The organism is Ancylobacter sp. 3268 (genome assembly GCF_031456575.1).
Taxonomy (GTDB): domain Bacteria; phylum Pseudomonadota; class Alphaproteobacteria; order Rhizobiales; family Xanthobacteraceae; genus Ancylobacter.
Window position 1 is genome coordinate 1 of the sequence record NZ_JAVDUX010000012.1, and the last position, 53,101, is coordinate 53,101.

62 protein-coding genes, 1 tRNA gene and 2 pseudogenes (1 of these 65 cut by a window edge) are annotated in these 53,101 nt (G+C 66.3%); 18 read left to right on the forward strand and 47 right to left on the reverse strand.

Annotated elements, in window-relative coordinates:
* Positions 1–94: 94 nt before the first annotated feature.
* The 5 genes and pseudogenes from J2X65_RS16945 to J2X65_RS16965 all read right to left on the reverse strand — a co-directional run.
* Positions 95–1,693, reverse strand: a pseudogene (locus tag J2X65_RS16945) (conjugal transfer protein TrbE); the annotation flags it as partial.
* 13 nt (positions 1,694–1,706) lie between these two features.
* A complete protein-coding gene (locus tag J2X65_RS16950) occupies positions 1,707–1,976 on the reverse strand; it encodes a VirB3 family type IV secretion system protein (RefSeq protein ID WP_310203155.1) in 270 nt (89 codons plus the stop codon).
* A complete protein-coding gene (locus tag J2X65_RS16955; protein ID WP_404977742.1) occupies positions 1,976–2,308 on the reverse strand; it encodes a TrbC/VirB2 family protein in 333 nt (110 codons plus the stop codon). The genes J2X65_RS16950 and J2X65_RS16955 overlap by 1 nt, the downstream gene beginning before the upstream one ends.
* Positions 2,305–3,276, reverse strand: coding sequence for a P-type conjugative transfer ATPase TrbB (gene trbB, locus J2X65_RS16960; RefSeq protein WP_310203157.1), 972 nt, complete (start codon positions 3,274–3,276; stop codon positions 2,305–2,307). Before trbB ends, J2X65_RS16955 begins: the two co-directional genes overlap by 4 nt.
* Positions 3,277–3,451: 175 nt before the next feature.
* A complete protein-coding gene (locus J2X65_RS16965) occupies positions 3,452–4,351 on the reverse strand; it encodes an HNH endonuclease (RefSeq protein ID WP_310203158.1) in 900 nt (299 codons plus the stop codon).
* Between the two features lie 208 nt (positions 4,352–4,559).
* Between J2X65_RS16965 and J2X65_RS16970 the strand changes: the two genes are divergently transcribed.
* On the forward strand, positions 4,560–5,675 hold the full coding sequence (locus tag J2X65_RS16970; protein ID WP_310203160.1) for a Fic family protein: 1,116 nt from the start codon (positions 4,560–4,562) through the stop codon (positions 5,673–5,675).
* 241 nt (positions 5,676–5,916) lie between these two features.
* On the opposite strand, the gene J2X65_RS16975 is transcribed toward J2X65_RS16970, so the two are convergent.
* The 5 genes from J2X65_RS16975 to J2X65_RS16995 form a co-directional block, all read right to left on the reverse strand.
* Positions 5,917–6,243, reverse strand: coding sequence for an EamA family transporter (locus J2X65_RS16975; protein WP_310203162.1), 327 nt, complete (start codon positions 6,241–6,243; stop codon positions 5,917–5,919).
* Between the two features lie 101 nt (positions 6,244–6,344).
* A complete protein-coding gene (istB, locus tag J2X65_RS16980; protein WP_310203164.1) occupies positions 6,345–7,139 on the reverse strand; it encodes an IS21-like element helper ATPase IstB in 795 nt (264 codons plus the stop codon).
* The gene (istA, locus tag J2X65_RS16985) at positions 7,129–8,658 is read right to left on the reverse strand and encodes an IS21 family transposase (protein ID WP_310203166.1); all 1,530 of its coding nucleotides are present in this window, start codon (positions 8,656–8,658) and stop codon (positions 7,129–7,131) included. Before istA ends, istB begins: the two co-directional genes overlap by 11 nt.
* Before the next feature lie 276 nt (positions 8,659–8,934).
* Entirely contained in the window at positions 8,935–9,438 is a 504-nt protein-coding gene (locus tag J2X65_RS16990) for a DNA N-6-adenine-methyltransferase (RefSeq protein ID WP_310203168.1), read from the reverse strand.
* Positions 9,439–9,493: 55 nt separating this feature from the next.
* Positions 9,494–10,585, reverse strand: coding sequence for a site-specific integrase (locus J2X65_RS16995; protein ID WP_310203170.1), 1,092 nt, complete (start codon positions 10,583–10,585; stop codon positions 9,494–9,496).
* A gap of 72 nt (positions 10,586–10,657) precedes the next feature.
* Between J2X65_RS16995 and dusA the strand changes: the two genes are divergently transcribed.
* Both dusA and J2X65_RS17005 read left to right on the forward strand, forming a co-directional pair.
* Positions 10,658–11,716, forward strand: coding sequence for a tRNA dihydrouridine(20/20a) synthase DusA (dusA, locus tag J2X65_RS17000; protein WP_310203173.1), 1,059 nt, complete (start codon positions 10,658–10,660; stop codon positions 11,714–11,716).
* Positions 11,713–12,552 carry a sulfite exporter TauE/SafE family protein gene (locus J2X65_RS17005; RefSeq protein WP_310203175.1) on the forward strand — a complete coding sequence of 280 codons (840 nt, stop codon included), beginning with the start codon at positions 11,713–11,715 and terminating at the stop codon, positions 12,550–12,552. Before dusA ends, J2X65_RS17005 begins: the two co-directional genes overlap by 4 nt.
* A gap of 13 nt (positions 12,553–12,565) precedes the next feature.
* Here the strand turns inward: J2X65_RS17005 and J2X65_RS17010 are convergent, their stop codons facing one another.
* The 4 genes from J2X65_RS17010 to bluB are packed head-to-tail and all read right to left on the reverse strand — an operon-like array spanning position 12,566 to position 14,942.
* Positions 12,566–13,294: a TIGR02281 family clan AA aspartic protease gene (locus J2X65_RS17010; protein ID WP_310203177.1), complete on the reverse strand. Its 729-nt coding sequence runs from the start codon at positions 13,292–13,294 to the stop codon at positions 12,566–12,568.
* Positions 13,291–13,503, reverse strand: a complete 213-nt coding sequence (locus J2X65_RS17015; RefSeq protein WP_310203179.1) for a DUF1289 domain-containing protein — start codon at positions 13,501–13,503, stop codon at positions 13,291–13,293. Before J2X65_RS17015 ends, J2X65_RS17010 begins: the two co-directional genes overlap by 4 nt.
* Positions 13,500–14,294: an adenosylcobinamide-GDP ribazoletransferase gene (gene cobS / locus J2X65_RS17020; protein WP_310203181.1), complete on the reverse strand. Its 795-nt coding sequence runs from the start codon at positions 14,292–14,294 to the stop codon at positions 13,500–13,502. Before cobS ends, J2X65_RS17015 begins: the two co-directional genes overlap by 4 nt.
* A gap of 15 nt (positions 14,295–14,309) precedes the next feature.
* Complete coding sequence (gene bluB / locus J2X65_RS17025) at positions 14,310–14,942, reverse strand: 5,6-dimethylbenzimidazole synthase (protein WP_310203182.1); 633 nt, start codon at positions 14,940–14,942, stop codon at positions 14,310–14,312.
* 476 nt (positions 14,943–15,418) lie between these two features.
* On the opposite strand from bluB, the gene aroA reads away from it, so the two are divergent.
* From aroA to J2X65_RS17045, 4 genes are all read left to right on the forward strand, one after another.
* Complete coding sequence (gene aroA / locus J2X65_RS17030) at positions 15,419–16,672, forward strand: 3-phosphoshikimate 1-carboxyvinyltransferase (RefSeq protein WP_310203184.1); 1,254 nt, start codon at positions 15,419–15,421, stop codon at positions 16,670–16,672.
* Between the two features lie 185 nt (positions 16,673–16,857).
* Positions 16,858–17,880 carry a nicotinate-nucleotide--dimethylbenzimidazole phosphoribosyltransferase gene (cobT, locus tag J2X65_RS17035; protein WP_310203186.1) on the forward strand — a complete coding sequence of 341 codons (1,023 nt, stop codon included), beginning with the start codon at positions 16,858–16,860 and terminating at the stop codon, positions 17,878–17,880.
* Positions 17,881–17,885: 5 nt separating this feature from the next.
* Positions 17,886–18,482: a thermonuclease family protein gene (locus J2X65_RS17040; protein ID WP_310203188.1), complete on the forward strand. Its 597-nt coding sequence runs from the start codon at positions 17,886–17,888 to the stop codon at positions 18,480–18,482.
* Positions 18,483–18,513: 31 nt separating this feature from the next.
* Positions 18,514–19,155 (forward strand): uracil-DNA glycosylase family protein, encoded by a 642-nt coding sequence (locus J2X65_RS17045; protein ID WP_310203189.1) that lies wholly within the window; start codon positions 18,514–18,516, stop codon positions 19,153–19,155.
* 6 nt (positions 19,156–19,161) lie between these two features.
* Here the strand turns inward: J2X65_RS17045 and J2X65_RS17050 are convergent, their stop codons facing one another.
* The 4 genes from J2X65_RS17050 to J2X65_RS17065 form a co-directional block, all read right to left on the reverse strand.
* Complete coding sequence (locus tag J2X65_RS17050; RefSeq protein WP_404977743.1) at positions 19,162–19,914, reverse strand: ABC transporter permease; 753 nt, start codon at positions 19,912–19,914, stop codon at positions 19,162–19,164.
* Positions 19,914–20,633, reverse strand: a complete 720-nt coding sequence (locus J2X65_RS17055) for an ABC transporter permease (RefSeq protein ID WP_310203191.1) — start codon at positions 20,631–20,633, stop codon at positions 19,914–19,916. The genes J2X65_RS17050 and J2X65_RS17055 overlap by 1 nt, the downstream gene beginning before the upstream one ends.
* 237 nt (positions 20,634–20,870) lie before the next feature.
* Positions 20,871–21,647 (reverse strand): ABC transporter substrate-binding protein, encoded by a 777-nt coding sequence (locus tag J2X65_RS17060; protein WP_310203193.1) that lies wholly within the window; start codon positions 21,645–21,647, stop codon positions 20,871–20,873.
* Between the two features lie 304 nt (positions 21,648–21,951).
* Positions 21,952–22,317: a Hint domain-containing protein gene (locus J2X65_RS17065; RefSeq protein ID WP_310203195.1), complete on the reverse strand. Its 366-nt coding sequence runs from the start codon at positions 22,315–22,317 to the stop codon at positions 21,952–21,954.
* 222 nt (positions 22,318–22,539) lie between these two features.
* Here J2X65_RS17065 and J2X65_RS17070 point away from each other — a divergent pair, with 222 nt between their 5' ends.
* Positions 22,540–23,751 carry an Mrp/NBP35 family ATP-binding protein gene (locus tag J2X65_RS17070; protein ID WP_310203197.1) on the forward strand — a complete coding sequence of 404 codons (1,212 nt, stop codon included), beginning with the start codon at positions 22,540–22,542 and terminating at the stop codon, positions 23,749–23,751.
* A gap of 141 nt (positions 23,752–23,892) precedes the next feature.
* Here J2X65_RS17070 and J2X65_RS17075 read toward each other — a convergent pair.
* Positions 23,893–24,725 (reverse strand): annotated as a pseudogene (locus J2X65_RS17075) (oxaloacetate decarboxylase).
* A gap of 249 nt (positions 24,726–24,974) precedes the next feature.
* Here J2X65_RS17075 and J2X65_RS17080 point away from each other — a divergent pair.
* Complete coding sequence (locus tag J2X65_RS17080) at positions 24,975–26,066, forward strand: TRAP transporter substrate-binding protein (protein ID WP_310203199.1); 1,092 nt, start codon at positions 24,975–24,977, stop codon at positions 26,064–26,066.
* A gap of 183 nt (positions 26,067–26,249) precedes the next feature.
* Here J2X65_RS17080 and J2X65_RS17085 read toward each other — a convergent pair whose 3' ends face one another.
* Entirely contained in the window at positions 26,250–26,462 is a 213-nt protein-coding gene (locus J2X65_RS17085; protein WP_310203200.1) for a hypothetical protein, read from the reverse strand.
* A 279-nt stretch (positions 26,463–26,741) separates the two neighbouring features.
* Here J2X65_RS17085 and J2X65_RS17090 point away from each other — a divergent pair, with 279 nt between their 5' ends.
* Both J2X65_RS17090 and J2X65_RS17095 read left to right on the forward strand, forming a co-directional pair.
* Positions 26,742–27,848, forward strand: coding sequence for a TRAP transporter substrate-binding protein (locus tag J2X65_RS17090; protein WP_310203202.1), 1,107 nt, complete (start codon positions 26,742–26,744; stop codon positions 27,846–27,848).
* 63 nt (positions 27,849–27,911) lie between these two features.
* Positions 27,912–29,012, forward strand: a complete 1,101-nt coding sequence (locus J2X65_RS17095; RefSeq protein ID WP_310203204.1) for a TRAP transporter substrate-binding protein — start codon at positions 27,912–27,914, stop codon at positions 29,010–29,012.
* Positions 29,013–29,042: 30 nt separating this feature from the next.
* On the opposite strand, the gene J2X65_RS17100 is transcribed toward J2X65_RS17095, so the two are convergent.
* From J2X65_RS17100 to moaA, 3 genes are all read right to left on the reverse strand, one after another.
* Positions 29,043–29,966, reverse strand: a complete 924-nt coding sequence (locus J2X65_RS17100; RefSeq protein ID WP_310203206.1) for a DMT family transporter — start codon at positions 29,964–29,966, stop codon at positions 29,043–29,045.
* Positions 29,967–30,045: 79 nt separating this feature from the next.
* Positions 30,046–31,278: an MFS transporter gene (locus tag J2X65_RS17105; RefSeq protein WP_310203208.1), complete on the reverse strand. Its 1,233-nt coding sequence runs from the start codon at positions 31,276–31,278 to the stop codon at positions 30,046–30,048.
* A gap of 150 nt (positions 31,279–31,428) precedes the next feature.
* Positions 31,429–32,487 carry a GTP 3',8-cyclase MoaA gene (moaA, locus tag J2X65_RS17110; protein WP_310203646.1) on the reverse strand — a complete coding sequence of 353 codons (1,059 nt, stop codon included), beginning with the start codon at positions 32,485–32,487 and terminating at the stop codon, positions 31,429–31,431.
* Between the two features lie 220 nt (positions 32,488–32,707).
* Here moaA and J2X65_RS17115 point away from each other — a divergent pair, with 220 nt between their 5' ends.
* Both J2X65_RS17115 and J2X65_RS17120 read left to right on the forward strand, forming a co-directional pair.
* A complete protein-coding gene (locus J2X65_RS17115) occupies positions 32,708–33,112 on the forward strand; it encodes a DUF971 domain-containing protein (protein ID WP_310203210.1) in 405 nt (134 codons plus the stop codon).
* 11 nt (positions 33,113–33,123) lie between these two features.
* Positions 33,124–33,501, forward strand: a complete 378-nt coding sequence (locus J2X65_RS17120) for a DUF4180 domain-containing protein (RefSeq protein WP_310203212.1) — start codon at positions 33,124–33,126, stop codon at positions 33,499–33,501.
* Between the two features lie 63 nt (positions 33,502–33,564).
* Here J2X65_RS17120 and J2X65_RS17125 read toward each other — a convergent pair whose 3' ends face one another.
* The 4 genes from J2X65_RS17125 to J2X65_RS17140 form a co-directional block, all read right to left on the reverse strand.
* The gene (locus J2X65_RS17125) at positions 33,565–34,173 is read right to left on the reverse strand and encodes a L,D-transpeptidase (protein ID WP_310203214.1); all 609 of its coding nucleotides are present in this window, start codon (positions 34,171–34,173) and stop codon (positions 33,565–33,567) included.
* Between the two features lie 193 nt (positions 34,174–34,366).
* Complete coding sequence (locus J2X65_RS17130; RefSeq protein WP_310203216.1) at positions 34,367–34,978, reverse strand: DUF2059 domain-containing protein; 612 nt, start codon at positions 34,976–34,978, stop codon at positions 34,367–34,369.
* 17 nt (positions 34,979–34,995) lie between these two features.
* Complete coding sequence (gene rpiA, locus J2X65_RS17135) at positions 34,996–35,685, reverse strand: ribose-5-phosphate isomerase RpiA (RefSeq protein ID WP_310203649.1); 690 nt, start codon at positions 35,683–35,685, stop codon at positions 34,996–34,998.
* Between the two features lie 90 nt (positions 35,686–35,775).
* Positions 35,776–36,288 carry a hypothetical protein gene (locus J2X65_RS17140; protein ID WP_310203218.1) on the reverse strand — a complete coding sequence of 171 codons (513 nt, stop codon included), beginning with the start codon at positions 36,286–36,288 and terminating at the stop codon, positions 35,776–35,778.
* 140 nt (positions 36,289–36,428) lie between these two features.
* Here J2X65_RS17140 and J2X65_RS17145 point away from each other — a divergent pair, with 140 nt between their 5' ends.
* Together J2X65_RS17145 and J2X65_RS17150 are read left to right on the forward strand one after the other, a co-directional pair.
* Entirely contained in the window at positions 36,429–37,115 is a 687-nt protein-coding gene (locus J2X65_RS17145) for an HAD-IA family hydrolase (RefSeq protein ID WP_310203220.1), read from the forward strand.
* A gap of 249 nt (positions 37,116–37,364) precedes the next feature.
* Positions 37,365–37,439: transfer RNA gene (locus J2X65_RS17150), tRNA-Val, on the forward strand.
* Here J2X65_RS17150 and J2X65_RS17155 read toward each other — a convergent pair.
* Entirely contained in the window at positions 37,418–38,095 is a 678-nt protein-coding gene (locus tag J2X65_RS17155; protein ID WP_310203222.1) for a hypothetical protein, read from the reverse strand. The genes J2X65_RS17150 and J2X65_RS17155 overlap by 22 nt on opposite strands.
* A gap of 733 nt (positions 38,096–38,828) precedes the next feature.
* On the opposite strand from J2X65_RS17155, the gene J2X65_RS17160 reads away from it, so the two are divergent.
* Positions 38,829–39,545 carry an SOS response-associated peptidase family protein gene (locus tag J2X65_RS17160; protein ID WP_310203224.1) on the forward strand — a complete coding sequence of 239 codons (717 nt, stop codon included), beginning with the start codon at positions 38,829–38,831 and terminating at the stop codon, positions 39,543–39,545.
* A 288-nt stretch (positions 39,546–39,833) separates the two neighbouring features.
* Here J2X65_RS17160 and J2X65_RS17165 read toward each other — a convergent pair whose 3' ends face one another.
* Positions 39,834–40,040 (reverse strand): hypothetical protein, encoded by a 207-nt coding sequence (locus tag J2X65_RS17165; RefSeq protein ID WP_310203226.1) that lies wholly within the window; start codon positions 40,038–40,040, stop codon positions 39,834–39,836.
* Between the two features lie 117 nt (positions 40,041–40,157).
* On the opposite strand from J2X65_RS17165, the gene J2X65_RS17170 reads away from it, so the two are divergent.
* Both J2X65_RS17170 and J2X65_RS17175 read left to right on the forward strand, forming a co-directional pair.
* Positions 40,158–40,397, forward strand: coding sequence for a hypothetical protein (locus J2X65_RS17170; protein ID WP_310203228.1), 240 nt, complete (start codon positions 40,158–40,160; stop codon positions 40,395–40,397).
* Between the two features lie 38 nt (positions 40,398–40,435).
* Positions 40,436–40,654 (forward strand): hypothetical protein, encoded by a 219-nt coding sequence (locus J2X65_RS17175; protein WP_310203230.1) that lies wholly within the window; start codon positions 40,436–40,438, stop codon positions 40,652–40,654.
* On the opposite strand, the gene J2X65_RS17180 is transcribed toward J2X65_RS17175, so the two are convergent.
* From J2X65_RS17180 to J2X65_RS17265, 18 genes are all read right to left on the reverse strand, one after another.
* Positions 40,651–40,875: a DUF982 domain-containing protein gene (locus J2X65_RS17180; RefSeq protein WP_310203232.1), complete on the reverse strand. Its 225-nt coding sequence runs from the start codon at positions 40,873–40,875 to the stop codon at positions 40,651–40,653. The two genes, J2X65_RS17175 and J2X65_RS17180, sit on opposite strands and share 4 nt — an antisense overlap.
* Before the next feature lie 173 nt (positions 40,876–41,048).
* A complete protein-coding gene (locus J2X65_RS17185; RefSeq protein ID WP_310203234.1) occupies positions 41,049–41,267 on the reverse strand; it encodes a hypothetical protein in 219 nt (72 codons plus the stop codon).
* Complete coding sequence (locus tag J2X65_RS17190; RefSeq protein ID WP_310203236.1) at positions 41,264–41,767, reverse strand: hypothetical protein; 504 nt, start codon at positions 41,765–41,767, stop codon at positions 41,264–41,266. Before J2X65_RS17190 ends, J2X65_RS17185 begins: the two co-directional genes overlap by 4 nt.
* Positions 41,764–41,991 carry a hypothetical protein gene (locus J2X65_RS17195; RefSeq protein WP_310203238.1) on the reverse strand — a complete coding sequence of 76 codons (228 nt, stop codon included), beginning with the start codon at positions 41,989–41,991 and terminating at the stop codon, positions 41,764–41,766. The genes J2X65_RS17190 and J2X65_RS17195 overlap by 4 nt, the downstream gene beginning before the upstream one ends.
* Positions 41,988–42,266, reverse strand: a complete 279-nt coding sequence (locus J2X65_RS17200) for a hypothetical protein (protein ID WP_310203240.1) — start codon at positions 42,264–42,266, stop codon at positions 41,988–41,990. The genes J2X65_RS17195 and J2X65_RS17200 overlap by 4 nt, the downstream gene beginning before the upstream one ends.
* Positions 42,267–42,287: 21 nt before the next feature.
* The gene (locus tag J2X65_RS17205) at positions 42,288–42,662 is read right to left on the reverse strand and encodes a hypothetical protein (protein WP_310203242.1); all 375 of its coding nucleotides are present in this window, start codon (positions 42,660–42,662) and stop codon (positions 42,288–42,290) included.
* 67 nt (positions 42,663–42,729) lie between these two features.
* Positions 42,730–43,962 carry a RelA/SpoT domain-containing protein gene (locus J2X65_RS17210; protein ID WP_310203245.1) on the reverse strand — a complete coding sequence of 411 codons (1,233 nt, stop codon included), beginning with the start codon at positions 43,960–43,962 and terminating at the stop codon, positions 42,730–42,732.
* 135 nt (positions 43,963–44,097) lie between these two features.
* Positions 44,098–44,808, reverse strand: a complete 711-nt coding sequence (locus tag J2X65_RS17215) for a glycoside hydrolase family protein (RefSeq protein WP_310203247.1) — start codon at positions 44,806–44,808, stop codon at positions 44,098–44,100.
* 139 nt (positions 44,809–44,947) lie between these two features.
* Complete coding sequence (locus J2X65_RS17220) at positions 44,948–45,247, reverse strand: hypothetical protein (protein WP_310203249.1); 300 nt, start codon at positions 45,245–45,247, stop codon at positions 44,948–44,950.
* Between the two features lie 11 nt (positions 45,248–45,258).
* Positions 45,259–46,710, reverse strand: a complete 1,452-nt coding sequence (locus J2X65_RS17225) for a hypothetical protein (RefSeq protein ID WP_310203251.1) — start codon at positions 46,708–46,710, stop codon at positions 45,259–45,261.
* Positions 46,710–47,054, reverse strand: a complete 345-nt coding sequence (locus J2X65_RS17230) for a hypothetical protein (RefSeq protein WP_310203253.1) — start codon at positions 47,052–47,054, stop codon at positions 46,710–46,712. Before J2X65_RS17230 ends, J2X65_RS17225 begins: the two co-directional genes overlap by 1 nt.
* A 2-nt stretch (positions 47,055–47,056) precedes the next feature.
* Positions 47,057–47,671, reverse strand: a complete 615-nt coding sequence (locus J2X65_RS17235; protein WP_310203255.1) for a hypothetical protein — start codon at positions 47,669–47,671, stop codon at positions 47,057–47,059.
* 79 nt (positions 47,672–47,750) lie between these two features.
* Complete coding sequence (locus J2X65_RS17240; protein WP_310203257.1) at positions 47,751–47,990, reverse strand: tail protein X; 240 nt, start codon at positions 47,988–47,990, stop codon at positions 47,751–47,753.
* Positions 47,983–48,999: a late control protein D gene (locus tag J2X65_RS17245; RefSeq protein ID WP_310203259.1), complete on the reverse strand. Its 1,017-nt coding sequence runs from the start codon at positions 48,997–48,999 to the stop codon at positions 47,983–47,985. Before J2X65_RS17245 ends, J2X65_RS17240 begins: the two co-directional genes overlap by 8 nt.
* Positions 48,999–49,547: a phage tail protein gene (locus J2X65_RS17250; RefSeq protein ID WP_310203261.1), complete on the reverse strand. Its 549-nt coding sequence runs from the start codon at positions 49,545–49,547 to the stop codon at positions 48,999–49,001. The genes J2X65_RS17245 and J2X65_RS17250 overlap by 1 nt, the downstream gene beginning before the upstream one ends.
* Positions 49,547–52,477, reverse strand: a complete 2,931-nt coding sequence (locus J2X65_RS17255; RefSeq protein ID WP_310203262.1) for a phage tail tape measure protein — start codon at positions 52,475–52,477, stop codon at positions 49,547–49,549. Before J2X65_RS17255 ends, J2X65_RS17250 begins: the two co-directional genes overlap by 1 nt.
* 117 nt (positions 52,478–52,594) lie before the next feature.
* Positions 52,595–52,999 (reverse strand): phage tail assembly protein, encoded by a 405-nt coding sequence (locus J2X65_RS17260; RefSeq protein WP_310203264.1) that lies wholly within the window; start codon positions 52,997–52,999, stop codon positions 52,595–52,597.
* 11 nt (positions 53,000–53,010) lie between these two features.
* Positions 53,011–53,101 carry the 3' end of a phage major tail tube protein gene (locus J2X65_RS17265; protein ID WP_310203267.1) on the reverse strand. It continues 419 nt past the right edge of the window, so 91 of the gene's 510 nt are visible here — the last part of the coding sequence; its start codon lies off the right edge, out of view; the stop codon is at positions 53,011–53,013.

Consider the following 53,101-nt stretch of genomic DNA (forward strand, 5'->3'; position numbering starts at 1 on the left):
TCTCTTCAGGCTTATGCTTCTTCTGCGCCATGGCGCCATCCTCCAAAGGCCCGAAAGCCTACTTCACGGAGGACCACTTTCCAGGGAGCAGGCCAAGGATCGCGTTCAGCCAATCGGCGGCCCAGGCGCGTTCCTCCGGTTCGTCGATGCGCGCCAGCGGCTGGAGCGAAACGCTCTCCGCGCTCCCCTCGCTGAGCCCGCCGCCGAGATCGTGCCAGTCCCCGCCCATACCGAGTGCGGCGGCCCGGATTGAGCCGCCGAAGTCGAAAGCGAAGACTTGGGCTCTCGCATAGCGCCGGAACTGCAGCGCCATCAGCGCCATCAGCACGGACTTGCCCGCGCCGGTGGGGCCGACGACAAGGGTATGGCCGACATCGCCCACATGGAGGCAGAACCGGAATGGGGTCGAGCCCTCGGTCTTGCCGAATAGCAGCGGCGGTGCATCAAAATGCGCGTCGCGGCTCTCTCCGGCCCATACCGCCGAGAGCGGGATCATGTGCGCGAGATTGAGCGTCGAGATCGGCGGCTGGCGGACATTGGCGTAAGTCTGGCCCGGCAGAGATCCGAGCCAGGCATCGACCGCATTGATGGTCTCTGTCATCGCCGTGAAGTCGCGTCCCTGGATGACCTTCTCGACCCGCCGCAGCTTCTCGTCGGCGATGCGCGGATCGGCGTCCCACACCGTCACCGTCGCGGTGACATAGGCGATGCCGGCATGGTCCGCGCCGAGCTCCTGAAGCGCGAGGTCGGCATCTTCAGCCTTGTTGGCGGCATCGGAATCAACGAGGACGGAGGCCTCGTTGGTCATCACCTCCTTCAGGATGGCGGCGATGGATTTGCGCTTGGCGAACCATTGGCGGCGGATCCTGGTGAGCAGCCGGACGGCATCCGTCTTGTCGAGCAGGATCGCCCGGGTCGACCAGCGATAGGGAAAGGCCAGCCGGTTCAGCTCATCAAGCAGGCCGGGCGTCGTCACCGTGGGAAAGCCGGTGATGGTCAGCACCCGCAGATGCTGATCGCCAAGCCGGGGCTCCAGCCCGCCGGTGAGCGGTTGATCGGCGAGCAGGGCGTCGAGATAGATCGGCGTCTCCGGCACGCGGACACGGTGCCGGTGCGTCGAGACGCAGCTGTGCAGATAGGTCAGCGTCTCGCCGTCATCCAGCCAGCGGCATTCCGGCATGAAGGCATCGATAAGGTTGAGGAGCCGATTGGTTCGGTCGGCAAAGCCGCGCAACGTCTCATGGGGATCAAGGCCCGTCTGATCGCGGCCCTCATAGAGCCAGCCTTCGGTGCGCGCCGCATCTTCGGCCGGTGGAAGGAAGGTAAAGGTCAGAAAATAGCTCGACTCGAAATGACTGCAGGCCTCCTCGAAATCGGCCCTCCGCTCGGCATCGACCAAAGCGGAGGCGGCATCAGGGAAAGGGCTCGCCGGATAGGCCGTCGCGGCATGGCGCTGCGCCTCCACAAAGATCGCCCATCCCGAGCCAAGGCGACGAAAGGCGTTGTTCAGCCGTCCGGCGACCGCGACGAGTTCGACCGCCACGGCGCTGTCGAGGTCCGGCCCACGAAAACGCGCCGTGCGCTGAAACGAGCCGTCTTTGTTCAGCACGATGCCCGGCGCGACCAGTGCCGCCCAGGGCAGAAAATCGGCAAGGCGGCGGTTGCGGCTGCGATACTCAGTGAGGTTCATCATCATGGCACCCCGCTCAGACCGAGAGGTGCGCGGGGATGCGCAGATGCCGGCGCACCACATCGACGAAGAGCGGGTCGCGCTTTGCGGCCCACACCGCCGCGACATGGCCGATCACCCCGATAGCGAGGCCGACCAGCCAGAGGCGCAGGCCGAGACCTACGGCCCCGGCGAGCGTGCCATTGACGATGGCGATGGCGCGCGGCGCGCCACCGAGCAGGATCGGCTCCGTCAGCGCCCGGTGGACCGGAACGCTGAAGCCGGCGACCTCAATCGGCTCGGCCATCAGACGAGCGCTCCGCCGCCGAAGGAGAAGAAGGACAGGAAGAAGCTCGAGGCGGCGAAGGCGATCGACAGGCCGAACACGATCTGGATCAGCCGCCGGAAGCCTCCCGACGTGTCTCCGAAGGCCAGCGCCAGCCCGGTCGAGATGATGACAATGACGGCGATGATCTTGGCGACGGGGCCTTCGATCGATTGAAGGATGGATTGCAGCGGCGCCTCCCACGGCATTGAGGAACCGGAGGCATGGGCGCTGGCCATGGCCATCAGGCTGATGCAGGTGGCAGACGCGGCCATCCGGGCGGCGCTACGGGCGCGATGGAACGATCGGATCATGAGGGATCTCCGGTGAAGGCAGGGGTGATGCGGTAGTCGCCGTCAGGACCAAGGCCCTCGACACGGTCGAGTTCGGTGATCCGGCGTGCGGCGCCGCGGCCGGAGAGCACGGCCACGAGATTGATGGTCTCGGCGATCAGCGCGCGCGGGACGGTGACGACGGCTTCCTGGATGAGCTGCTCCATCCGGCGCAGGGCGCCGAGCGCGCTGCCGGCATGGATGGTGCCGATGCCACCTGGATGGCCGGTGCCCCAGGCCTTGAGGAGGTCGAGCGCCTCCGCGCCGCGCACCTCGCCGATGGGGATGCGGTCGGGACGCAGCCGCAGCGCCGAACGAACAAGCTCGGACAGCGAGGCGACGCCGTCTTTGGTGCGCAGGGCGACGAGGTTCGGCGCCGCGCATTGCAGCTCGCGCGTATCCTCGATGAGGACGACGCGATCGGAGGTCTTCGCGACCTCGGCGAGCAGCGCATTGGTCAGCGTGGTCTTGCCCGTCGATGTGCCGCCGGCCACCAGGATGTTGGCGCGAGAGGCAACACCCTGGCGTAAAGCGTCGGCTTGTCCGGCTGACATGATCCCGGCGTGGACATAGTCCTCGAGCGTGAACACCGCGACGGCGGGCTTACGGATGGCAAATGTCGGGGCCGCCACGACCGGCGGCAGCAGTCCCTCGAAACGTTCTCCCGTCTCAGGTAACTCGGCAGAAACACGCGGGGCGCCCGCATGAACCTCGGCGCCGACATGATGCGCGACGAGCCGAACAATGCGCTCGCCGTCAGCGGGCAAGAGCCGCCCACCCGTGTCGGACAGTCCCTCCGAGAGACGGTCGATCCACAGCCGCCCGTCCGGATTCAGCATCACCTCAACGACGGCTGGGTCTTCCAGATGCCGGGCGATCGCCGGCCCCAGCGCCGTGCGCAGCATCCGCGCGCCGCGGGCAAAACCCTGATGATGATGTGCTGCCGCCATGCGAACCCCGACGTGCCGGGCTCATGACGATCTCATCCCGGGTGGGGATGATTAAAAGAGCCCGATATTGGGCCGGTTCAACAGGATTCCATCCACGTCGCACCGTGGCGTGCAATGACAGGCGAACGGCGGAACTGCTTTGCGGTGATGGGAAGCGGCATAGGGAGCCTCCGCCTCACGGCTTGAAACAATGCTCCCTGTGCCAGCGCAGGAAATGAGGATGGGGTCGCTCGATCAACCTGCGTGGCGCGATGGCGCGGCCGTCTTTATTGATGAAGGCGCGCACGCCGTCGGGATCGTTGGTTTGCCGGGAAATGAGGATGTCCAGATCATCCGAGAGGCTGATCAGTCCGCGATCGAACATCCAGTGCGCCGTGCCAGAAAGCGCCAACCCGTTGCTGACGATGTCGGGGCCACCCGCTTCGACAGGCCGGATATGCGCTGCGGCCACCTCGGCACGCCCGCCACCATTGATCAGTTTGAGCCCGCTGATGGCACAGCGCTCGTCATAGGCGCGCAGCACGACGCGCCGAAAAATGCGGTCGCGGACGATGCGAGAGGACAGAGTGTCGACGCGCTCGCGGGGCTGCTCGAACGTGAATGGCGCCTGTTCTTCTTCAAAGCCTGAGAGGGACGCACCCGCCTCGACGCGGGGCAGCAGCGGCTCGCTGTCATTCAGCCCGAGAGTGACGATCCGGTTGAAATCGTCCCGCGAGAGTGGACGCACGGCGGCTTGCGCACGCCCTGAAATGCGCCCGTCCGCGTTCAGCACACCGCGTTCGACCACGCCATCCGCATCGGTGAACGGCACCGGGCTGGCAAAATCCAGATAGCTGCCCGGTTCGATGAGGGCGAGATACATGCCTGGAGCGGTGGGATCGGGAACGACGCGCTGGACCCTAGCGATCGCGAAATAGCCGCGGGTCTCCGCCACTTTCCGGGGTTCGTAATAAACGATCCAGTCGCCGACGCAGGCCTCGACGCGTCCCAGATATGGGCGCGGGAACTGATACCGTACAGCCGGGCTGTCGTCATAGATCGAGTCCGAGCGGTGAATGAAGACGCCGAATCCCATGTGCAATCCCTGATCCCCATTCGATCGTATCGCAGATTGGAAAGCACTCGGCAGCAGGTGGACCTTTCACCCCTTGGTCCCGCGCGTCACGTTATCGACCCGGCATCACGCTCTCAGTTCTCCTTCGCACTACCGTGAGCGATAGGACGGCTATCTATCAATCACGTATCCGCTATTATGTGAGCTATAGCGGGAGACCCTATCGCTCATGGTGTGGAACTGGACGCAGCCCGGCTGGCCGCATTTTGCCTATGATCCGGTTGCCCTCGAACCGCTGGAGCGGCGGTTCCTGCTGCTCACCGGCGAGGTGATGGGTGCGGTCCGGCATGTCAGCGAGGGCGAGCGGGACCTGCTGCGGATCGAACTTCTCAGCGACGAGGCGGTCAAGACCAGCGCGATCGAAGGGGAGACACTGGATCGCCTCAGCGTGCAATCCTCCCTGCGCCGTCAGCTCGGCCTCGACACCAACAATCGCAACGTGAAGCCGAAAGAGCGTGGCATCGCGGAGATGATGGTCGATCTCTATCGGAGCTGGGCGGATCCCCTTGACGCTGACGCGCTGTTCCGCTGGCACCGCATGCTGATGGCCGACAGTCGGCATCTGGAGACGATCGGCGGCTACCGTCGCCATGAAGACGCGATGCAGATCGTGTCTGGCCGGCAGGATCGGCCGACCGTGCATTTCGAGGCGCCGCCATCCTCCCGGGTTCCGGAAGAGATGGCCGCCTATCTCGCCTGGTTCAATGGCTCGGCCCCGGACGGTGAGACGCCCTTGCCGGCACTCACCCGGGCCGGGATTGGGCATCTTTATTTCGAGAGTATCCACCCTTTCGAGGATGGCAATGGCCGTATCGGTCGAACGCTCGCGGAAAAGTCCCTATCCCAGAACATTGGCCAGCCCACGCTGATCGCGCTCGCCCATACCATCGAGCAGCATCGCAAGGCCTATTACGATCAACTCGAGGTCCATCAGCGGACGCTCGATGTCACGGGCTGGCTGGTCTATTTCGCGGAAGCGATCATCGCGGCCCAACAGACGACGCTCGATCGCGTCGCCTTCCACATCGCCAAGGCGCATTTTTACGATCGCTTCCGCGACAAGATGAACGAACGGCAGGAGAAGGTGATCGCCCGCCTGTTCCGCGAGGGCCCCGGCGGCTTCAAGGGAGGCCTGAGCGCGGAGAACTACCTCGCCATCACCGGCACCTCACGCCCCACCGCCACACGCGACCTACACGATCTGGTGGAACAAGGCGCCCTGACGCGAACCGGAGAACGCCGATACACGCGCTACCACCTGAACTTGCAGGGTGCGGCTGGATAGTTGTGGGGCGGCAACGTCAGTGGCGCAACCGTTTTGTCCTTTCGATCGCCCAGGGGGCATCCACTTCAACCTGTAGGATGCGCCATAAGCGGAAGGCCGCTGCGGCTATCACGAATAGCCGGTTTGGGGCCGGGAGCAGACGGGGCCGGTTTTGGCTGCCGCTGTCTAGATAGCCGCCATTCCGCAGCCGACCCCATTCCAGACGATCCGGCAGAGCGGATCGCCGCCCGGAAGGAGACAATCAGCTTGCGGACAGGAGGATGACGCCCCCGATAAGAATAGCGCAACCTGCCAGCCGCAACGGACCAACCGTCTCCCGCAGGATCAGCATGCCCATCAGCGCCCCCACCATCATCGACATCTCGCGCATCGGCGCGACGAGGCTGAGCGGAGCGCCTGTCGTGAGGGCCGCGAGGACGAGGATGTAGGAGAGCGGAGACAGGAGGCCGACGCCGATCGCGATCCACCAATAGCCACGCATTCGCCGGAAGGCGCGGTTCGGGTTCGTTAGGACCAGCGGCAGGAGCATGAAGAAGCGCAGAAGGTTAGAGAACCAGTCGAGGACCACGGGAGCGATACCGAGCGCCTTGACTGCATAGTGTTGATTTCCGTTGAGAAGTGACCCTGGATTTCCACTGAGAAGTGACCCGGGCTGATAGTTGTCTTGGGTCAGGTGGCGGTCAAGTTTCGTGGCTTCTCCCTGGTCGGTTTAGGTGGCTTTGCCGAGCTGCTCTTGAAGCGGAAGCTGTCATTGCCGGTCTCCAGGATATGGCAGTGATGGGTGAGCCGGTCGAGCAGGGCCGTGGTCATCTTGGCGTCACCGAAGACGGTCGCCCATTCGGAGAAGCTGAGATTGGTGGTGATGACCACGCTGGTGCGCTCATAGAGCTTGCTCAGCAGGTGGAACAGCAAGGCGCCGCCCGAGGTGCTGAACGGCAGGTAGCCGAGCTCATCGAGGATGACGAGGTCGGCATGGACGAGCCGGCCGGCGATCTGGCCGGCCTTTCCCTGCGCCTTTTCCTGTTCGAGGGCGTTGACGAGCTCGACAGTGGAGAAGAAGCGGACCCGCCTGTGATGATGCTCGACGGCGTGGACGCCGAGAGCCGTGGCGATGTGGGTCTTGCCGGTACCGGGACCGCCGACCAGGACGACGTTGTGCGCGTCGTCGAGGAACTCGCAGCGATGGAGCTGGCGCACGAGCGCCTCGTTGACCTCGCTGCTGGCGAAGTCGAAGCCGGCGAGGTCGCGATAGGCCGGGAAGCGGGCGGCCTTGAGTTGGTAGGCGGTCGAGCGCACCTCCCGCTCGGCGGTTTCGGCCTTCAAGAGTTGCGAGAGGATCGGCATGGCGGTCTCGAAGGCGGGAGACCCCTGTTCGGTGAGTTCGGCGACGGCTTGCGCCATGCCGTGCATCTTGAGACTTCGCAGCATGATGACGAGAGCTCCGCTGGCCGGATCATGACGCATGGCGCGCCTCCCTGGCCCGGCGCAGGGCGTCATAGCGTTCCACATTGGCCTGAGGCTCGGTGGTCAGCGTGAGGGCGGCAGGAGCCGGGATCGTTGGTGAGCTCAGCGGTGTGCCGTCGATCAGGCGGTGCAGCAGATTGATGATGTGGGTCTTGGTCGGCACGCTGGCCTGCAAGGCGAGTTCGACGGCAGTGAGCACGACTTGCTCGTCATGCTGGAGGACCAGGGACAGGATCTCCACCATCTCGCGGTCACCGCCCGGCCGCTTGAGCAGATGCTGCTGTAAGGATCGAAACGCCGGCGGCATCTCGGCGAAGGGCGCGCCGTTGCGCAGGGCGCCGGGCTTGCGCTGGACCACGGCCAGATAATGGCGCCAGTCATAGACGGTGCGGCTCTGGCGATCATGGGAGCGAGCGAACACTCGACCATGCTCACAGATCGCCTGTCCCTCGGCGACGACGACGATCCGGTCGGGATAGACCCGCAAGCTCACCGGGCGGTTGGCGAAGGAGGCCGGCACGCTGTAGCGATTGCGCTCGAGATGGATGAGGCAGGTTGGGGAAACACGCTTGGCGTGCTCGACGAAGCCGTCGAACGGCCGCGGCACCGGCATCAGGTGGCGGATCTCCTCAGCCCACACATCGGCGATCGAGCCGGGTTGCGCGCCGTGCTCGATCTGTGTCCATAGCTCCTGGCACCGGGTCTCCAGCCACTCGTTCAAGGCTTCCAGCGAGGGGACGTTCGGCAGGGGTTGCCAGAGCCGATGACGGGCATCCTGTACGTTCTTCTCGATCTGACCCTTCTCCCAGCCGGAGGCCGGGTTGCAGAACTCTGCCTCGAACAGGAAGTGGCTCACCATGGCCGAGAAGCGGATGTTGACTTGGCGCTCCTTGCCGCGGCCAACCTTGTCGACGGCCCCCTTCATGTTGTCGTAGATGCCCCGCCGCGGCACGCCGCCCAGCACCCGGAAGGCGTGGTTATGGGCATCGAACAGCATCTCGTGGGTCTGCAGCAGGTAGGCTCGCAGCGTGAAGGCGCGGCTGTAGGAAAGCTTCACATGAGCGACCTGCAGCTTGGTGCGCTCGCCGGCGATGATCGCCCAGTCCTCCGACCAGTCGAACTGGAACGCCTCGCCTGGCACAAAGGCCAGTGGCACGAAGGTGCCGCGGCCGCTGGTCTGCTGCTCGCGCAACCGGGCTGCCTTCCAGTCGCGGGCGAAGGCCGCGACCCGATTGTACGAACCCTCATAGCCCAGCGTCACCAGATCGGCGTGCAGCTGTTTGACCGTGCGCTTGTGCTTGCGCGACTTGCCGCTCTCGACCCGCAGCATCGCCGCCAGCTTGTCGGCATAGGGATCGAGCTTGCTCGGCCGGTCGGGGACGTGAAACCGGGGTTCGACGCTGTCCGCCCGCAGGTACTTGCGCACGGTGTTCCGTGAGAGGCCGGTGCGGCGGGATATCTCCCGGATCGAGCAACGATCCCGATGATGCCAGCGCCGGATGACGCTCAATAACTCCATGTCGATCACTCCGCTGTCCCCCGCGTGTGCCGCGTGAGACGTGGTGAAAACATGGGTCACTTCTCGATGGAAAAATCCCCGCCTGTCGGGTCAGATCTCAGTGGAAATCAACAGTCTGCCCAATCGGCGCCCAAGCCGGCGATAATCCTGGATTCCGCAAGCCCGCGATCTTCCAGCGAGGCGCCAGCGAACATTTCGTCAAAGCAAGAGAGCCGATGCCAATCGCCATCGCGCATAAGCACCAGCACCCGGCGCTGCCTAGTTGTCATCTTGAACTCACCGCTCATCGGGGCGCCCCGTGGTGAGGGGCTTTGCGAGAATTCCGAGCCCGCTCGTCGCGGCGGCTATTAGCGCGGACGTCGCTCGCTCGCCCGCTGCGAACAGTGCAGTCCCGTTCGATGGCGACCTGCCTAACGACCCATCCGGGCGGTAGAATTTCTGCTTAGGCGTAAACAGCACCGCATCCGCCCGCGTCCACGCCTCGCGAAACCAAGGCGCCGACGTCCGATCCGGCGTCAGGGCGATGCCATTGCCATGGGCGAAAAACTTGCGCAGCCACGGCTCAAGCCCGTTTCGACCGCCAAACGGCGGATTCATCCAGACGAAGCCATGCCATTCCTGCGACAGGCTGTCCGACGTGATGAACCGATCAGCCGGCACGAATGTCTCAATGCCAGCCGGGGCGGCCACGTCTAGGTCGAACCGCTCACCTAGCGCCGTGAAGATATGGGGCGGCGTGAACCACTCTTCCGAGCGTCCGGGCGTGTCCCAGTAGCTCACAGCCCCACCTCCACCAGATCGCTGCCATTGAAGGGGGAGGGGGACATTCCAAGTGTCATGTCGGCTTCTCCATTGGAGAGGTGACGATAGGGAGCCACTTCCAGCCGGCGTATTTGTCGCCGCTCTCACGGATGTGGGTGTAACGCTGAAGCGATTGCCATGAGCGATGCCCGGACACGCTGGCGGCTTGAGGGATCGTCCAGCCCATTTCAAACAGCCGGGACACTCCCTCATGGCGCAGGTCGTGGAAATGCAGATCATCAATGCCAAGCGTGTGCCCGGCTCGCGTGAACGCTGCCCCGATGGCATCCGGGGTATAGGGAAATATCGCCGGCTTGGTTCGGGGCATCGCGAGGATGATTTGAAGTGCCTCGGGAGGCAGATCCACCCTCACGTCGTTCCCGACTTTCTGGCCGGGGTGCTTCATGTCGCGCACGATCACTCTGCTGTGCGTGATATCTAGGTCGTCCCATCGAATGCGTGAAATCTCGTCCATGCGACGGGTGGAGTAGAGCGCGAACGCGATGATGCGGTGCATGGGGGCTGACGACGGTGCGCGCGCCTGTCTCTCGACGAAGTGCTGCATCACCAAATCGAGTTCAGGCAATGTCGGCCGGCGTTCGCGTTTCTCACTCTTCGATGTCGTACCAAGACGCCGGAGTACGACATGAGCATCCTTCATGGCGGACTGGCTAAGGTCGTAACGCCATGCCGGCTGAGCGATGGCGAAAACGGCGGCGAGGTGAGAGATGTAGTTGCCGACCGTCTGTGGCAGCCGGTCGTTGGCGAGCCCTTGCGCGAAGGCGACGATGTCGTCACTCCCGATGGTCGAGCATTTCATGTTCGCGATGTCATGCTCTTTGATCGCCTTGAGTACTTGGGCCTTGGTGCGGCCAATTCCCTTGGAGGATTCTGCGATGTACCTATCGATGGCGTCGCCAAGGGTGACGTCGTGTTTTTCCGCGCGCTGAATGCCGCCCGGCATATCAAGCTCGCTCTCGCGCTTCCTCAGCCACGCCTTGGCAGCCTGTTCGCGGTCAAAGGTCTTCGCCTCTCGATAAACGATGGCGCCCTTTTGCTTGCGGACGATCTGCGCTGTATATCCGGTCGTGCCGTCTTTGCGCTTGCGCGCGACGATGGTCCCCATGGTACGACATCCTCCCCTAGTGGTACGAAATTGTCGTACCAAGGGAGGAGAAACAAGCGGAAACGAGCCGGAATGGCCGCGAATGCGACGGCCGCCGACGTCGGCGGAACCATTGATATCGCTGGAAAGGCTAACCCCTTCAACAGTCATAGATTTTCCGTAGCGCCCATGATGGACTGGACGGATCGCCACTGCCGGGCGTTCCACCGCATGCTGTCGGCCCGAACGCTGCTCTATTCCGAGATGGTCACTGCCAATGCGGTGATCCATGGCGACCGCGAGCGGCTGATCGGCTTTTCTCCCATGGAGCATCCGCTGGCGCTGCAACTCGGCGGCTCGGATCCCGAGACGCTCGCGCGGGCGGCCGCCATCTGCGCCGAATGGGGCTATGACGAGATCAACCTCAATGTCGGCTGTCCCTCCGACCGGGTGCAGGGCGGCAATTTCGGCGCCTGCCTGATGCGCGAGCCGGCGCTGGTCGCCGCCTGCGTCGCGGCGATGAAGGCGGAGGTCGGCATTCCCGTCACCGTGAAATGCCGCATCGGCGTCGACGAGCAGGACCCGGAAGTCGCGCTCGACGCACTCGCCGACGCGGTGCTGGCGGCGGGGGCCAACACCCTCACTGTACATGCGCGCAAGGCGTGGCTGCAGGGCTTGTCGCCGAAGGAGAACCGCGACATTCCGCCGCTCGATTATGGCCGGGTTTACCGGCTGAAGCGGAGGCTGCCTCAGGTGCCGATCATCATCAATGGCGGCATCGGCTCGCTGGAAGAGGTGGACAAGCACCTCGCCCATGTCGACGGCGTCATGCTGGGACGCGCCGCCTATCAGCAGCCGGAGCTGCTGCTCACCGTCGATTCACGGCTGTTCGGCGGATCGGACGGGCATCCCAACGCCTTCGCCGCGGTGGAAGCTTTCGAGCCCTATATCGCGGCGCATCTCGAGGCGGGCGGCCGGCTGCACGACATCACCCGTCACATGCTTGGCCTGTTCACCGGCCGTCCGGGCGCTCGGGCCTATCGCCGGCGGCTCGCCATCGAGGGCGTGAAGCCGGAGGCGGGCCTCGACGTGCTGCGCGCGGCGGTGGACGAGGTGCGGCGGGCCGAGGAGCGGCGGGCACTGGTGGCATGATGATCGCTTCGCTCCTGCTCGACCAGATCCTCTGGCTGGTCGGCATTCTGGTTGTCGCCGGCTTCGCCACCGGCATTCTCGCCGGCCTGTTCGGCATCGGCGGCGGCGCCATCGTGGTCCCCGTGCTCTACGAGGTGTTCGGCGCCATCGGCGTGCCGGATGCCCTGCGCATGCATCTTGCCGTCGGCTCGGCGCTCGCCATCATCATGCCGACCGCCTTGCGCTCCTTCTTCGCCCATCGCTCGCGCACCAAGATCAATACCGAGGTGCTGCGGCAATGGGTGGTACCGCTGGTCGTGGGCGTGCTCGCCGGCACGGCGCTGGCGGCGGTCTCGCCGGACCGGGTGCTGCAACTGGCGTTCGTGGTGTTCGCGACGCTGATGTCGATCCGCCTGCTGTTCGCGCGCGACAGCTGGGTCCTGGCCGACCAACTGCCCGGTCCCTGGCCGATGCGGGCCTATGGCGTCTTCATCGGCGTCATCGCCTCGCTGGTCGGCATCAGCGGCGGCGGCATCGCCGTGGCGATCCTGTCGCTCTACCGCGTGCCGATCCACACCGCCATTGCGACCTCCTCCGGGCTCGGGGCGCTGATCGCGGTGCCGGGCGTGATCGGCTATGTGCTGGGCGGCTGGCCGCATCTGGCCGAACTGCCGCCGCTCTCGCTGGGGTTCATCTCGATCCCCGGCGCGGTGCTGGTAGGGTCGATCGCCGTCCTGGCGGCGCCGCTCGGTGCCAAGCTGGCGCACCGCTTTACCAAGCGCCAGCTGGAAGTCGGCTTCGGCATCTATCTCGCGCTGATGGGGCTGCGCTTCCTGGTGGCACTGGCCACCGGCTGAGAAGACGATTTCCTCAGCGATCCAGCGCCTTGGCCCGCATCACCAGTTTCTCGCCGCGGATCTCGAAGCTGTCGAGCCGGGAGAGGAAGGTCATGCCGAGCAGGCTGTGCTTGAGCGTGCCGGGGCTGGCGATCAGCGCCGGTACCTGCCGCTCTTCGATGCTGCCGGCGATCGACACCCGGTCCAGCACCACGGCGGCGGCGCGGCCGCGACCATTGGCGGTATCGATGGGAATGTCGTAGCGCAGCAGCTCCATCGGCAGGCCGGCGGCCACCGCGTCTTCCGGCGTCAGCACGACGCTGGAGGCGCCGGTGTCGACCAGCATCGGGATGCGGTTGCCGTTGATCTCGACACGGATGTTGAAATCGCCGTCGCGGGCGCGGGCAACCTCGATCGCCGGGCTGGCATCATGGCCGATCGGCACCGCATAGCCGGGGGCGAGCTCGGCGAGCACGCGGTAGGCGACGCCATGGATTTCAAAGCGATAGGTGTAGCCGACGCCCAGCACGGCGAAGATGACCAGCCACAGGGCGGCGGCGCGCAGCGCATCGCCGAGGCGGCCGGCGAAAGCCGCCACTGCGCCGGCTCCGACCATCAGCGCCACCGCCGACAGGGCGACGAGGCGGGTGAGCTGGTTGGTGGTGAGGCCGGCGATGCCGCCGGCTTCGGCGTTCCACACGATCAGGCCGATGCCGGCGGCCAGGCCGAACACCACCACCCACATGAAGCGGTCGGCATTCATCGCCCGGACTCGTGGCGGTTCCCGCGGCGGCTCTGGCGGGCGAGGCGGTTCATGATCGCGCGTCGCGCGGTTTCGTCGAGGCTGGGCCAGGCGCCGATCTCCTCGAGCGTGCGCCCGCAGCCGACGCAATGGCGACCAGCGGCATCGAGTGCGCACACTCCGACACAGGGGGTAGAAACGAGGTTGGACATAGGAATCGGGCGGTTCATCCGATCGACCGCGCGAAGATAAGCGCCCCCAGAAGGAACGCAATCTCGACGGTCAATGCCGCCGCACCGGCGACGTCCCCCGTTTGCCCGCCAAATTTGGCCGACGCAAGGCGGACAACGCCGATCCACGCCACTATGGCGATGAGAAGACCCGCGAGAAACCCCATCCAACCCATTGCCAGCATAACGGAAACGGTGCAGATCACCAGTGTGGCGATCCCCGCCTTCCACAGTGTGGCGACTGCGGGGCGGCCGGCGCGGCCGGCTAGCCCTTCCGGCCGCGCGGAGGGCAAGGCACCGATCAGCCCCAGTGCCGCCAAGCGGGCGAGGGCCGAGGCGGCGACGAGGGCGCCGCCGGCACCGGCCCAGGAAAGAGCGGCGAGCCCCTCCAGCGCGCCGATGCGCAGCAGCGTCGCCAGCAGCAGCGCCACCGCGCCGAAAGTGCCGAGCCGGCTGTCGCGCATGATGGCGAGCCGGCGGGCACGATCCATTCCCCCCAGCCCGTCGGCGGTGTCGGCGAAGCCGTCCTCGTGCAGCGCCCCGGTGGCGAGCACGAGCGCGCCGACCGCCAGCGTCGCGGCGGGGAAGGGGGGCAGGATGGTGAGGGCAGTGAGGTGTACGATGACGCCGATCACGCCGACCAGAGCGCCGGCGAGCGGGAAGGCCGGGCCGAGCCGGTCGAGATCGGGCGGGCCGTCCTCCGGCTCCCAGGCGAAGCGCGGCACCGGCAGCCGGGTGAGGAAGCGCAGCGCGGCCGGAAGGTATATGAGTGCGGTCGGTCGAAAGGCCATGGGATCGGGGTTCGCTCAGCGCTCCAGCAGGACGTCGCCGGGCGGCAGGCGATGCTCCCAGCCGGCGCGCTCCAGCTCCGGCACATCGGAAGGCGCGCGCGGATAGCCTATGCACAGATAGGCGGTGAGCCGCCAGTGCCCGGGCACGTCGAGTGCCGCCGCCACCGCCGGCGCGTCGAGGATCGACACCCAGCCGAGGCCGAGACCGCGCGCGGTCGCCGCCAGCCACAGCGTGTGCACCGCCAGCACGGCGGAATAGCCGAGCGTCTCCGGCATGGTGGCGCGGCCGAGGCCGTGGCCGGTCCGGGTCTGGCTATCGACGAAGACGGCGACCTGCTCGGGCGCGTCGTCGAGCCCGGCGAGCTTGAGCCGGGCATAAAGGCCGGCGCGTGCCTCCGGCTGGGCCGCCAGCGCCGCGGCATTGCAGCCCGTGAAGATGGCGCGGATAGCGGCCCGCCGCTGCGGCGAGGCAACGCGCACGAAGCGCCAGGGCTGGCTGAGGCCGACGCTCGGCGCCTGGCAGGCCTGGCGAAGCAGGAGATCGAGAAGCCCCTCCGGCAGCGGCCGCGGCTCGAAATGCCGGACGTCCCGCCGCCAGAGGAACAGGCGATCGAGATCGTCGACGAAGGCGGGGGAAAAACTCGGCATCGGACTCCCGGCGGTGGCACGCCGGATTGCCGGCCGATCAGATGTGCGCGAGGCGGCGGCGGAAGAAAAGCCCTGCACGTTTCCTCCGGCGCCTGTCCGTGGATCGCGCGATGCCGACGCGCTTGGCGGCCGGGGGTGAGATCGGCGTTCATCCCCGGACCGCGTGAGCAGGGAGGCTACGGGCCGGCGCCGTCGAAAGGGGGCTGTTTGGCGTGTGGGGAGGACGAGGAGGGGCGATGTCCTCGCATCGCTCCAGCGTAAGAGCTTCAGCACCATCGAGGGCGGGAGTTCTGCGCGGATTCGCTTTCCCAACGATACCAAACGGGCGGAGAGGGCCGTGGCGCCGAGCGGCCTCGCTCTCCATATGCCGCATTCCGCTAGCGGGCGGACCGGCGGGCTGGATTGCCAAGATCGTCCGGGCTTCTTATGACCGCGGGCAACCGGCTCCGCCTCACACCGCAGTGGATCGTTCCGAGATGACGGACTTCGTCACCATCGTTCCCCCCGACCACCCGCTCAAGGGGCGTGTGGCGCCGCCGGGTTCCAAATCCATCACCAACCGGGCGTTGCTGCTCGCCGCCCTGGCGCAGGGCACCAGCCGGTTGACCGGGGCGCTGAAGAGCGACGACACGCGGCGCATGGTCGAGGCGCTGCGGGCGATGGGCGTCGTCATCGAGGAGCCGGATGCCACCTCCTTCGTCGTCACCGGCACCGGCCGGCTACAGGCTCCGGCGGCGCCGCTGTTCCTCGGCAATGCCGGCACCGCCACGCGCTTCCTAACCGCCGCCGCCGCGCTGGTCGAGGGCACCGTCGTCGTGACCGGCGATGCGCATATGCAGAAGCGGCCGATAGGGCCGCTGGTCGCCGCGCTGCGCAGCCTCGGCGTGGCCGCGGAGGCGCCGACCGGCTGCCCGCCCGTCACCATTCACGGCACTGGCGGCTTCGACGGCGAACGGGTGACCATCGATGCCGGCCTATCCAGCCAATATGTCTCGGCGCTGCTGATGCTGGCGCCGGGCGGGCGCCGGCCGGTGGAGGTGGCACTCAAGGGCGATGCCATCGGCGCGCGCGGCTATATCGACCTCACCTGCGCCGCCATGCGCCGCTTCGGCGCGCAGGTGGAGCAGAGGGACCTCGCGACCTGGGTGGTGCAGCCCGGCGCCTACCGGGCCACCGACCTGCATGTCGAGCCGGACGCCTCGGCGGCGACCTATCTGTGGGCGGCCGAGGTGCTGACCGGCGGTGCCATCGACATCGGCACCGCGCCGGAGGCCTTCACCCAGCCCGACGCCGCCGCCTATGCGGTGATCCGCCGGTTTCCCAACCTGCCGCCGGTGATCGACGGCTCGCAGATGCAGGACGCCGTGCCGACGCTCGCCGTGCTGGCCGCCTTCAACGCGACGCCGGTGCGCTTCACCGGCATCGCCAATCTGCGGGTGAAGGAATGCGACCGGGTCGCCGCCATGGCCACCGAGCTCTCGCGCCTGTCGCCGGGGCTGGCGGTGGAGGAGGGCGACGACCTGGTGGTGACGCCCGCCGCGCCGGAGCGGTTCGGCCCGGCCCGCATCGAGACCTATTCCGATCACCGCATCGCGATGAGCATGGCGCTGGCGGGCCTGCGCGTGCCCGGCGTGACCATTCTCGATCCCGGCTGCGTCGCCAAGACCTATCCCGACTACTGGCGCGACATGGCCGGCCTGGGCGTGGTGGTGGAGGACGGCGACGATTGATGCCGCCCGCCGGCCGGGCGGCACGCAGGGGAGCCACGCCGATTTATCGGTTGCCACCCGCGCGGCGAGGGGCTACCCCGCGCCTCGCATGAGCCGCCCGGCTCGCCCCGCTTCGAGAACATCTGCCGCTACCCCAGCCGATTCTGCCAGCCCATCCTGCCACGTCGACCGCCAGCGAGACCTCCATGCAGCGCACCGCCACCGGGCTTCCCTTCGACGACATCCGCAACCTGTTCTTCTCGCTGCCGGCGGCGGATGCCGAGGCGGAAGCGGCGGCGCGGGCGCGGCAGGGGCAACTGGTCAAGCCGCCGGGCGCGCTCGGACGGCTGGAGGAGATCGCGATCAAGATCGCCGGCTGGCAGGGGCGCGAGATCCCGCGCATCGACCGGCCGACCGTGGCGGTGTTCGCCGGCACCCACGGCGTCGCCAAGCGCGGTGTCTCGCCCTATCCCGCCGAGGTGACCAAGCAGATGGTCGCCACCTTCACCGACGGCAAGGCGGCGGTGAACCAGATCTGCGGCGTGTTCGGCGCCGGGCTCAGGGTGTTCGACCTCGCGCTGGACATCCCGACCCGCGATATCGTGGAAGAGGACGCGCTGACCGAGGCCGAATGCGCCGCCACCATGGCCTTCGGCATGGAGGCACTGGCCGGCGAGCCGGACCTGCTGTGCCTCGGCGAGATGGGCATCGGCAACACCACAGTGGCCGCCGCGCTCTATCTCGGTCTCTATGGCGGCACCGCCGCCGAGTGGGTCGGGCCCGGCACCGGCGCCACCGGCGCGGTGCTGGCCGCCAAGCTCGCCGCGGTGGAGGCGGCGGTGGCGCGCTGCGCCGGCCATCTCGACGATCCGCTGGAAGTGCTGCGCCGGCTCGGCGGACGCGAGCTTGCCGCCATGGCCGGCGCCATCCTCGCCGCCCGCATGCAGCGCGTGCCGGTGGTGCTCGACGGCTATGTGGTGACCGCCGCCGCCGCGGTGCTGCACGCGCTCGACCCGAGGGCGCTCGACCATTGCTTCGCCGGCCATGTCTCGGCCGAGCCGGCGCATGGACGGGTGCTGGAGCGGCTCGGCCTGAAGCCGCTGCTCGATCTCGGCATGCGGCTCGGCGAGGGCTCGGGCGCGGCGCTGTCCATCGGCGTGATCAAGGCGGCCATTGCCTGCCATGCCGGCATGGCGACCTTTGCGGAAGCCGGCGTGGCGGACGCCTGAGCCGGATGCGCGCTCCCGGCGGCCGCTGGCGCGCCCCGCTGCGTCCGGGCGGCGGATTTTCGCGGCGCCTGCCCGGTGGCGGACGGGTGCCGCCCCGGCGCTGGCGCCGCTCGACCTGGGTGGCGGTGCTCGTCGCGCTGGCGATGATCGCGCTCGCCCTGATAGCCGAGCGCATCGTGCCGCTGCTCGACGGCGCGGTACGGGTGGCCGATGGCGACAGCTTCGAGATCGGCGGCGAGCGGGTGCGGCTCGAGGGCATCGACGCGCCTGAGCTGCACCAGAGCTGCGGCGCGCCGGAGGCCCCCTGGCCCTGCGGCGAACGGGCGAGGCAGGCATTGCAGCAGGCGGTGGCGGCCGCCGGCAAGGACGGCGTGACGAGTGGCGTGACTTGTCGGCCCGTCGATGACGACCGCTATGGCCGCGCGGTCTCGATCTGCACGGCGGGTGGGCGCGATCTCGGCGCGCGGATGGTCCGCGAGGGCTGGGCGGTGGCGACCTCCTACGCCTATCGCAGCGAGGAGGCGGCGGCGCGGGCCGCCGGGCGGGGCATCTGGTCCGGTCCGTTCGAGCTGCCGGCGGATTTTCGCGCCCGGCAGCGGTGACACCAAGCCCGGCAGGGGCCATGTAGGGCGCATGGACGCTTCGCCTTCCCCCCTCGATGCGCTGCTTGCCGAGATCCGCGCCTGCCGCGCCTGTATCGAGCATCCGCGCGGAAAACCGCTGCCGCACGCGCCGCGCCCGGTACTGCATGTCGGGCCGTCGGCGCGGCTGCTCATCGCCTCGCAGGCGCCGGGGACCAAGGTGCATGCCTCCGGCCGCTCCTTCGACGACGCCTCCGGCGACCGGCTGCGCGACTGGCTCGGGCTCGACCGCGCAACCTTTTATGACGAGGCCCGCGTCGCCATCGCCGCCATGGGCTTCTGCTTTCCCGGCCAAGACGCCAAGGGCGGCGACCTGCCGCCGCGCCGGGAATGCGCGGCGCTGTGGCACGACAAGCTGTTCGCGGCGCGGGCGGCGTTCGACCTCGTCGTCGCGGTGGGCAGCGCCTCGCAGGCCTATCACCTGAAGCGGCTGGGACTGGCCCCCTACGCGGCGCTGAGCCTCACCGAGCGGGTGTCGCGCTGGCGTGAGATCTGGGACGCCCGCGAGGGCCCGCACCTGCTGCCGCTGCCGCACCCTTCCTGGCGCAACACCGGCTGGCTGAAGCGCCATCCGTGGTTCGAGGCCGAGCTGGTTCCGGTGCTGCGGGCCGAGGTGGCGCGGCTGGTGCGCTGAGGCGCCTCAGTGCGAGAGGGCGACGTGGCGGTTGAGCCGGCGCTCCAGTACGTCCCACACCCGGCGCACGATCTCGACCATCAGCAGGTACAGCACCGCCGCCCACAGATAGACCTCCATGTCGTAGGAGCGCGAAAAGGCGAGGCGGGTGACGCCCATCAGGTCGTAGACCGTGACCACCGAGGCGATGGCGCTCGACTTGATCATCAGCACCACCTCGTTGCCGAGCGGCCGCAGCCCGATGGCGTAGGCCTGCGGCAGGATGATGGTGCGGTAGACCTTGTAAGGCGACAGGCCGAGCGACTTGCCGCCTTCGCTCTGGCCGACCGGCAGGCTCTCGATGCCGCCGCGCAGGATCTCCGCCTGATAGGCGGCGGTGTTGAGGGTGAAGGTGAACACCGCGCAGTTGAAGGCGTCGCGGAAGAACCACCACAGGCCGATATCGGTGAAGAACTCGCGGAACTGGCCGGCGCCGTAATAGACCAGGAAGGTCTGGGCCAGCAGCGGCGTGCCGCGGAAGAAATACGAATAGCCGAAGGCGAGGCGGGAGGTGATCTTGCCGCCGCTGACGCGGGCGATGGCGAGCGGCAGCGCCAGCAGCGCGCCGAACACCATCGACAGCCCGACCAGTTCAAGCGTCACCCCCACGCCCTGCAGGAAGCGCAGGCCATAGCGGTCCATCAGATCGGCATTGAGGCCGACGAAGCCCATCAGCGCGAGAAAACCCTGGCCGATGGGCGTGAGCAGCGCGTCCAGCATCATTTCGCTCCCGCCCGCTTGAGGCCGCGGCTGGCGCGGGCTTCGGCGCGGGTCAGCACCAGACTGGAGAGGATGGAGAAGCCGAGATAGATGAGGCACGCCACCAGATAGAAGAAGAAGGGCTGCTTGGTGACGCCCACCGCGATCGCGGTCTGCCGCATCAGATCGTTGATGGCGATGACCGAGACCAGCGAGGTGTCCTTCATCAGCACCATCCAGTTGTTGGACAGGCCGGGCAGCGCGACGCGCCACAGCTGCGGGAACACCACGAAGCGGAACGCCTGCCATTTCGGCAGGCCGAGGGCAAAGGCGGCTTCCTTCTGCCCGCGCGGCACCGCCTTCAGCGCGGCATAGAACACCTCCGACGAAAAGGCGGCGAGCACCAGGCCGAGCGCCAGCACCCCGGCAAGGAACTGGTTCACTTCCACCGTGGCGCCGGGCGAGACATAGCCGGCGAGGCGGGTGAGCAGCATCTGTCCACCATAATAGACGATGAACAGAGTCAGCAGTTCCGGCAGGCCACGGAACACGGTGGTGAACACATTGGCCGCGGTCCGGGCGATCGGCGAGGGCGCATCCTTGCCGAGGGCGACGAGCAGCCCGAGCGCGAGGCCGAAGGGCAGGGTGGACAGCGCCAGCTCGATGGTGAGCAGGGCACCGCGGGCGATCTCGTCGCCCCAGCCGCCCGGTCCGAAGGAAAGCAGGGTGAGGAATTCCATCCCGGGATCAGCGCTCCGCTAGCGGGCCGGTGGTGTCGCCTTGCCGGTGCCCGGCTGCCGCCGGCCAGGCGAGGGCACCTGTCCCGGAAGCGCCGGAATCGGCAGGAGGGAGCATGGTATGGCTGCGCAGGTGGTTGAACCTTGGCCAGCATGTCCGGACGGGCGGCAAGTGACGGGCGCCGATGCCGGGAGCCTCGGCCCGGAACGACGCCCGCCGGTGGTCGGTAGACGCTGCGGTCAGTAGACGCTGAAGGGGAAATATTTGGCGTTGATGGTCTTGTAGGTGCCGTCGGCGAGGATCTCGTCGATCGCCTTGTTGAACATCGCGACCAGATCCGCGTCGTCCTTGCGGATGCCGACGCCGACGCCCTCGCCGAAATATTTCGGGTCGGTGTATTCGGCGCCGGTGAACTTGCAGCAGGCGCCATCCTTGGAATCCAGCCATTCCAGCAGCACCACCTTGTCGGCGAGGATGGCATCGAGGCGGCCATTGGCGAGATCGAGATTGGCCTCGTCCTGCTTGCCGTACAGCTTCACCTCGGCGCCGGCCTTGGCGTAGACGTCCTCGAGATAGTTGGAGTGGATGGTCGATCCCTGGGCGCCGAGCACCTTGCCCTTGAGCGCGGCCGGCGAGGTGTCGGTGATCTTCGAATCCTTCTGTACCGCGAAGGTGGCGGGGGTCTTGTAGTACTTCTTCGAGAAGTCGATCTGCTTCTTGCGCTCGTCGGTGATCGACATCGACGCGGCGATGGCGTCGTACTTGCCGGCAAGCAGCGCCGGGATGATACCGTCCCAATCCTGGGCGACGAAAGTGCATTCCACCTTCATTTTCGCGCACAGCGCCTTGGCGATGTCGATATCGAAGCCCTTGAGCTCGTTGTTCTCGACATAGTTGAAGGGCGGATAGGCGCCTTCGGTGCCGATGCGGACGGTTTTCCATTCCTTGGCGGAGGCGCCGCCGACGGCAGCCACGACCATGATGGCGGCCGCCGCGAAACGGGTGACGAGGGTCATGCTGTTCCCCTTTGGAAGATTGCCCTGGCCGGTATTTTTTTGTTCCGGCCGCGCCGATGCTGGCATTTTTCCAGGGGCTTGCGCAACGGGGACTGATGCATTGTTGGTCAATGTTCGTCATTGACCGTGAATCGTGCATTGCGGAACGAAGCGCCCCGCGAGATGGAGCACGGACCTGTGCCGTCTCGCGGGGCGGGGCTGGCGCTCAGGCGACGCGGGCGGCGGCGATGCCCAGCGTCGCGGCGCGGCGCTCCAGCCGGGCGCGCAGCGCCGGCGGGAGCTGGCGGGAGCTGGCGGGTGGATTTCACCCGCGGCAGGTCGGGCTCGGGGATCGCCGCAAGCTCGGTGCCGTACAGCGCCTCGAACTCGGCATGATTGTCGAAGCGGCGGCGGGTGACGTTGTCGACGAAGGTTTCCGCCGGCACCCCCCGACGAGGATCAGCGCATGGTCCTCCAGCTCGATGTGGAGCCAGGTGAAGCGTTCCGATTGCGGGGCGCGGCGGGTAATCGTCGTGCCGTTCACCAGCGCGCCGGCCTGCACCAGCGGGTCGTCGAGGATGAGGCGTGGTCGGGCGAGAGGTAGAGGTCGCGCGGGCAGGCTTTCGCCGAGCGCGTCGGCGGCGATGCGGATCGGATACGCCTTCATCGGGTCGGCGAAGACGGCGACCACGCTCTTATTCGCGATAGGCCCCGGCGATGATGGAGGCGCCGGCCTTCGCGAGGCGCGGCTCGGACGGTGTCGATCCGAGACAGGCAGCGGCATGAAGTCCCGCCAGCTCCGCCCACGGCCATAAGCGCTCGTGATCGCCCCATGCCGGCGGACGGGTTGACGCTGGCGGCGCGCTGGTGTCTCACGGTCTGAACTGTTTCCAAGAAGGCCGGGAGTATCGACATGGCGGTGAGCGCGGACGAGGTGAAGGCACGGCTGGCGCAGGTTTCCGCGCCGGACGGGCGCCCTGTCACCGAGGCGGGGGTGCTCTCGGATGTGCTGGTCTCCGACGGCAAGGTGTATCTCTCGATCACCGTCGACGCCCGCGAGGCGCAGGCCTGGGAGCCGGTGCGCGCCGCAGTGGAGCGCACCGTGCGGGCGACGCCCGGCGTGACGTCGGCTCTGGTGGCGCTGACCGCCGAGCGCAAGGCCGGCGCGGCTCCCGCGCCGACCGGCGGGTCGTCGACGACGCCGGTGCGCGTCTCGGGGCAGGGCGGGCATTCGCATGCCGGCCATTCCCATGCTGGTCATTCCCATGCCGGGCACACGCATGCGCCGCAGCCGCCGGCCGACCCGCAGAAGGAATCGCGCGGCCTGCCGGGCGTCGGCGCCATCATCGCGGTGGCGTCCGGCAAGGGCGGCGTCGGCAAATCGACGCTTGCCGCCAATCTGGCGCTGGGGCTCTCCTCGCTCGGCCTCAAGGTCGGCCTGCTGGATGCCGACATCTACGGCCCCTCGGTGCCGCGCCTGATGGGGCTGAAGGGCAAGCCGGATGTCGAGGGCCGCATGCTGCAGCCGATGTCGTCCTGGGGCCTGAAGGTGATGTCGATCGGCTTCCTGGTCGAAGAGGAGACGCCGATGATCTGGCGCGGGCCGATGGTGATGTCCGCCATCAGCCAGATGCTGAAGGAAGTGAACTGGGCGCCGCTCGACATTCTCGTCGTCGACATGCCGCCCGGCACCGGCGACGCGCAGCTGACCATGGCGCAGCAGGTGCCGCTGGCCGGCGCGGTGATCGTCTCCACCCCGCAGGACCTCGCGCTGATCGACGCGCGGCGCGGCATCGCCATGTTCCAGAAGGTGAACGTGCCGGTGCTCGGCGTGGTCGAGAACATGAGCTACTTCCTGTGCCCGCATTGCGGCACCCGCTCGGATGTTTTCGGCCATGGCGGGGCGCGGCACGAGGCGCAGCGGCTCGGCGTGCCGTTCCTCGGCGAAGTGCCGCTGCAGATGGCGATCCGCGAGACCTCCGATGCCGGCCGTCCGATCGTCGCCACCCAGCCGGAAAGCCCGGAGGCGCAGATCTATCGCGACATCGCCGCGGCGGTGCGGACCACGCTGGCGGGCGGTCGCGCCACCGCCCGACCGGCGCCGCGCATCGTGGTGGAGAGCTGAGGCGCGGGCGCGCCGTCGCAGCTCACGATCCGCGCGGCTCGTGAGGGGCGCGCGGCTCCTCAGGGGCGCGGCGGGCGCGCGTTGCGGCTTGCCCGGAGGCGGCCCGGGTCGGCGAGCCGCACGATCCGTCGCCGGCTGCGGTCACGGCGGGCCCAGTCGGTCCGCGGCTGCGAAAAGCCCCTCCAGCTCGGCGAAGCCCATTGCCCCGGCGGTGATGTCGAACCGTCCGGTCTCCCGCATCTCCCGCGCGGCGCGGGCGAGGCTGCCATAGGCGAGCCGGGCGAGCGAGGAGCCGATGCTGATGCGCCGCACGCCGGCTTCCGCCAGCTCGGCCACGGTGAACCGCGCGGCGCCGATGCCGATGACGACATTCACCTGCTTCGACACCGCCGCGCACACCGCGCGCACCGCCGCCAGATCCGGCAGGCCGGGGGCGTAGAGCACGTCGGCGCCGGCGGCCTCGAAGGCCCGCAGGCGGGCGATGGTGTCGTCGAGATCCGGCCGTTCCCACAGGAAGTTCTCGGCGCGGGCGGTGAGCACGAAGCCGGTGCCGAGCGCGTCGCGGGCCTCGACGGCGGCGGCGATGCGCTCGGTGGCGAGGACGATGTCGTAGATCGGCGTCGCCGGCCGGTTGGTGTGGTCCTCGATCGAGCCGCCGGCGAGGCCGGTGGCGGCGGCGAGGCGGATGGTTTCGGCCACCGTCTCGGGGGCATCGCCGAAGCCGTTCTCCAGATCCGCCGAGACCGGCAGCGGCGTCGCGCCGACGATCAGGGCGCAATGGGCGAGCACGTCGTCGCGGCTGGTCCGCCCGTCCGCCACGCCGCGCGAAAACGCCATGCCGGCGCTGGTGGTGGCCAGTGCCGGAAAGCCAGCGCGGCGAGGATGCGGGCGCTGCCGACATCCCATGGATTGGGCAGGATGAAAGCGCCGGGGCCATGGTGGAGGGCGCGGAAGGCGGCGGCGAGGCTGGGCATGGCGGCGTCCTGGGGAAATGGGTGATCCGAGGTGGGGCGAGTAGGAACATATCAGGAACAAAGGCCGTTTGCCATGCGGTCCGGTGCCGATCGGCCGCCAACGGCAAAACCTTCGACAAAAGGTGAAAGCGCGATGCCGTTGCGCTGGGGCAAGCCGTGGCGTACCAGTAGTGAAAACAAGCAATTCGAGTGCGGAGCCGCGCAAATGCGCCTACCGCGCCGTGAGGAAGCCCCAGTAGGAGACACTGCATGAAGCGCCGTCAGTTTTTGGCCGCCGCCGGTTCCGGCGTCGCGGCAACAGCCGCCCTTGCCGCCCCCGCCATCGCCCAGTCGGCGCCGGAAATCAAATGGCGCCTGGCGTCCAGCTTCCCGAAGTCGCTCGACACCATCTATGGCGGCGCGGAAGTGATGTCGAAGATGGTCTCCGAGCTGACCGACGGCAAGTTCCAGATCCAGGTGTTCGCCGCCGGCGAGCTGGTGCCCGGCCTGCAGGTGCTCGACGCGGTGCAGAACAACACCGTCGAGATGTGCCACACCGTGTCGTATTATTTCGTCGGCAAGGATCCGACCTTCGCGGTGGCGGCCTCGGTGCCGTTCGGCCTCAACGCCCGCATGCAGAACGCCTGGCTGTTCCAGAATGGCGGCAACGAGCTCTTCAACGAGTTCTACAAGAAGTACAACGTCTACGGCCTGCCCTGCGGCAACACCGGCGCCCAGATGGGCGGCTGGTTCGCCAAGGAGATCAAGACCGTCGCCGACATGAACGGCCTGAAGATGCGCATCGGCGGCATCGCCGGGCAGGTGATGGCCAAGCTCGGCGTGGTGCCGCAGCAGATCGCCGGCGGCGACATCTATCCGGCGCTGGAAAAGGGCACCATCGACGGCGCCGAGTGGATCGGCCCCTATGACGACGAGAAGCTCGGCTTCTACAAGGTGGCGAAGTTCTATTACTATCCCGGCTGGTGGGAAGGCGGCCCGACCATCCACGCCTTCGCCAACCTCGCCAAGTTCAACGAGCTGCCGAAGAACTACCAGGCGGCGCTGATCGCCGGCTGCACCTATGCCAACACCATCATGAACGCGCGCTACGACGTGCAGAACCCGCCGGCCATCAAGCGGCTGGTGGCGAACGGCACCCAGCTGCGCCCCTATCCGATGGAGGTGATGGAAGCCTCGCTCAAGGCCACCAACCAATTGTGGGGCGAGATCTCCGCCAAGAACGCCGACTTCAAGAAGGCGATCGATGCCATGCAGGCGTTCCGCAACGAGGAATATCTGTGGTGGCAGGTGGCGGAATACACCTTCGACAGCTTCCAGATCCGCACCCGCCCGCGCGGCTGATCGGCCGCGCTGCCGCTGCCACGACATGTCCGGGCCGGTCCCGGATGTGTCGTTCAGCCCCCGATGCCGGCCCTGTCCCGCGCCGGTTCATCCCGCGAGCGAAATGCCCGGCATGGTCCGGGCATTTTCGTGTCGGAGCGCGACCTGCCGGGTCGTGCCGGGTCCCGCAAAGGCCGCCGGAGCTTACCGCCCGACGGTCGCCTCGCACTCCACGGTGAACTGGTTCCGGATCACCTCCGGCAGCGTGCCGGGTCCATAGGTCTTCTTCGCCCGCGCCATGCATTGCTGGAACGGGGTGCCGGTCGCCCGGTGCCCGCCATGCATCGCGGCGCGCAGGGCATGCGCGCCGAGGGCGAGCGCGAGGGTGGCGAGCAGCGTGGCGAGAAGGCGGGGCACGGCGTTCTCCTGTTCCGGGGACGTCGACGCCTTCATTCTATACGCCGCTTCATCGCCCCGAAATGCGGCCGCGATGCGTCCCGCGTCGGTGCGCCGCCAGTGTGGCCCGGCCGTTCCCCGCCGCGCGGTTGCCTGCGGCGGATGGCCGGATGGGGCGGTGCAATTCGTCGAAGCGTCACATCAGCGATTGCTCTCGGCGGATGGCTGTAGCAAAGACATCCCGCTCAATGTCCCGCGCCGGTCACGACGGGCAAGGCGGGATGAAGGAAAGGCCTCTCGATGAAACGCCGCGATCTGCTCACCGCTGCCGGCCTTGGCGCGCTGGCGCCTGCCGGCCTCGCCGCCACCACGCTCGCCACTCCCGCCATCGCCCAGACCGCCCCGACCGTGCGCTGGCGGCTGACCGCCAGCGTGCCGAAGGTGCTCGACGCCATCTTCGGCGCCAATGAGCTGGTGGCGAAATATGTCAGCGAGGCCACCGATGGCCGCTTCACCATCCTGCCCTTCGCCGCCGGTGAGATCGTGCCCGGCCTGCAGGCGTTGGACGCGGTGCAGAACGGCACCGTCGAGGTGGCGCAGACGCCGCTCTATTACTACACCGGCAAGGACCCCACCTTCGCCTGCTTCACCACCATGCCGTTCGGGCTCAATGCCCGCCAGCAGAACGCCTGGTTCTACCATGGCGGCGGGCGCGAGCTGCAGAACGAGTTCCTGGCGAAATACAACCTCGTCGGCTTCCTCGGCGGCAATACCGGCACCCAGATGGGCGGCTGGTTCCGCAAGGAAGTGAAGACGCTGGAGGACTTCAAGGGGCTGAAGTTCCGCATCGGCGGCATTGCCGGGCAGGTGGTGGCCAAGCTCGGCGTGGTGCCGCAGCAGATCGCTCCCTCCGACATCTATCCCTCGCTGGAGAAGGGTACCATCGACGCCTGCGAATGGGTCGGCCCCTATGACGACGAGAAGCTCGGCTTCGTGAAGGTGGCGCCCTACTACTACTATCCCGGCTGGTGGGATGGCGGGCCGACCATGAACGTCGTGGTCAACAAGGCCAAATGGGACGGGCTGCCCAAGGCTTACCAGGCGATCTTCGAGGCGGCGACCGCCTATGCCAATGCCGACATGCTGGCTAAGTACGACGCCTTCAACCCGGCGGCGCTGCGCCGGCTGGTGGCGCAAGGCGCGCAGCTGCGCCCGTTCCCGCCCGAGTTCCTCGACGCCTCCTACAAGGCGACCAACGAGCTCTATGCCGAAATCTCGGCGAAGAACCCCACCTTCAAGAAGGTGCTGGAGTCGCTGATCGCCTTCCGCAACGACGAGTATCTGTGGTGGCAGGTCGGCGAATATCCCTATGACAGCTACATGATCCGCGCCCGTTCGCGCGGCTGATCCGTGCCCGTCCCGCGCGCGCCATGCCCGCGGGACGGCCCCCGAACCCAAGGATTGACGACGATGACCCGCTCCCTCGAGCGCCGCGCCCTTCTCAAGGGTGCCGGCATCGCCACCGCTGCCGCCACGCTGGCCGCTCCCGCGCTCGCCCAGACCGCGCCGAGCGTGCGCTGGCGCCTGACCACCAGCTATTCCAAGGCACTGCCGACGCTGTTCGGCGCCAGCGAATTGCTGGCCAAATATGTGAAGGAGGCGACCGACGGCGCCTTCCAGATCGACGTCTTCGCCCCCGGCGAGATCGTGCCCGGCCTGCAGGCCTTCGACGCGGTGCAGAACGGCACCGTCGAGCTGGCCCAGACGGCGCTGTATTATTACATCGGCAAGGACCCGTCCTTCGCGCCGTTCACCACCCTGCCGTTCGGGCTGAACGCCCGCATGCAGACCGCCTGGATGTATCATGGCGGCGGGCAGGCGCTGCAGGACAAGTTCCTCGCCAAATATGGCGTGGTCGGCTTCGTCGGTGGCAATACCGGCGCGCAGATGGGCGGCTGGTTCCGCAAGGAGATCAAGTCGCTCGACGATATTCGCGGCCTGAAGATGCGGCTGCCGGGGCTTGCCGGGCAGGTGATGGCCAAGCTCGGCCTGGTGCCGCAGAACATCGCTTCCGGCGACATCTATCCGGCGCTGGAGAAGGGCACCATCGACGCCGCCGAGTTCGTCGGGCCTTTCGACGACGAGAAGCTCGGCTTCGTGCGGGTGGCGCCCTATTACTACTATCCCGGCTGGTGGGAAGGCGGCCCGACCATCCACTTCATCGCCAACGACAAGGCGTGGCAGAAGCTGCCGGCGAACTACCAGGCGGTGTTCAAGGCGGCGAGCGCCTATGCCAATGCCGACATGCTGGCGAAATACGACGCCGGCAATCCGGCAGCGCTGCGCCGGCTGGTGGCGCAGGGCGCGCAGCTGCGCGCCTTCCCCATCGAGGTGATGGACGCCGCCTACAAGATCAACACCGAGCTGATGGCGGAGATCTCCGCCAAGAACGAGGCGTTCAAGGAGATCTACGGCTCGATGCTCGCCTTCCGCAATGAAGGCTATCTGTGGTGGCAGGTCGGCGAATATCCCTATGACGGCTACATGATCCGCGCCCGCCAGCGCGGGTAAGCACGACCGTCCCGGAAGCGGCGTCCCCGGTCAGGCGGCGCCGCTTTTCACCTCGGCGGCACCGGCCCGGCGCGGCGGATCGAGGCGCGGGCGATCATTGTCGCGCACGGTGTAGATGCCGGCGGCGACGATCAGCGCCATGCCGGCCACCGAGACCAGGTCCGGCACCATGCCGAACAGGATGGCGCTGAGGAACACCGCGCAGACCACCGCCGTGTAGCGGAACGGTGCGATCACCGCCGGATCGGTGCCGCGGAAGGCGGCGATGGTCAGCCCGTTTCCGAGGATCAGCGTGCAGCTGCCGCCGAGGATCAGCAGCAGGGTATGAAGGTCGAGCGGCTTCCACTCCTCGAAGGCGGCGCCGGCGAGGCCGAGCGCCATGCCGCACAGCGCGGTGCCGAAGGTGATGACGAGGCTGGGCACGTGCCGGCCGATGCGGCCGGTGATGAAATCGCGCAGCGTCATCAGCAGCGCGGTGATCACCGGCAGGATGGCCACGGGATCGAAGCTCGACGCGCCCGGCTTGATGATCAGCCCGACACCGAGCATGCCGATCGCCAGCGCCAGCCAGCGTTGCCAGCCGAACGGCGAGCCGAGCAGCATCACCGCAGCCGCCACGGTGAGCAGCGGCGTGATCTGCACCACGGCGGCCGCATCGGCGATCGACATCACCGCGAGGGCGGTCATGAAGATGTAGGTGCCGGTGGCTTCCGACCAGGAGCGCAGCATGGTGCGGCCGTCCACCACGTGGCGCAGCTGGCGCAGCTCGCCGCGCCAGGCCATCAGCGTGATCAGCAGCAGCGCGGCGATGAGGCCGCGCACCGCCATCATCTGCGACGGCGGCAGGCCCTGGCCGGTCAGCACCAGCTTGGAGAACGCATCATTGCCGGCGAAGAAGGCGGAGCCGCCGATCATCAGCAGGATGCCGCGGCGGTTGGATTTCTGATCGTGCATGGGAGCGGGCGCGGGAGCGAGAGCGGCGGAAGGGGCGGCGAGAGGACAGCCTAGCGGGAACTTCGCAACAATCGGTTGCTCAGCGCTCCTCGCAGGCGACGGATTCGGGCATGGCACCGGCGCCATGGCCGGCGCCGGCCGGCGCGGCGCCCATATGCGACACCGGCTCGCCGCGCCGCTCGAGATCGCGGGAATAGACGCACAGGCCGAGCGCGCCGACCGCCAGCGCCGCCCCGACCCAGGGCAGCGACGCGTAATCGACGCCGAGGGTCAGCGCCGCGCCGCCGATCCAGGCACCGGCGGCATTGCCGAGGTTGAAGGCGCCCTGGTTCAGCGTCGAGGCGAGGTTGGGCGCGCCGATGGCGGCGTCCACCACCCGCACCTGGATCGGCGCCACCACGGCGAACACCAGGACGCCCCAGATGAACACGTTGACCACCGCCGGCAGCTCATGGGCGCTGGTGAACACCATCGCCACCAGCACCACGGCGAGGCCGACGAAGATGCCCATCAGCGAGGGCATCAGCTTCCAGTCGGCAAGCTTGCCGCCGAGGATGTTGCCGATGGTGATGCCCACCCCGAACAGCAGCAGCACGATGGTGACGGCGTGCGGGGTGAGGCCGGTCACCTCGCGCAGAAGCGGCGCGATATAGGTGAAGACGGTGAACAGGCTCGCCGAGGCCATGACGCTCATCGCCATGGCGAGCAGCACCTGCGGGCGCTTCAGCACCCGGAACTCGCGCAGGATGTTGCCGCTGGTGTGCGGAATGGCGGACGGTACCCAGAGGGTTATGGCGGCGACCGCCAGCAGGCCGATGATCACCACCGCCCAGAAGGTGGAGCGCCAGCCGGCGAACTGGCCGAGCGCGGTGCCGAGCGGCACGCCGAGCACATTGGCCAGCGTCAGCCCGGCGAACATCAGCGCGATGGCGCTGGCGCGCTGGTTCGGCGGCACCAGGCTGGCGGCGACCACGGCGCCGATGCCGAAGAAGGCGCCGTGGCAGAAGGCGGTGACCACGCGCGCCGCCATCAGCATCCAGTAATCCGGCGCGACGGCGCAGAGGAAATTGCCGATCACGAACATGCTGGCGAGGCCGATCAGCGTCGCCTTGCGCGGCAGCGAATTGGTGATGATGGCGACGATCGGCGCGCCGATGACGACGCCCAGCGCATAGCCGGTGACGAGGAGGCCGGCGGCGGGGATGGTGACGCCGAGATCGGCCGCCACCTCGGGCAGCAGCCCCATGATGACGAACTCGGTGGTGCCGATCCCGAAGGAGGCCATGGCCAAGGCCAACAGCGGCAGCTGCATGGGTGACTCGCGCGATGCAATGAGGTGATTCCCGGCTGCTTACTAGCAGGCCGGACCGTTCCCAAAAATGCACATGCTGTTGCAACGCAGCAAGGTGCGCTCACGCGCGGCTGCCATGCGGCATGCGCGAGACGGTCGATCGAGGCCGAATCAGCCGCCGGTCACGCTCATGTGACGGCGCAGTGCCGGCGGGCGGCCGGGACGATCAATGACGAAATCGTGCCCCTTGGGCTTGCGGAAGATGGCGTCGTCGAGCACCGCGTGCAGCGCCTCGTCGCTTTCGGACGCCCGCAGCGGCGCGCGCAGATCGGCGGCGTCTTCCTGGCCGAGGCACATATAGAGCGTGCCGGTACAAGTGACGCGCACCCGGTTGCAGCCCTCGCAGAAATTATGCGTCAGCGGCGTGATGAAGCCGAGACGGCCGCCGGTCTCGGCGATGGAGACATAGCGGGCCGGGCCGCCGGTGCGATAGGCGATGTCGGACAGCGTCCAGCGCTGTTCCAGCCGTGCCCGCACGGTGGAGAGCGGCAGATACTGGTCGAGCCGCTCGGCGCCGGTCTCGCCCAGCGGCATCACCTCGATCAGCGACACGTCCATGCCGCGGCCATGCGCCCATTCGATGAGGCCGGGAATCTCATCCTCATTGTCGCCGCGCAGGGCGACGGCGTTGAGCTTCACCTTGATGCCGGCTGCCTGCGCTGCGTCGATGCCGGCAAGTACCTTGCCGAGGTCGCCCCAGCGGGTCAGGGCGCGGAAGCGCTGCGGATCGAGCGTATCGAGCGAGACGTTGATGCGCTTGACGCCGCATGCGGCGAGCTCGGAAGCGAAGCGGGCGAGCTGCGAGCCATTGGTGGTGAGGGTGAGTTCCTCCAGCGCCCCGGAATCCAGATGGCGGGACAGGGAGCGGAACAGCGTCATCACGTCCCGGCGCACCAGAGGCTCGCCGCCGGTGAGGCGCAGCTTCTTCACCCCGCGCACCACGAAGGCGGAGCACAGGCGGTCGAGCTCCTCGAGCGTCAGAAGCTCCGGCTTGGGCAGGAACGTCATATGCTCGGCCATGCAATAGACGCAGCGGAAATCGCAGCGATCCGTGACCGAGACGCGCAGATAGGAAACCGCACGACCGAACGTATCGACCAGCGGCGCCCGCGCGGCTTCGCGCAAAGCAAGGTCGATGCGCTGTTCGCTCGTCTGGGCCAATTCGCTCATCTGGGCCAAGGCGTCTGCTCCCATGCTGCCGAGACCATCCGAGGAGAATGGCTCGCCACCCTATTTATGATCTGCATCCTGCCATGCCAAGACGCTCGCCTCTATCGCTTGATCGCTGATATCACTCGATTTTGCTGCATCGCACGGTTCCAGCGGCGCCGGCAGCCGGGGTTGGCGGCGCCGTTACCTTCGCTTATGTGAGAGTGACCGCGAAGAGGACATGCCCGTGACCGATGCCACCCCGCCAAACGTGCCCTGGCCCACCGAGCTGAGGGTCCACAAGGATCACGGCACCCTGACCGTCAGCTTCGAGGACGGGAGCAGCTTCGCGCTGCCGGCGGAATATCTGCGCGTCGAGAGCCCCTCGGCAGAGGTGCAGGGCCATTCCCCCGCCGACCGCAAGTTGGTCGACGGCAAGCGCGAGGTGCGCATCCAGGAGGTGCTCCCGGTCGGTCACTATGCCGTGCGCATCCTGTTCGACGACGGCCATTCGACCGGCATCTACAGCTGGGAGACGTTGCACACGCTGGGCCGCGAGCAGGCGGAGCGCTGGAAGAGCTATCTGCAGCAACTGGCGGCGAAGAACCTGTCGCGCGACGCGCCGGGTTCGCTGCGCCGGCACTGAGGCTGCCGACCATGCCGCCGGTGGCGCATGATTGCGTTCACGAGATCGCCGGGGTGCGGGTGCTGCTCTGCGCCCCGCAGGGGCCGCCGCTCGCCCGCGCGGCCGATGCCAACGCCTTCATCGCCGCCGCCTGGGAGCATGAGGCGCAGCTGGTGGCGATACCGCTCGCCCGCCTCGCCGCCGATTTCTTCGAGCTGCGCAACCGGGTGGCGGGCGAAGCGATCCAGAAGTTCGTCAATTACGGGCTGCGTCTCGCCTTTGTCGGCGACATCGCCGGGCCAGCCGCCGCCAGCCGGGCGCTGAACGATTTCGTGCGCGAGGCCAATGCCGGCCGCAGTCTGTGGTTCGTCGCCGACCTCGACGCGCTTCGGCAGCGGCTCGCGAGCTGAGAGCCTTTCGCAAGAGCAGGGCCTTCGGGGCCCTGCTCTTGCCGGCAGCGGCTGCCGCAGCGATCAGTTCTGCACCACCACCCGCGTGCCGACGCTGACCCGCTCATAAAGATCGGTCACGTCGTCATTGGTCATGCGGAAGCAGCCCGACGACACCGCCTGGCCGATGGTCTCCGGCTCGTTGGAGCCGTGGATGCGATACAGGCTGGAGCCGAGATACATGGCGCGGGCGCCCAGAGGGTTGTCGATGCCGCCCGGCATGTAGCTCGGCAGCCCGGGAACGCGCTTGCGCATCTGCGGCGGCGGCGTCCATCCCGGCCATTCCGCCTTGCGAGTAATGGTCTTGTTGCCCGACCAGCGGAAGCCGTCCCGGCCGACGCCGATGCCGTATTTCAGCGCCGTGCCGTTCGGCTGCACCAGGTAGAGCCGGCGCTCGGCGGTATTGATGACGATGGTGCCGGAGGAATAGGGGCCGTTATAGGCGACGGTCTGGCGGGGGATCGACGAGGCGCCGCGATAGCCGCTCTTGGGGCCGACGCCGAAATCGAAAGGTCGCGGGAACGCACGCAGGAACGGATTGTCCAAGGCCATGGCCGGCGCCGCCGCCAGCAGGGCCGAGCCGGCCAGTATCGCCGCGACGGCAAGTTTCTTAAGTCCCATCGTCTGCCCCATGCATTGCTCCACCCAAAGGGTGCCGAGCGTCCGTCGCCCCGGCTTCACCGCGTGCGCGACGCGCATTGCCGGAACATCGACAAGATTATGCCGGGCAAATCGCAAACACGAGGTTGACGTTCACGTGACGCGGCGGCGGCCGGGCGGGATGCATTGCCGGCTTTGCTGCCGGCCGGCGCCCGCCCGGCGGGGCTCAGATGGTGAAGCCGCGCTTCTTCATCTCGGCGCGGACACGGCCCTCGACCTCCTGCGCGAATTTGGCGCTCCAGGCCTGAATGCCCTTCAGCCCCTCGTCCAGCAGTTCCTGGCGCTGCTCCACCAGCTTGCGGCCGGTGGGCGAGCGGTAGAAGGCCAGCAGCTCGCCGAGCTCGGCCTCGCTGAACTGCGCCGCATAGGTGCGGGCGAGGATGGCGGTGATCTCGCTCTTGCGGGCCTCGAATTCCGGCACCAGCGACTTCGCCACGTCGCGCAGGTCGCGGATCAGGTCGGGATTGGCCTGCACGAAGCTGCCGGCCGCCTGCTCGATGATGGTCGGGATGATGGAATCGAAGCTCGACGCCTCGCCATTGGCGACCAGCAGCTCGTTGGCGAGCTTCATCCGCTCGGGGCTCGGCTGCGCCGCCGCGGCCGCAGGGGCGGCGGTCTGGGCCTGCGCCGGAGCGACGGCCATCACGCCGAGCGCCGGGACGCCGAGCGCCAGCGTCGCGGCGGCGATCAGCGCACGCGGCGCGGCGAACGCGCCGGTCCGCCCTGCATGGCCTGTCTTGCTGCCGGCCGCCTCACGTCCGGAAAACGGAACGTTCATTCGAAACTCCCTGACGTTCATGCTTCGGCGCGGCTGATCGTGGTCGCGCCGGCGGGCCCCGCGAGGATGACGCGGCTCGCCAGATTTATGAAGAGGCCGTGCTCGACGACGCCCGGCACATTCGACAGCAGCGCCGCCAGCGCCGCTGGATCCGGGATCGCGCCGAAGGCGGCGTCGAGGATGAGATTGCCTTGATCGGTGACGAAAACATGACCGTCGGCCTTGCGGCGCAGGGTCAGCACCCCATGGCAGCCGGCCGCCTTGGCCGCGGCGGCGATGCCGCGGCGGATGGCGGCGAGGCCGAAATCCACCACCTCGATCGGCAGCGGGAAGGCGCCGAGCGTCTCCACCTTCTTGGAGGCGTCGGCGATGACGATCATCTCCCGCGAGGCGCTGGCAACGATCTTCTCGCGCAGCAGTGCGCCGCCGCCGCCCTTGACGAGCGCGAGGCCGGGGCCGATCTCGTCGGCGCCGTCGACGGTGATGTCGAGCGCGGGATACTCGTCCAGCGTGCCGAGCGGCACGCCCAGCTTCTCGGCGAGGGCACGGGTCTGCTCGGAGGTCGGCACGCCGACCACCTCGAGGCCCTCGGCCACCCGCTCGGCGAGCAGCTCGACGAAATGCTTGGCGGTCGAGCCGGTGCCGAGCCCGAGCTTCATGCCGCCGCGCACAGATTCCAGCGCCAGCGCGGCAGCCTGACGCTTCATGGTTTCGACATCGGACACGAGGACGCTCCCGGAAGACTGGAGACGCTGCCTACCCCCGAAACGCAGCGCGGACAAGCCCGCGCCGGGCGTTTAGCGCGCCGGGGCGGTGCACACCACCGAGGCTTCCACCCCGCCGCCTTCCTTCGGCATGTCGCGCACATAGCAGATGCTCATGGCGCCGGTCTTCACATTGACGCGGAACACGCCGGTTTCGCCGGAATAACGGGTGGCGATGATGTCATAGGTGCCGGGCTCGCCGGGGCCGGCGCTGGCATCGCGGGGGAAGCACCGGGTGACGCCGACGACGCTGCCCTCCGGCCGCTCGAACTGGCAGGCGGACACCTCGCCGGTACGGGCATTGATCGAATAAAGCCGGTTGGCCTGCACCGAGGGCGGGGAGCCGAACACATAGCCATCGCCGCCGCCCGAGGGCTGGCCGGGCGCCGGGGTCGAGGAGGTGCCGGCAGGCGGGGAGGCGGAGGTCTGAGCCAGGGCGAGCCCGCCTGTCAGCGCCGCCAGCGGCAGGCCGAGCACGGCCGCGAGCGCGATATGCCGCACGTCTTTGGCCCACAGCGGCAGGACGGAAAAGCGCAAGCACGTCATATGTGTTCTCCCGAATGCATCGCCTCATTAGCACTCCGCCATGCGGCGTGCACCGGGTGCAAGCTGGACAGGGAAAGCGGCGGGATTGTAGGCAGATGGCGTCCTGCACCCCGCTTCTCCGCAACATTCAGGAAGCTGCCATGTCGACCGCCGCCCGCCTGTCCGTCATCGCCTTCGATCTCGACGGCACGCTCGTCGACACCGCGCCGGACCTGCTCAACACGCTCGACATCATCCTGCGCGAGGCCGGCGCGCCGGTGCTGCCGCACGAGGAGACGCGCAAGATGATCGGCGCCGGCGCCCGGGCGCTGGTGCAGCGCGGGCTCGACGCCGCCGGGCTGGTGCTGCCGGAGGAGCGGGTGGAGCAGCTCTATCTACGCTTCCTCGATCATTATGCCGACCACATCGCCGACGAATCGCGCCCGTTCCCCGGCCTCCTGGCGGCGCTCGACCGGCTAGCCGGGGAAGGCCATGTGCTGGCGGTGTGCACCAACAAGTTGGAATGGCTGTCGCGCCGGCTGCTGGAGCGGCTGGAGATGGCCGACCGCTTCGCGGTGATCGCCGGCTCCGACACGTTCGGCGTCCACAAGCCGGATGCCGGCCATCTCATCGGCACCATCGAGGCGGCGGGCGGCGATCGGGGATGGGCGGTGATGGTCGGCGACAGCCTGACCGACGTCACCACCGCCAAGAATGCCCGCGTGCCTTCGATCGTGGTGCCGTTCGGCTATACCGAGACCCCGGCCGCCGAACTGGGCGGCGACGTGCTGATCGAGCATTTCGACCTGCTGCCGGATACGGTGGCGCGGTTGCTCGTCCGCGTCTGAGGCGATGCCCGGCGCGCTGCCGAACCGGCGAGAGGCGCGCCGTCGCGGGCAGATGAGGCGTGGATGACGCGCATGCGCGCTTGACACCCATCGGTCGGACCCAGTAAATCCCGCCACCTCGATGGCGGCGGGCGATTAGCTCAGCGGGAGAGCACTCCCTTCACACCGAAGTGCTCCGTTCAGCACCGCCAAGCCTTCGAGGACCGTGCTTAGGTTCGCAGGAACCTTGACACGGTCCAGGACTGGAATGGGCGATTAGCTCAGCGGGAGAGCATCCCCTTCACACGGGGAGGGTCACAGGTTCAATCCCTGTATCGCCCACCATTCTGTTCCTGTTCGTCAGTCTGCCGAGAAGTCCTTGCCTTACGGATTTCGTGAAGGCGATTGCTGAGCTCTGCAATTTCCTGATCGAAGATCGAGAGGTCTGGTGCTGAGCTGTTCCGTCGCGAGCCGAGTTCTGTCAGGTCTTTTGGATTGCGCGGACCGCACCTGTCGCGGGGAATGTATGCATAGGGTTGCACTTCACCCAGTGGGATTATGAGCATTTTGACAACGTCATCCCGCGGGCTCCGCTGCTCAATTGCGATCCTCGCGCGGGTGAGTTGCGTCTGAGCGTAAAATCCAAGTGTTCGCATAGTTTGAACGTCGATCGCTGCTTCTTTGCCAGGGAGCGGCGCCATCACAAGAATATCGAGCATCGACAAGGAAGATCGCACTTCTGAGAGCGAGTCACCGGCAAAATACAAAGACCCGTAGCCATCCTTTATCATTTTCGCAGCTTCGTAGAGAGAATTTGATATCCGCCGGAACATGTCCTCAGCAATCTCATAATTGATTTTCTTTTGTTCAGCCTCGGCGTCCAATCTCTTGCGATCGCTGCGTTGCCCCTGCCACCATGCAGCCCAGATCGCCAGTATGGCGCCGACGGCCTGCGCCCAACCGGACAAATCCCCGGCTGACATACCCGCTGCCTCTGTCATGAGGAATTCCCCCGCCCGCCAGAATGGGTCGCCTATGATGCTCGACATTTCTCACCTCAGAAATGAGGATGGCAGGATGCCTGTCGGTGTCCAGATGGGGCATGCGGCGCGTCGAGATGCACGGCGGTTCAAGCCGGTGCGTGCCGATGCGTTGCGCGATGGGCGGGCATGTGCGAGTGTTCGCCAAATCGGACGAACCAACGTCGACCGATAAAAAAGAGGCCCCGCCAAAGCGGGGCCAAGTCCTGCGGAGAAATTGCCTGTCGGGCCGATCAATGGCTCGGCAGGCGCCGGCAGTGAGAGCGGACATGCTCCCACCTTCCAAAGCGGTGGCGCTTGTAGTCGGTGACCGACACTGGCGACACCACGGGACAAACCTTCTTCTTCGTCATCTTCACTTGCTCCTAGTTGAGCGGAACATCCGCTCGGCCCTTCGGCACTTCGCCGAAGTTGGTAGGAGGATTGACGCGAAGCGCCGACCTAGAAGCCGTGACGCAAGATTTATCCTAGGATGAAGTTAGCCGAGCCGCTCTTCGGCGCCAAGCCCGATGATAAAACAGAACGGGAACGAAAATGATGCCCATGGGGATGAATTGTCCCTGGATGTAATTCAGAGGGAAAAAGGGCAGAAAATTGCGTTGCGAAAACTGTGGATAAGTTCGTGCATCGCGGGTAGATCGACTATCGAGGTGGCGGAAATTTGCGTCGCGCAAATCCGGGGTAGGACATAGCAATGTGTAACCTCTACAGCCACCATTCAAACCTGCAGGCGATCACCGACCTCGTCGGCACCCTGCGCAATGGCGCCGGCAACCTGGCGCCACAGCCGGGCATCTATCCCGACTATCCGGCGCCGATCGTGCGCACCGCCGCCGACGGCCAGCGGGAGATCGTCATGGCTCGCTGGGGCATGCCGACATCTCAGGTCGTACAGATGGAGGCCACGAAGAAGCGCGCCGCCAAGCTGGAGGCGAAAGGCCAAGCCGTCGACTTCAAGGCTCTTCTGCGGATGGAGCCGGATAAGGGCGTCACCAACATCCGCAATACCGCCAGCCGCCATTGGCAGCGCTGGCTCGGCCCCGAGCATCGATGCCTGGTGCCCTTCACATCGTTCTCGGAGCCCCCGGCCGGCGCCAAGGGGCCCGACACCTGGTCATGGTTCGCATTGTCGCCTGACGAGCCGCTCGCCTTCTTCGCTGGGATCTCGACCACTTGGACGGGCGTGCGGAAGATCAGGGAGGGCGAAATCACCGCCGACCTCTACGGCTTTCTCACCACCGAACCCAATGCGGTGGTCGGGTCCGTCCACACCAAGGCCATGCCGGTGATCCTCACCACGGCAGAGGAGCGCGACGTTTGGTTGCGCGCGCCATGGGATGAAGCGAAGGCGCTTCAGCGGCCGCTGCCGGACGATCAGATCGTGATCGTGGAGCGGCCGGCTGCAGCCTAGAACGGCGCTTGGCACGACCACTCTTTAGCTTCGGCCTCGCTCTTGATCGGTTGCCAGCTTGCACCCTTGCCGCCACACGGCCCACATCTCGCCCTACGCGCCATCTCATCGAGGCTGCCCATCTCGGCGACTTGGCTGTGCTTCATCAAATCGTCAGTCGTCAGCACCGACCGATGTCCGCACTTCAGGCATTCGAGGCCCATGCGCCAACCGTGATTGCGGAGGCTGAGAATATTGGGCGGGCTATAGCTTCCTTGGACCATGTCAATCACCCTTGCGCGGCATCCTTCAGCTTCCGCGAGGCCCGAGCCCGGATGTAACCCCAACTCGTTTCTTGCCTTGCTTCCTTGAGATCGGCCTCATGAACTGGCCGGCGATCAGCAGTGTCCGGATCGCCTCGCGCGCGTCGCCGCCACAAGCCGCTATGGCCTCATCAACATCCACGTCCGTGATGACAATAGGCTGCTGTTCGGCGGGCGGCTGCTCGCTCGGCATGGTCGGCTCCATCGGTTGATGGGCGGATTGATTCCATGAGAACGAAAATAGAACAAGCCCTCCGGGGTAAGGGGTGATAGAACCTCCTCTCGGTGCTCAACCGGAGGAGCGACGCAAATGGCGAGCGTGACTTATTACGTGGTGCTGCCGTTCGTGCGGAATGAGGAGGGCGACCTCGTCGCCCTGGAAGCGATCGAAGCGCAGAGCGCCACCTCGGCGGCCTCAAAGGCTCTCGTTCTGTCTCGGCAAAACGCTGGCGCGGTGGCCTTCTCGCGCACCGGTGATCCGAGCCAAGGCGAGTTCGAACCGGCGGTGGTGATCGCGCGCTATGGTGACACGCCGGACGATCTGGAGTGATCGTCGACAAGCTTGCCGGCCCACATTAAAATACCGACATGCGTAACCTCGAAATTAATGCTCGGCGCCTTTGCACAATCGACCTCATGGAAAGAGGCTACAGCCGTGAGGAGGCCGCCAAGCTTGTTGATCGTTTTTGGCCGGTGACCGCCAACGAGATCCGTGGCGGCCTGGTCATCCAAGGGGAATGGCCGTTCTCCCCGGATGAGATCGCAAAACTCGAAGCCGACTACCGCGCTCTCGGCAAACGGGGCTAGGCCAGGATCCCGGCCTCTTCGGCCGCGGCGACGAAGGCGGCCCGGAAATCCGCCACGAAGATGACGCCGTTCATCGCGTCAAGCGCGGCCTGACGGGCGGCTCGGTGAAGATCCGTGTCGATGGGCGCCGGCCAGCGCTCCAGCAGAAATCGGGCTGCACCCTCGACATCCGCCAGAGTGCGCTTGGTGCTGTCGGTCTCCCAGATGAAGACGGGATCCATTGGCATGTACATCCCGCAACAACGAGAAGCCGAGGCCGAGGTTGCGCCAGAAACGAAAAAAGGCCCGCCCTCCTTGAGGAGAGCGGGCAGGGGGGAGAAACGGACGTGTATGGGCGACAGGACCCCGTCATCGCCGGCAAGCCGCCGTCGGAATCCGCGGCGCAGCGCAGATTTCAGATTCCCTCGCGGGTGAGTTGGTCGAGAAAGTGGGGAGGCGGCGGAGCACCCCGCAGCACCGACTCGGCGGCGTCGCACGCTGCCAGGACGGCGCGGGCCTGCCGCCGGAGTTCGCGGATCTCGCCCATCACGTCGTTGTGGGCCCTGACCACGAAGAGGCGGCCTGATCGCTCGTCGAAGCCCACATGGTCAGCGCCTGGCACGTTCAGCTTCATCCCGGCACCAGGAAGCGAGGAAGTTGCGCCCCGATGACGATGCCCGCTAGCAGCGCGGCGATCGCCGTGCCGGCAATGAGCAGAATCCAGCTGCGTCGCGGCACCAGCCCGCCGACGTCGCGCGGCGACGTGACATGCATCGTTCCGCCGAGCACCTTCATGTAGAGAAGCGCGGCGAGCGCCGGCGAGTTCAGCATCCAGGATTGATCGCTGACCCGCCATACGAACGACCAGAGGCCGATGCAGAACTCGCTCGCCCATACCAGCAAGATGCCGAGGATAAGCTGCGAGCCCTGATCGAGCTCTCGCTGGGCAAGAAGATTGGAAATGCCCGGCGAGAAAGTGGCGATCACCACCGCGGCGACGCACAGCCGGAGGGCATGCAGCACCGGGAAGTAGATCTCGGGGGGCAGAAATGTGACGGCCGCCAAGAAGCCGACGGTGTGGAAGGCCACAATCCAGAAGAGGTGGCTTCGGACAAAATTCGCGACGGCGCTCACCGGTGCCCCCTGTTCTCAATGTGTCGGATCGCGGCGATCGCGGCGCCCCGGACTTCCTCTCCGGCGACGCGGAGGTTTTCAGCGGCTTTGACTTGCTCCTCTACGGCGCTTTCCAGGCGCTGCCGGATAGCCGCCGTCATGGCGTCGTTCGCCTCCGTCGTGATCGGTCGTTGCACGCGCCCGACCCCGAAAACCTTCATGAGTAGGGAAGCCCAAGCGCTCATCGGCTGCCTCCGCGGTTCATCCCGGCCTCAACCACTCGTCGCAGGGTGTCGATGGACTCCTTGTTGGCGTCCATCGCTTCCGTGCTGGTGACCAGCGCGGTCGACATCTTCGCGACGTCCTCGCGGCTTTCCTCCACCCTCTTGTCCTGGAGGTCGTTGATGCGCTGCTGAAGCGCTTCGATGTGCTTCTCCCGCTGCACCAGCAGCCAACCGAAGAAGGCGGCGAGGAGTCCTCCTGGGCCCCATTCGATCAGCTTCTGGAGGATCAGATCCATTCCCGCCCCCTGCCGCGCCGCTTAATTCCCGAGGGGCTTCTTCGCGACCCAGCGGCCGTAGAGCACGCCGAACTGCGTTCCGATGGCGGCAAGGTAGCCGCTGAAGGCCTCTACGGTCGGCGGCGTGCCGTCGCTGAAGTCGAGCCCGGCGGTGTAAAGCGTGGTGAGAATGCCGCCGATGGCGAACAAGGTGACGCGCGAAAGGAACCACGGCTCATTGTTGGTCTGGTTTATGACGACGGCCGACACCTCCTTGACGATGCGTCCGGTATCGACCGCCTCACCAGCGGCGAGGCCGACAGCCTCCCTCCTCACAGCCGAATGCGTTGCCGCCGCGATGGCAGGCGTGATCGAGGCCAGCACGGCTTGCGCCGCCGCCTTTGAGGTCGTGCTCATGGTGGTCTCCAAATGAAAAGGCCCCGCTTCTGGCGGGGCCCTTGTGATAAGCGTAAGTAAGGACGGCCTATTTCTTCCGTTCATCCCATCGGGAATAACGCCTCCTCAGCCAACCGACGTCACCCCAACGGGTTGACGTAGGCGCCACAACTTCCTGCGGTGCCATTGTGTATTCAACGGCTTCTCGACCGTCACATATTCTTCTTAGATTAGAAACAAACAAAGAAACGTCTCCAAAGTAATTTGGATAGGTATCAATCAATTTGTCGACTTTATCTACCTCAACCAATACGGCACGAGAGCCGTCGTTAGCCTCTTCAATCGTCGCCTCGAGTCGACCAAAATCATTCGACATTGCGATGGGACTTTGATAGCTCTCGACCTTCACAGTGTGGTCAGGAAAATATCTGATCAGAAAGTATTTTGGCCCTCTCTCGTAGACGAAATTTTCCGCGTAGTGCGTTGCGTTTTTTATATTCTCCAGCATTGCAGCAGCACCAAGCCTACCGTCGAGCTCCTTTATCTCGGCGATACGGCTTGAATGGTCAGGCATATCCTGATGAACTGGACATCCCTCGACATATGCAAACTCCGCTGATGCCAGCGCAAACAACCTCAACCAATCCTGATCGCCCTTGCCGTGTTTAAGATCCTGACCTCGGTATAGGCTGACTGCTTCCACGGCCGTTGCCCAAGCATGTTGGAGGCGCGTCCGTACTTGAAGTTCAATACGGCGCCCGTCAAATGCTTCGGCTTCCTTTGAACGGGGACGGTAAATAAAGACAACATGGTGACTACGATAGCCATCACTCTTAGGATTGTCGATATAGGTATAATGTTGGCGAGCATCGTGGGGAAATTCGTCGCCGATCGCGGCCAACAGCGAGCGAACACCAGCTATTTCGTCCATGATCGCTCGGCATCCACCTAGGTCATTCATTTGATCGAGGCGTACGGTCGATTCCCTTAGCTTGCGGCGTATCGATCCCATTGTCTTGGGTCGCGACGCCATTACGCCATATGCCTCAGCTTTATTCATTCGGTGGCGAACAGAATACCTGATGCTTCGCATGGGATAGATATGCGAATCCCGCCAACTATTGGCTACCGTGAATGTTTCGACAATTTCTTCGTGAGATTCCGGCGTGAAAGCCAGATGCCGAGAGAGATGCTCCCCCGCCTTTCGGACGGCATTCATTGTGAAGGCTAGGCGAGGATAATCTGCCATTGGCCCCAGGTGGCGGATCTCGCCCGCCACCTCCTCGGATGCGCTGGAATCGATAGTTGCAACCTTACCCATGATGATCGTTGATTCACAACCCATTGCACCTTCACAGAGAAGGTTGAGGTAATAGGGAGATCCACCACAACGTCTCTGGGAAAAGATGATCCTTGACGTCGATGGCGATTGTTTTCGTCTCTTCCATGACGATCCTTACGCGGCGACGCTGATCGGCCGTGCATCGGTCGACCGGGCCTTGGGCAGCGAGGCGCTGTAGGGCGTGACGAACTGGTCGGCCTCGCCGGTGCGGCGGGAGATGATCTCGGAAGGCTTGCGCCACATCATGATGGCGGCGCGGATCCTCGCGGGCGTCTCGCCGGCATTGATCCGCTTCACAAAGGTCGCACCCGGGAAGGCACCAGTGCCGATGTTGTAGCAAACCGAGGTGAGCGCATCGAATTGGTGATCGGCCAGGCTCACCTTGATCGCGGCGCGCACCGCGTCCTCATACTGGACGATGTCGCGGGCGAAGATCGCGTCCGCCTCGGCGGCCGTGATCGTCAGGCCGGCATAAGGGATCGGCGCGCCGGCGGCGGCGGTGTGGCCGATGCCGATGGTCCAGATACCCTTGGTGTCGCGATAAGCCGTCAGCTTGCGCGCCTCGCGGCTGATCAGCGCGGCGAGGCCGATCGCGCTCATGCTCTGGCGCGGCGGGGCCGGCGTCGGATCGACGGTGGCGCGAGCTTCAATGGCCGCCTTCAGCGCCGCCTGCGTCTTCGGGCCGGCGATGCCGTCGGGGTAGAGGCCGACCGACCGCTGAAACGCCACCGTCGCCGCCGTGGTCAGCTTGCCGGGACGGCCGTCGATCGGCCCCGGCGCATAGCCGAGCTTCGTCAGCTGCGTCTGCAGCTCACGTGGGTCCATTTCGGTGTTCCTTGCGATGGGAGTGGAATATGGTTGCGCCGGCCGGCCGCTCGGCTCCCCTGCGAGGCGGCAGGCTCGGCCGGGGGCGTTCGGCAAAGCCGCCCCCGGCCGCACCAAAAAATGCCCGTTCCGCGTCAGCTCAGTCTGGCAGGACCAGCAACTGCCAGCCTGTGAGCGTCGCGTCTGATGGTTCGACCGCGAAGCACTCCATCGGTTCTTCGAGATCGAAGAAGGCGGGACGCTCCCAGTCTTCCGGCGGACCCGCCTCTTTCTGGGCAAGGAAATGCACGTTGTTGGTGTCGGCGAACACCATGACCCGCTCGCGATACCGGAGCCCGGTGTCCAGGATCTGGTGGGAGACGAGCCAGTAATCGGTGTCGGTGCCGCCAGCGATCGATTGAAGACGGTCGCGAGTGAAGGTTCGCGCAAGGTTGGCCATGGAAAGTCTCCTCAAGCCGCCAGACGCTCGACATCGATGGCGCCGGAAGTGGCCACGGAGTCGTTCGTGTATCGCGTGGGGTGAATGCCGTCCGCAGTCCACTTGTTGGCCGTCCCGTCGACCTTCCATCGACCGGAATTGCGGGCGGTTTCGACCTGGTCCGCCACTTCGAACACACCATAGAGGGGATGGCCGGCCTCTCCGGCTCGCACTGCGCCGCTGGCGCCGGTCAATGCGGGTGCGGGGGCGCCCCCGATAAGTGGCGCGCGATCGCGCAACCAGTCATTCAGTTGCTCGCGAACACCGTTTCCGGAGGTGGAAAAGCCGCTGCGCGCGGTTTGACCATTCGCGGTGGCAAAGTTGTCGGTCGAGGTGGTCTCCGGTGTCAGCGTGGTCTGGAACCGCCGCGTGTCGGGATTCACTGAGTATTTTTCGCCGAGCCTCCACAGGGCCAGCATGTTCGTCTTCATGGTCGCCAGGGCTATGGCGGGATCGACGGCCGCGAGGCCGGAGATCGAGTTCACGCCGTGCTCGAAGACGATGCGCTTCACATAGGTCGCCAGCGAAAGGCGCTTGTGATGGCTCTGGAGGATGGTCTCGATGTCATCGCCCGCCATGGCGGCGCTGATATAGGCGTGGGTCGGGGCTACCGCGCGCCCGACGAGGCCGAAACCTTTGTCGACCGCATCCTCGGCCGCGTAGATATCGCCCGTCCCCTCGTTGATCGAGTCGCCGATGATCAGCACGCCCGGATGTGTGGTGCGGGCGATGATACCGACCGGCCACGTGCCAACGGAGCGCGGCGGCGGATCGGTCGCAACCGTCGCGAAGCGCCGAGTCAGGTCTGGCACACGGGCCGGGGTGCCGGTTCCGCCGGAGGCCGTCGAACCTTCGGGGAAAGTGGCGTACTGGTTCTGCCGAAAATTGGCATGGGCGTAGCCGACCGAGCCATAGAGCGCGATCCGCGTCTCGATCTCCGTTCCCGCCGGCAGCACCTCACTGGCGCCATTGGTCAGGTCAGAAACCTTGATGAAGTTTGTGCAGATCTGGCCGCCCGCGGCCATGCCGCCCTGGGCGGCGCCGCCAAAGCCGAGCGTCTTGATGGTGCCAGCCGGGAACTGGATCCCGACCGACGCCACGACACCTGACTGGATACCCGTCTCCCATTTGTCGCCGTTGCGATTGGCGAACCAGTTCGGAAGGACGATGGCGATCTCGGTGACATCCGCTCGAAGGGTATGCCGGTTATGCGAGAACGTGCTGAACAACCCGTCCGTCGATTGCGCCGTGGCGATTCGGCAGTTGGTGGCCACTTGGCCATAGTGCTCGCCGTCGCCCAGGGGGAACTCGCGGAAATTCGGCGGCAGCACGCCTTCACGGATGAGTTGATCATCGCTGAGGCTGCGGACAAGGCGCGGCGAGGTGACGCCGCCGGCGCGCTCGATATCGGCTTCGCTCAGCATCACTGGCGCTCCCACTTGGAGACGGCGGACAGGTTCCCGTTGGCGTCGCGGGTGATCGTCTGCACCCAGGACGTCGTGCCGTCGCTGATCGTCTGCTTCAGCAGGTTGCCGTTGGCATCGCGGGTGACAGCGGTCACGGCGCAGTCGTCGGGGTAGAGCAGCGCGCCGGTGTCGTCCTTCACCGCATTGCGGGCAGACGACGGCATCGGGTTGTCGCGGGTATAGGGCGTGCCGGTCTGATCGCTCGGAAGCGACTTCGGGATGTGGAGATCGGAGCCGAGATCCTTGGTGGCGAGGTTTCGCGCAAAGCCGTCGGCATCCATCGACTTAACGAAGTCGGGCATAATCAGCTCCAGAAAACGAGGGGCATGAGTAGGGAGTTGCGCGGCTTGGAGAAATCCAGCCGGTGCGGTGAAATTCGCTCGATCTCGGCTTGGGCATCGGCGAGCGCAGCTTGGGCGTCCTCAGCGGCCTGCCGTGCCTCGGCCGCTTCCTGCTGCGCGGCGTCCCGGGCTGCGATTGCGTCATCGAGCGCTTGCTGTGCCTCCGGCGTGACGTCTCCGGTGTCGCCCTTGTCGCCCTTCCGGCCCTGCACACCAGGTGCCTCGAATTCAAGCGGGGGCGCGTCCTCGAAGTCGCTGTTGGTCAGCAACCGGACCACGCCGGCGCCGATAGGCTCGCGCTCGTCTCCATCCAGCCGAAAGAGCTTGAAAGGGGATCGGTAGGCGTGCAGCAGCTTTTCGAGCTGGTTCTCCGGGTAGTGGACCAGGAAGCCGTGCGGCGGGAGGATTTCGATCTCCCCTTCTGCCGAGGACAACACGATCTCGGTGTCCTCGTCTCCGATGAATTTGGCCGTGATCACCAGTTCCAGATGCGAGTCCGTGAGATCGACATTCTTGACGACACCGGGAACCGATGGGCCTGTGGCGTTCAGGTGAAAGCGGAGGATCTGGCAGGGCATCGATGACTCCAGGGCGCGCGCCGGGAGCGGCGGGCTTGCGCTCGCCGGTTGGCAGGACAGTTGTCGCTAGGGTGGAAAGTCAGTCCCAGAGCTGTCGGAATGTCGGGACCGCGCTCGGGGTCGAGACGGTGGGCAGCACGATAGCGATGCCCGCCGCTAGGGCCGGGCCGAGATCCGCCAGGCCGGGGTTTGCTTCGAGGATCGCTTCGGTGTTGGTGCCGTGCGTGCCGTAATAGCGCTCGGCGATCGAATCGATCATCTCGTTATCGACGGTCACATATACGGTGGTGCCATCGGCACGCGTCACGACCCTATCCATCTGGCTGCTCCTCGGATGGCTCTCCGCAGGCCAGCGTCGTCACGTAGGGCCCATAAGCGGAAAACTGGTGGGTGACGGTGGCGATGCGCCAGAGACCGTCCACGCCCTGCCTGCAGCCACTGACGGCGGCAATGGCGCCTGACTGGGCAAAGGGGGCGCCGTCGATCGCGAAATTGGCGTCGCCCGACATGCGCTTGAGCTCTCGAGCCTGTGCTGCTGCCGCGCTCTTCGCCTCCGCTTGATTCTGGAACGGTGTGCGGATCAGGAACTCGGGTCCGTCCAGACCGGTGTCCTCCTCCTCCGTCTTGAACTCATTCTCCGCGCGGTCGTACCAGCTGGCCTTGACCTTGCTGTGCTTCGGCTCGTCCTTAACATTAACCGAGTAGGACAGGATGTTTCCGCCGACGCCCGAGGATACGATCACGCGGCTGAGGGATGCGCCGCTGGCAGATTTGCCGGCGCCTTTCACTACCACCACCAAGTTCTTTGCCTTTACGGTGATCGAGGCGTTGATCTTCTCGCCGATGCGGGTCAGGAACTCGAGCGCGTTCTCGTCGGCCTGAGCTTCATACTGGTTGCTGATGCTCTTCAGCGACGGGTCCATTCTCAGCGTCAGGCCGATCTTTCCGGCTACAGACTCGAAGATGTCGCCATAGGTGGGGTAGTCATCCGGCGGGAAAGCCTTCGGCTCGCGCTTCTTGGCCTCCGACTTCGCGTCTACAGACTTGGCGCCGACGGAGATGCGCTGCGGCCAGCCGGAATAGTTGACGCTGTCGACGACGAACTGGCCGAAGTCGCGCATCAACTCCTCGTAGCCGCCGACCGGGTTCAGCGTGGCGCCGGTGCGCGGTGCCGGTACCACTCCGCCAGGGTCGTCGATGTCGATCTGCAGGGTGTCGGCTTGGTCGCCGTCGGAGTCGGTGATCGTCATGGTCATCAGGCCGGCACTGGTGAGGTTCGGCGTGATGTCTTTGCCATCGGCGTAGACGCGGAAAACGGGAGTAGGCATCAGAGTCCGATCCCCGCACTGAGGTTGAGGGCGCCGGCGGACGCGCTCACTCCCACGCCGCCGGTGCCATACGTGATGCTCGTCGAGACGCTGAGGCCGCTGGTGTCGAAGCCCATGGTGCCGAGCACCGCGATCTCGGCGATGGCCCGCGCCTCCGAACCGCCATACTGAATCATCGACAGGTGCGCAGAGACCATCTGCGGTGTGCCGCGTGTGTCGAGCATGGTCTCCTCGGAATCGAGGCTCACCGCGATCCAGAGGCCGAAGATGTTGATGCCGGCTCCGTTGAAGTGCACCAGCTGCATCGGGGTCAGCCGATTCACCGCCAGGCGAACGCCGGCGAGCTGCGCCAGCCCGCGGCCGTTCAAGTGGCGCGGGTGGAAGGTCGACTCGAGGCTGATCGCTTCGTTGGCCGGGCCCAGTCGGTGAATCGACGGCATGGCGCCAATCACCGGCTGGGGTTCCACTCGCGGCTGAAGAGATCGCCGGATGCTTTCGACGGAGTAGTTCGGGACGGTGAACCGAAACGGTCCCCAGGCCATGAGCATCAAGCGTCTCCGTAGTTCGCGCCTCCGAATGCGATCTGGACGGCGCGATTGAGCCTCTGGTCGAGGACATCGACCAGCATCTTGGCGTCGGACTTGGTCGCGCCGCCGTGAAGGTGGATGGTGACCGGCATGTTGACCATCGGGCCGCCGCCGCCCATTGCTGAGCGGAAATCGCGGTTGGACATGATCCGGCCGTTCTGCGACGGGATGAACGGTTCCGGTCCGCGCTCGCCGACCAGATAGGTCTTGCCAGCTTGCACCGGGCCACCGTCGGCGCGCGGCCCACCGAACTTGTTGGCGTTCGGCGGCGTAACGTACTCGGTCCCGCCGCCACCGCCGCCAATCGCGTTGATGGCGCCGGCGACCTGCCGCGCGAGGTTGAGGGCCTTCTCCAACCTCGTGGTGTCGACGTCGGGATGCCCGGTGACGGACAACTCCTTCTCGATCTGCTTGGCGATCTCCGCCGCCTTGGCTTCCGCCTCAGGCCCGCCCTGCTGGATAGCGAAGCCGTAATCGTCCATCGCCGCCTTGGCCTTGTCAGGCCAGGAGGAGATCGCCGAGTCCAGCTTTTCGAGCTCCGACTGGGTCGCCTTCGACTTCGCCGCATCGACCGAGGAGTGGTACTGCCCTCGGGCGCGCGACTTTCCGATGTTCGACGGGTTCACCCCATAGTTGCGGATAAACCATCCGTCGATCGGATCCGTCAGTCCCCAGAGGTTGCCGTCCGGGTCCACCTCGTCGAGCGCGTCCATTGCCAGCACGCCGGTGCCGACGGCAGTGCCGCCACGTAGCAGCCCGACGCCCATGCGCTTCAGCAGGCTGCCGCCCACCTTGCCGGCCACAGCGCCGCCGACAGCCGCGCCAGCTTTGCCAAGGCCGCGCCCGCCTTTGCCGCCGCCAGGGAGACCGAGCACGTCGCCGATAAGCCCGGTGCCAGCCTTGAAGGAGGCATAGGCGGCGAGCACGCCGGCCGCCACCACCGCCGCCTCGGCCAGCCGGCGCACGGCCGGCCCAGCTTCAGTCAGCTCGCTCACCAGGTCGTCGGTGGTCTTGATGACCGGGCGGATCACACCCTCCCAATCCTGTACTGCCGTCGTGAGCGCCGTCTCGATGGTGCCGGTCAGCTTGGTCCAATCGCCATAGAGGCCCTTATTCGCTTCCGTTCCGATCTTGTTGGCGACGCCCGTGGGTGGCGCCTCCATCATCTGACGGAACTGCTGGAAGAGCGCCCACTGCTGGGCGATCATGTTCGCGCGGCCGCCCTGGCGATCAGTGAAGAAGGCATTCAGGTTTCCAAGGGTCGGGTTGCTCGACATGATGGAGTTGAAAAGACCAACCACATCAACACTATCGACCGAATACTTGTGGTAGTCGGCGAGCCCCTTCGACAGAGCCGAGGCATCTCGAGCGGGCACCTTTCCCTTATTGTCCGTGAACAGTGGCTCCAGGATCTCGGTCATCCGAGTGACGAACTCGCCGCTGTCCGAGCTGACCGAGCGAGTCTCGCCGGTCTCCGGGTCGGTGAACTCGCCATTTTCCAGCAAGTCCTTGACCTTCGCCTCCATCTCCGGCGTCAGGCGCTTGCCGAAGTTGTTCTTCATCATGATGCCGATGCCCTCGGAATTGAGGGCGTCCGGCATGCGGACATAGTCGCTGTAGTTGATGCCCATGGCGGCAAGGGCATCGCGGCCCTTCTTGGTCGGCGCCACCAGCTTGGAGGAGGCCGAGCGCGCGAACACGCCAGCTTCGTCACCACGCACACCGGAGCGGCGCAGGATCATGCCAACAGCGGCGGAATAGGGGTCCGGAAGCCCGGCGCCGGTCGTCGATGCCCCGCCATACTTCATGTACTGGCGGACGTCGTCGTCGCTCATGCCAGAGTTCTTCGCCATCCAGACCATGCTGTCGACGAAGTTCTTGATGGCCTTCACGTCGCTGAGGTCGACGCGCTTGGAGAGCGCCGCGCCGCGGATCGTCTCGGCGCCTTCCTCCAGCGTGACACCCATGGCGAGCGAGTAGTCCGTCACCTGGCGGGTGAGGTTCATGATCGTCTTGGTGTCGCGGATACCGCCCTGCAGGATCTGCGTCTGCGCCTGGATGACATCGACGTTCGAGAAGCGCGTCTCGCCGCCGATGTCCTTGGCCTGCTGGTTCAGCATGCCGCGCTCGGAGCTCGAAAACCCGCCAAGCGCCTGCTGGTAGTCAGCCGCCCGGCTGAAGTCGACGGCATAGGTGAAGCCCTGCTGCGCTCCCTCCCTCACCTTGGAGGCAATGATGCCGCCGCCGACGGCCACCGCGCTCTCGCGCTCTGGACTACGTCCGGAATAGCTTCCGGCGCCGCCGCCCGCCGGCCGCGGCACAGCCGGTGGGCGGCTAGGGCGCGGTATGGGCGCCGGCGACGGCCGATTGCGCAATTCGCGGTCCATCTGGCGGATCTGCCGGATGGTGTCGGCCATCTGTTTGCGGATGGCGCGCTGCGACCCGCTGATGTCCTTCTGGCTGTTGATGCCGAAGGTGCGCAGGTTACGCATCGACGCGAGGGCAGCCTGCCCCTGATCACGGAAGGCCTGCGTCGACTGCTTCAGCGCCGCTCGGGCGCTGCGCAGCTGCGTTTCCATCTGCTTGGTCGGCTTGGCCGCGGCGCCGAAGGCTGCCTCGAGGGTCTTCACCCGCGAACGCGCCACCTTCATCTCGACCGAGGTTTCCTTCAACCCGCGCAGAAGACCACGGAACTCGTTGATCGCGCCGGCTTTCTCGCGGAGGCCTTCCAGCTGCCGCGTAAGCTTGCCGACACCGGGCGCGCCGGATTTGCCCAGTCGAGACAGGGCCTGGTCGAGACTCTTCGCCGAGTTGGCGATGGACTTGGAGTTGCCGCTGAAGGAATCGATCAGCTGCAGGCGCAGGGACGCCGTGCGGGAGGAGGGAGCCATGTCGCTACCTTGCGAATTGGACCGAAGCCTCCCAGAGCGAGGCGAGGTCATGGAACATCAGGCCCTCGATGTATTCGATCGAGACGCCGCCATGGCTCGTCGCCATCACCTCCATCGCTACCGCGAGCCATCCTCGGATGTGGAGGTCGGTTGGCTGGCCGCCGCGTCCGGCAACCCGGACTGAGCGAAAAAACCTTCCTGCCCCGCCTCCACGCGGTTGCCGTCGGCGAGGTCCAGGCTGTTCAGGACCACTGCGGGCACACTGAGCCACGACATGTCGACTTCATCCTCGGCCGCCGGACCGCGCTCGCGCACCGCATCCTCCACCCGCCGGACATACGCCTTCCATTCGCCCGTCGTTGGCCGGCGGATGACGACCTCCTTGTAGACGACGCCATCGTATTCCACCGGGAAGGTGAGGGGCACCGTCAGCGTGCGCGCCGGCCCCTCTCCGGTGAATCTCGGCAACGGCTTGAGGCGATCCATTTCCTTCTGGCTGAGCGCCCGTGTCACCTGGTCCATTCGTCGGTTCCTCAGTATCCGAGAGCCGCGTTGAGACCGGCCAACTGGTCGACCCCGTTGATGATGCGCTTCGGCGGCCAGGCGCCGAGCTCATGCACAATC

What these genes read in the sequence shown, in the direction of transcription:
- J2X65_RS16950 (WP_310203155.1), bottom strand. Translation starts at nt 1,976, where the DNA reads ATGGCCGAGCCGATTGAGGTCGCCGGCTTCAGCGTTCCGGTCCACCGG.
- J2X65_RS16955 (WP_404977742.1), bottom strand. Translation starts at nt 2,308, where the DNA reads ATGATCCGATCGTTCCATCGCGCCCGTAGCGCCGCCCGGATGGCCGCG.
- trbB (WP_310203157.1), bottom strand. Translation starts at nt 3,276, where the DNA reads ATGGCGGCAGCACATCATCATCAGGGTTTTGCCCGCGGCGCGCGGATG.
- J2X65_RS16965 (WP_310203158.1), bottom strand. Translation starts at nt 4,351, where the DNA reads ATGGGATTCGGCGTCTTCATTCACCGCTCGGACTCGATCTATGACGAC.
- J2X65_RS16970 (WP_310203160.1), top strand. Translation starts at nt 4,560, where the DNA reads ATGGTGTGGAACTGGACGCAGCCCGGCTGGCCGCATTTTGCCTATGAT.
- istB (WP_310203164.1), bottom strand. Translation starts at nt 7,139, where the DNA reads ATGCGTCATGATCCGGCCAGCGGAGCTCTCGTCATCATGCTGCGAAGT.
- istA (WP_310203166.1), bottom strand. Translation starts at nt 8,658, where the DNA reads ATGGAGTTATTGAGCGTCATCCGGCGCTGGCATCATCGGGATCGTTGC.
- J2X65_RS16995 (WP_310203170.1), bottom strand. Translation starts at nt 10,585, where the DNA reads ATGGGGACCATCGTCGCGCGCAAGCGCAAAGACGGCACGACCGGATAT.
- dusA (WP_310203173.1), top strand. Translation starts at nt 10,658, where the DNA reads ATGGCCGCGAATGCGACGGCCGCCGACGTCGGCGGAACCATTGATATC.
- J2X65_RS17005 (WP_310203175.1), top strand. Translation starts at nt 11,713, where the DNA reads ATGATGATCGCTTCGCTCCTGCTCGACCAGATCCTCTGGCTGGTCGGC.
- J2X65_RS17010 (WP_310203177.1), bottom strand. Translation starts at nt 13,294, where the DNA reads ATGAATGCCGACCGCTTCATGTGGGTGGTGGTGTTCGGCCTGGCCGCC.
- J2X65_RS17015 (WP_310203179.1), bottom strand. Translation starts at nt 13,503, where the DNA reads ATGAACCGCCCGATTCCTATGTCCAACCTCGTTTCTACCCCCTGTGTC.
- cobS (WP_310203181.1), bottom strand. Translation starts at nt 14,294, where the DNA reads ATGGCCTTTCGACCGACCGCACTCATATACCTTCCGGCCGCGCTGCGC.
- bluB (WP_310203182.1), bottom strand. Translation starts at nt 14,942, where the DNA reads ATGCCGAGTTTTTCCCCCGCCTTCGTCGACGATCTCGATCGCCTGTTC.
- aroA (WP_310203184.1), top strand. Translation starts at nt 15,419, where the DNA reads ATGACGGACTTCGTCACCATCGTTCCCCCCGACCACCCGCTCAAGGGG.
- cobT (WP_310203186.1), top strand. Translation starts at nt 16,858, where the DNA reads ATGCAGCGCACCGCCACCGGGCTTCCCTTCGACGACATCCGCAACCTG.
- J2X65_RS17040 (WP_310203188.1), top strand. Translation starts at nt 17,886, where the DNA reads ATGCGCGCTCCCGGCGGCCGCTGGCGCGCCCCGCTGCGTCCGGGCGGC.
- J2X65_RS17045 (WP_310203189.1), top strand. Translation starts at nt 18,514, where the DNA reads ATGGACGCTTCGCCTTCCCCCCTCGATGCGCTGCTTGCCGAGATCCGC.
- J2X65_RS17050 (WP_404977743.1), bottom strand. Translation starts at nt 19,914, where the DNA reads ATGCTGGACGCGCTGCTCACGCCCATCGGCCAGGGTTTTCTCGCGCTG.
- J2X65_RS17055 (WP_310203191.1), bottom strand. Translation starts at nt 20,633, where the DNA reads ATGGAATTCCTCACCCTGCTTTCCTTCGGACCGGGCGGCTGGGGCGAC.
- J2X65_RS17060 (WP_310203193.1), bottom strand. Translation starts at nt 21,647, where the DNA reads ATGACCCTCGTCACCCGTTTCGCGGCGGCCGCCATCATGGTCGTGGCT.
- J2X65_RS17070 (WP_310203197.1), top strand. Translation starts at nt 22,540, where the DNA reads ATGGCGGTGAGCGCGGACGAGGTGAAGGCACGGCTGGCGCAGGTTTCC.
- J2X65_RS17080 (WP_310203199.1), top strand. Translation starts at nt 24,975, where the DNA reads ATGAAGCGCCGTCAGTTTTTGGCCGCCGCCGGTTCCGGCGTCGCGGCA.
- J2X65_RS17090 (WP_310203202.1), top strand. Translation starts at nt 26,742, where the DNA reads ATGAAACGCCGCGATCTGCTCACCGCTGCCGGCCTTGGCGCGCTGGCG.
- J2X65_RS17095 (WP_310203204.1), top strand. Translation starts at nt 27,912, where the DNA reads ATGACCCGCTCCCTCGAGCGCCGCGCCCTTCTCAAGGGTGCCGGCATC.
- J2X65_RS17100 (WP_310203206.1), bottom strand. Translation starts at nt 29,966, where the DNA reads ATGCACGATCAGAAATCCAACCGCCGCGGCATCCTGCTGATGATCGGC.
- J2X65_RS17105 (WP_310203208.1), bottom strand. Translation starts at nt 31,278, where the DNA reads ATGCAGCTGCCGCTGTTGGCCTTGGCCATGGCCTCCTTCGGGATCGGC.
- moaA (WP_310203646.1), bottom strand. Translation starts at nt 32,487, where the DNA reads ATGAGCGAATTGGCCCAGACGAGCGAACAGCGCATCGACCTTGCTTTG.
- J2X65_RS17115 (WP_310203210.1), top strand. Translation starts at nt 32,708, where the DNA reads ATGCCCGTGACCGATGCCACCCCGCCAAACGTGCCCTGGCCCACCGAG.
- J2X65_RS17120 (WP_310203212.1), top strand. Translation starts at nt 33,124, where the DNA reads ATGCCGCCGGTGGCGCATGATTGCGTTCACGAGATCGCCGGGGTGCGG.
- J2X65_RS17125 (WP_310203214.1), bottom strand. Translation starts at nt 34,173, where the DNA reads ATGGGGCAGACGATGGGACTTAAGAAACTTGCCGTCGCGGCGATACTG.
- J2X65_RS17130 (WP_310203216.1), bottom strand. Translation starts at nt 34,978, where the DNA reads ATGAACGTTCCGTTTTCCGGACGTGAGGCGGCCGGCAGCAAGACAGGC.
- rpiA (WP_310203649.1), bottom strand. Translation starts at nt 35,685, where the DNA reads ATGAAGCGTCAGGCTGCCGCGCTGGCGCTGGAATCTGTGCGCGGCGGC.
- J2X65_RS17140 (WP_310203218.1), bottom strand. Translation starts at nt 36,288, where the DNA reads ATGACGTGCTTGCGCTTTTCCGTCCTGCCGCTGTGGGCCAAAGACGTG.
- J2X65_RS17145 (WP_310203220.1), top strand. Translation starts at nt 36,429, where the DNA reads ATGTCGACCGCCGCCCGCCTGTCCGTCATCGCCTTCGATCTCGACGGC.
- J2X65_RS17155 (WP_310203222.1), bottom strand. Translation starts at nt 38,095, where the DNA reads ATGACAGAGGCAGCGGGTATGTCAGCCGGGGATTTGTCCGGTTGGGCG.
- J2X65_RS17160 (WP_310203224.1), top strand. Translation starts at nt 38,829, where the DNA reads ATGTGTAACCTCTACAGCCACCATTCAAACCTGCAGGCGATCACCGAC.
- J2X65_RS17165 (WP_310203226.1), bottom strand. Translation starts at nt 40,040, where the DNA reads ATGCCGAGCGAGCAGCCGCCCGCCGAACAGCAGCCTATTGTCATCACG.
- J2X65_RS17170 (WP_310203228.1), top strand. Translation starts at nt 40,158, where the DNA reads ATGGCGAGCGTGACTTATTACGTGGTGCTGCCGTTCGTGCGGAATGAG.
- J2X65_RS17175 (WP_310203230.1), top strand. Translation starts at nt 40,436, where the DNA reads ATGCGTAACCTCGAAATTAATGCTCGGCGCCTTTGCACAATCGACCTC.
- J2X65_RS17180 (WP_310203232.1), bottom strand. Translation starts at nt 40,875, where the DNA reads ATGGATCCCGTCTTCATCTGGGAGACCGACAGCACCAAGCGCACTCTG.
- J2X65_RS17185 (WP_310203234.1), bottom strand. Translation starts at nt 41,267, where the DNA reads ATGAAGCTGAACGTGCCAGGCGCTGACCATGTGGGCTTCGACGAGCGA.
- J2X65_RS17195 (WP_310203238.1), bottom strand. Translation starts at nt 41,991, where the DNA reads ATGAGCGCTTGGGCTTCCCTACTCATGAAGGTTTTCGGGGTCGGGCGC.
- J2X65_RS17200 (WP_310203240.1), bottom strand. Translation starts at nt 42,266, where the DNA reads ATGGATCTGATCCTCCAGAAGCTGATCGAATGGGGCCCAGGAGGACTC.
- J2X65_RS17205 (WP_310203242.1), bottom strand. Translation starts at nt 42,662, where the DNA reads ATGAGCACGACCTCAAAGGCGGCGGCGCAAGCCGTGCTGGCCTCGATC.
- J2X65_RS17210 (WP_310203245.1), bottom strand. Translation starts at nt 43,962, where the DNA reads ATGGGTAAGGTTGCAACTATCGATTCCAGCGCATCCGAGGAGGTGGCG.
- J2X65_RS17215 (WP_310203247.1), bottom strand. Translation starts at nt 44,808, where the DNA reads ATGGACCCACGTGAGCTGCAGACGCAGCTGACGAAGCTCGGCTATGCG.
- J2X65_RS17220 (WP_310203249.1), bottom strand. Translation starts at nt 45,247, where the DNA reads ATGGCCAACCTTGCGCGAACCTTCACTCGCGACCGTCTTCAATCGATC.
- J2X65_RS17225 (WP_310203251.1), bottom strand. Translation starts at nt 46,710, where the DNA reads ATGCTGAGCGAAGCCGATATCGAGCGCGCCGGCGGCGTCACCTCGCCG.
- J2X65_RS17230 (WP_310203253.1), bottom strand. Translation starts at nt 47,054, where the DNA reads ATGCCCGACTTCGTTAAGTCGATGGATGCCGACGGCTTTGCGCGAAAC.
- J2X65_RS17235 (WP_310203255.1), bottom strand. Translation starts at nt 47,671, where the DNA reads ATGCCCTGCCAGATCCTCCGCTTTCACCTGAACGCCACAGGCCCATCG.
- J2X65_RS17240 (WP_310203257.1), bottom strand. Translation starts at nt 47,990, where the DNA reads ATGGATAGGGTCGTGACGCGTGCCGATGGCACCACCGTATATGTGACC.
- J2X65_RS17245 (WP_310203259.1), bottom strand. Translation starts at nt 48,999, where the DNA reads ATGCCTACTCCCGTTTTCCGCGTCTACGCCGATGGCAAAGACATCACG.
- J2X65_RS17250 (WP_310203261.1), bottom strand. Translation starts at nt 49,547, where the DNA reads ATGCTCATGGCCTGGGGACCGTTTCGGTTCACCGTCCCGAACTACTCC.
- J2X65_RS17255 (WP_310203262.1), bottom strand. Translation starts at nt 52,477, where the DNA reads ATGGCTCCCTCCTCCCGCACGGCGTCCCTGCGCCTGCAGCTGATCGAT.
- J2X65_RS17260 (WP_310203264.1), bottom strand. Translation starts at nt 52,999, where the DNA reads ATGGACCAGGTGACACGGGCGCTCAGCCAGAAGGAAATGGATCGCCTC.